Origin of the sequence: Mesorhizobium sp. Root102 (assembly GCF_001425625.1) — a bacterium.
Taxonomy (GTDB): Bacteria; Pseudomonadota; Alphaproteobacteria; order Rhizobiales; family Rhizobiaceae; genus Mesorhizobium.
In genome coordinates this window covers 58,660-115,087 of record NZ_LMCP01000046.1, presented here as the reverse complement: position 1 = coordinate 115,087, position 56,428 = coordinate 58,660, and the positions used below count along the sequence as shown (strand labels likewise).

Annotated in this window: 55 protein-coding genes (2 of these 55 running past the window's edge); 30 read left to right on the top strand and 25 right to left on the bottom strand. The window is 63.2% G+C overall.

The genetic code is table 11. From position 1 onward, the window contains the following. On the top strand, positions 1-75 hold the end of the coding sequence (locus ASD12_RS28820; RefSeq protein ID WP_082525738.1) for a caspase family protein. 2,904 nt of this gene lie to the left of the window's left edge; only the last 75 of its 2,979 coding nucleotides appear in the window; its start codon lies beyond the left edge, outside the window; the stop codon is at positions 73-75. Beyond that, complete coding sequence (gene amrB, locus ASD12_RS28815; protein WP_244483008.1) at positions 72-1,775, top strand: AmmeMemoRadiSam system protein B; 1,704 nt, start codon at positions 72-74, stop codon at positions 1,773-1,775. Before ASD12_RS28820 ends, amrB begins: the two co-directional genes overlap by 4 nt. 1 nt (position 1,776) lies before the next feature. On the opposite strand, the gene ASD12_RS28810 is transcribed toward amrB, so the two are convergent. Together ASD12_RS28810 and ASD12_RS28805 are read right to left on the bottom strand one after the other, a co-directional pair. Beyond that, positions 1,777-3,609, bottom strand: coding sequence for a hypothetical protein (locus tag ASD12_RS28810; RefSeq protein WP_056594889.1), 1,833 nt, complete (start codon positions 3,607-3,609; stop codon positions 1,777-1,779). A 149-nt stretch (positions 3,610-3,758) separates the two neighbouring features. Beyond that, positions 3,759-4,853 (bottom strand): serine protease, encoded by a 1,095-nt coding sequence (locus ASD12_RS28805; protein WP_056594888.1) that lies wholly within the window; start codon positions 4,851-4,853, stop codon positions 3,759-3,761. Between the two features lie 349 nt (positions 4,854-5,202). Here ASD12_RS28805 and ASD12_RS28800 point away from each other — a divergent pair, with 349 nt between their 5' ends. Then, a complete protein-coding gene (locus tag ASD12_RS28800; RefSeq protein WP_056594886.1) occupies positions 5,203-6,300 on the top strand; it encodes a trypsin-like serine protease in 1,098 nt (365 codons plus the stop codon). Positions 6,301-6,376: 76 nt separating this feature from the next. Here the strand turns inward: ASD12_RS28800 and mgrA are convergent, their stop codons facing one another. The 7 genes from mgrA to ASD12_RS28765 form a co-directional block, all read right to left on the bottom strand. Then, positions 6,377-7,423 carry an L-glyceraldehyde 3-phosphate reductase gene (gene mgrA, locus ASD12_RS28795; protein ID WP_056595234.1) on the bottom strand — a complete coding sequence of 349 codons (1,047 nt, stop codon included), beginning with the start codon at positions 7,421-7,423 and terminating at the stop codon, positions 6,377-6,379. A gap of 109 nt (positions 7,424-7,532) precedes the next feature. Further along, positions 7,533-8,675 carry a Gfo/Idh/MocA family oxidoreductase gene (locus tag ASD12_RS28790; protein ID WP_056594884.1) on the bottom strand — a complete coding sequence of 381 codons (1,143 nt, stop codon included), beginning with the start codon at positions 8,673-8,675 and terminating at the stop codon, positions 7,533-7,535. A gap of 11 nt (positions 8,676-8,686) precedes the next feature. Then, positions 8,687-9,433 (bottom strand): sugar phosphate isomerase/epimerase, encoded by a 747-nt coding sequence (locus tag ASD12_RS28785; RefSeq protein WP_056594882.1) that lies wholly within the window; start codon positions 9,431-9,433, stop codon positions 8,687-8,689. A 53-nt stretch (positions 9,434-9,486) separates the two neighbouring features. Beyond that, on the bottom strand, positions 9,487-10,587 hold the full coding sequence (locus ASD12_RS28780; protein WP_082525749.1) for an ABC transporter ATP-binding protein: 1,101 nt from the start codon (positions 10,585-10,587) through the stop codon (positions 9,487-9,489). 5 nt (positions 10,588-10,592) lie between these two features. Beyond that, positions 10,593-11,522 (bottom strand): carbohydrate ABC transporter permease, encoded by a 930-nt coding sequence (locus tag ASD12_RS28775; RefSeq protein WP_056594877.1) that lies wholly within the window; start codon positions 11,520-11,522, stop codon positions 10,593-10,595. Beyond that, on the bottom strand, positions 11,515-12,408 hold the full coding sequence (locus tag ASD12_RS28770) for a sugar ABC transporter permease (RefSeq protein WP_056595232.1): 894 nt from the start codon (positions 12,406-12,408) through the stop codon (positions 11,515-11,517). Before ASD12_RS28770 ends, ASD12_RS28775 begins: the two co-directional genes overlap by 8 nt. Before the next feature lie 81 nt (positions 12,409-12,489). Then, a complete protein-coding gene (locus ASD12_RS28765; protein WP_056594875.1) occupies positions 12,490-13,728 on the bottom strand; it encodes an ABC transporter substrate-binding protein in 1,239 nt (412 codons plus the stop codon). 395 nt (positions 13,729-14,123) lie between these two features. Here ASD12_RS28765 and ASD12_RS28760 point away from each other — a divergent pair, with 395 nt between their 5' ends. Continuing rightward, a complete protein-coding gene (locus ASD12_RS28760) occupies positions 14,124-15,179 on the top strand; it encodes a LacI family DNA-binding transcriptional regulator (RefSeq protein WP_056594873.1) in 1,056 nt (351 codons plus the stop codon). Positions 15,180-15,203: 24 nt separating this feature from the next. Here ASD12_RS28760 and gndA read toward each other — a convergent pair whose 3' ends face one another. The 6 genes from gndA to ASD12_RS28730 all read right to left on the bottom strand — a co-directional run bounded on the left by gndA (position 15,204) and on the right by ASD12_RS28730 (position 21,123). Then, positions 15,204-16,631, bottom strand: coding sequence for an NADP-dependent phosphogluconate dehydrogenase (gene gndA / locus ASD12_RS28755; RefSeq protein WP_056594871.1), 1,428 nt, complete (start codon positions 16,629-16,631; stop codon positions 15,204-15,206). A 152-nt stretch (positions 16,632-16,783) separates the two neighbouring features. Next, positions 16,784-18,421 (bottom strand): copper resistance CopC/CopD family protein, encoded by a 1,638-nt coding sequence (locus tag ASD12_RS28750; RefSeq protein WP_056594869.1) that lies wholly within the window; start codon positions 18,419-18,421, stop codon positions 16,784-16,786. Positions 18,422-18,473: 52 nt separating this feature from the next. Continuing rightward, complete coding sequence (locus ASD12_RS28745; RefSeq protein WP_056594867.1) at positions 18,474-18,992, bottom strand: YcnI family protein; 519 nt, start codon at positions 18,990-18,992, stop codon at positions 18,474-18,476. 41 nt (positions 18,993-19,033) lie between these two features. Beyond that, positions 19,034-19,573 carry a copper chaperone PCu(A)C gene (locus ASD12_RS28740; RefSeq protein ID WP_056594865.1) on the bottom strand — a complete coding sequence of 180 codons (540 nt, stop codon included), beginning with the start codon at positions 19,571-19,573 and terminating at the stop codon, positions 19,034-19,036. A gap of 97 nt (positions 19,574-19,670) precedes the next feature. Beyond that, positions 19,671-20,027 (bottom strand): DUF2946 family protein, encoded by a 357-nt coding sequence (locus ASD12_RS28735; RefSeq protein WP_056595230.1) that lies wholly within the window; start codon positions 20,025-20,027, stop codon positions 19,671-19,673. A 193-nt stretch (positions 20,028-20,220) separates the two neighbouring features. Then, positions 20,221-21,123, bottom strand: a complete 903-nt coding sequence (locus tag ASD12_RS28730) for a GntR family transcriptional regulator (RefSeq protein ID WP_056594862.1) — start codon at positions 21,121-21,123, stop codon at positions 20,221-20,223. A gap of 229 nt (positions 21,124-21,352) precedes the next feature. Between ASD12_RS28730 and ASD12_RS28725 the strand changes: the two genes are divergently transcribed. From ASD12_RS28725 to ASD12_RS28700, 6 genes are all read left to right on the top strand, one after another. Then, positions 21,353-22,858, top strand: coding sequence for an altronate dehydratase family protein (locus ASD12_RS28725; protein ID WP_056594861.1), 1,506 nt, complete (start codon positions 21,353-21,355; stop codon positions 22,856-22,858). A gap of 60 nt (positions 22,859-22,918) precedes the next feature. After that, complete coding sequence (locus ASD12_RS28720) at positions 22,919-23,917, top strand: aldo/keto reductase (RefSeq protein WP_056594859.1); 999 nt, start codon at positions 22,919-22,921, stop codon at positions 23,915-23,917. A 338-nt stretch (positions 23,918-24,255) separates the two neighbouring features. After that, positions 24,256-25,248, top strand: coding sequence for an ABC transporter substrate-binding protein (locus ASD12_RS28715; RefSeq protein WP_013529529.1), 993 nt, complete (start codon positions 24,256-24,258; stop codon positions 25,246-25,248). A gap of 157 nt (positions 25,249-25,405) precedes the next feature. After that, entirely contained in the window at positions 25,406-26,959 is a 1,554-nt protein-coding gene (locus ASD12_RS28710) for a sugar ABC transporter ATP-binding protein (protein ID WP_056594852.1), read from the top strand. Continuing rightward, on the top strand, positions 26,956-27,921 hold the full coding sequence (locus ASD12_RS28705; RefSeq protein WP_056594850.1) for an ABC transporter permease: 966 nt from the start codon (positions 26,956-26,958) through the stop codon (positions 27,919-27,921). The genes ASD12_RS28710 and ASD12_RS28705 overlap by 4 nt, the downstream gene beginning before the upstream one ends. 74 nt (positions 27,922-27,995) lie before the next feature. Continuing rightward, the gene (locus ASD12_RS28700; RefSeq protein WP_056594848.1) at positions 27,996-29,015 is read left to right on the top strand and encodes a zinc-binding alcohol dehydrogenase family protein; all 1,020 of its coding nucleotides are present in this window, start codon (positions 27,996-27,998) and stop codon (positions 29,013-29,015) included. A gap of 154 nt (positions 29,016-29,169) precedes the next feature. Here the strand turns inward: ASD12_RS28700 and phnF are convergent, their stop codons facing one another. Beyond that, the gene (phnF, locus tag ASD12_RS28695) at positions 29,170-29,919 is read right to left on the bottom strand and encodes a phosphonate metabolism transcriptional regulator PhnF (RefSeq protein WP_056594846.1); all 750 of its coding nucleotides are present in this window, start codon (positions 29,917-29,919) and stop codon (positions 29,170-29,172) included. A gap of 132 nt (positions 29,920-30,051) precedes the next feature. Here phnF and phnG point away from each other — a divergent pair, with 132 nt between their 5' ends. From phnG to phnE (ASD12_RS28625), 13 genes are all read left to right on the top strand, one after another. Then, positions 30,052-30,513 (top strand): phosphonate C-P lyase system protein PhnG, encoded by a 462-nt coding sequence (gene phnG / locus ASD12_RS28690; protein WP_056594843.1) that lies wholly within the window; start codon positions 30,052-30,054, stop codon positions 30,511-30,513. Next, positions 30,513-31,124: a phosphonate C-P lyase system protein PhnH gene (gene phnH / locus ASD12_RS28685; RefSeq protein WP_056594841.1), complete on the top strand. Its 612-nt coding sequence runs from the start codon at positions 30,513-30,515 to the stop codon at positions 31,122-31,124. The genes phnG and phnH overlap by 1 nt, the downstream gene beginning before the upstream one ends. 1 nt (position 31,125) lies before the next feature. Next, positions 31,126-32,238, top strand: coding sequence for a carbon-phosphorus lyase complex subunit PhnI (locus tag ASD12_RS28680; protein WP_056594839.1), 1,113 nt, complete (start codon positions 31,126-31,128; stop codon positions 32,236-32,238). Then, a complete protein-coding gene (fosX, locus tag ASD12_RS28675) occupies positions 32,235-32,654 on the top strand; it encodes a FosX/FosE/FosI family fosfomycin resistance hydrolase (RefSeq protein WP_056594837.1) in 420 nt (139 codons plus the stop codon). Before ASD12_RS28680 ends, fosX begins: the two co-directional genes overlap by 4 nt. Next, complete coding sequence (locus ASD12_RS28670; protein WP_056594835.1) at positions 32,651-33,532, top strand: alpha-D-ribose 1-methylphosphonate 5-phosphate C-P-lyase PhnJ; 882 nt, start codon at positions 32,651-32,653, stop codon at positions 33,530-33,532. Before fosX ends, ASD12_RS28670 begins: the two co-directional genes overlap by 4 nt. Continuing rightward, positions 33,529-34,305, top strand: coding sequence for a phosphonate C-P lyase system protein PhnK (gene phnK, locus ASD12_RS28665; protein ID WP_056594833.1), 777 nt, complete (start codon positions 33,529-33,531; stop codon positions 34,303-34,305). Before ASD12_RS28670 ends, phnK begins: the two co-directional genes overlap by 4 nt. A gap of 2 nt (positions 34,306-34,307) precedes the next feature. Next, entirely contained in the window at positions 34,308-35,015 is a 708-nt protein-coding gene (phnL, locus tag ASD12_RS28660) for a phosphonate C-P lyase system protein PhnL (protein ID WP_056594831.1), read from the top strand. Further along, on the top strand, positions 35,012-35,626 hold the full coding sequence (locus ASD12_RS28655) for a DapH/DapD/GlmU-related protein (protein WP_056594829.1): 615 nt from the start codon (positions 35,012-35,014) through the stop codon (positions 35,624-35,626). The genes phnL and ASD12_RS28655 overlap by 4 nt, the downstream gene beginning before the upstream one ends. A 443-nt stretch (positions 35,627-36,069) precedes the next feature. Continuing rightward, positions 36,070-36,780 carry a DUF1868 domain-containing protein gene (locus tag ASD12_RS28645; protein ID WP_056594825.1) on the top strand — a complete coding sequence of 237 codons (711 nt, stop codon included), beginning with the start codon at positions 36,070-36,072 and terminating at the stop codon, positions 36,778-36,780. 130 nt (positions 36,781-36,910) lie between these two features. Beyond that, positions 36,911-37,768 carry a phosphonate ABC transporter ATP-binding protein gene (gene phnC / locus ASD12_RS28640; protein ID WP_056594818.1) on the top strand — a complete coding sequence of 286 codons (858 nt, stop codon included), beginning with the start codon at positions 36,911-36,913 and terminating at the stop codon, positions 37,766-37,768. Positions 37,769-37,852: 84 nt separating this feature from the next. After that, positions 37,853-38,761, top strand: a complete 909-nt coding sequence (gene phnD / locus ASD12_RS28635) for a phosphonate ABC transporter substrate-binding protein (protein ID WP_056594816.1) — start codon at positions 37,853-37,855, stop codon at positions 38,759-38,761. Positions 38,762-38,835: 74 nt separating this feature from the next. Beyond that, complete coding sequence (gene phnE / locus ASD12_RS28630; RefSeq protein WP_056594814.1) at positions 38,836-39,810, top strand: phosphonate ABC transporter, permease protein PhnE; 975 nt, start codon at positions 38,836-38,838, stop codon at positions 39,808-39,810. Between the two features lie 4 nt (positions 39,811-39,814). Further along, positions 39,815-41,356, top strand: coding sequence for a phosphonate ABC transporter, permease protein PhnE (gene phnE, locus ASD12_RS28625; RefSeq protein WP_056594812.1), 1,542 nt, complete (start codon positions 39,815-39,817; stop codon positions 41,354-41,356). Between the two features lie 71 nt (positions 41,357-41,427). Here phnE (ASD12_RS28625) and ASD12_RS28620 read toward each other — a convergent pair whose 3' ends face one another. The 3 genes from ASD12_RS28620 to ASD12_RS28610 all read right to left on the bottom strand — a co-directional run bounded on the left by ASD12_RS28620 (position 41,428) and on the right by ASD12_RS28610 (position 44,896). Continuing rightward, positions 41,428-42,282: a sugar phosphate isomerase/epimerase gene (locus tag ASD12_RS28620; RefSeq protein ID WP_056594809.1), complete on the bottom strand. Its 855-nt coding sequence runs from the start codon at positions 42,280-42,282 to the stop codon at positions 41,428-41,430. A gap of 221 nt (positions 42,283-42,503) precedes the next feature. After that, complete coding sequence (locus ASD12_RS28615) at positions 42,504-43,691, bottom strand: Gfo/Idh/MocA family oxidoreductase (protein WP_056594807.1); 1,188 nt, start codon at positions 43,689-43,691, stop codon at positions 42,504-42,506. A 149-nt stretch (positions 43,692-43,840) separates the two neighbouring features. Then, the gene (locus tag ASD12_RS28610; RefSeq protein WP_056594805.1) at positions 43,841-44,896 is read right to left on the bottom strand and encodes a sugar phosphate isomerase/epimerase; all 1,056 of its coding nucleotides are present in this window, start codon (positions 44,894-44,896) and stop codon (positions 43,841-43,843) included. A gap of 399 nt (positions 44,897-45,295) precedes the next feature. Here ASD12_RS28610 and ASD12_RS28605 point away from each other — a divergent pair, with 399 nt between their 5' ends. From ASD12_RS28605 to ASD12_RS28585, 5 genes are all read left to right on the top strand, one after another. Beyond that, on the top strand, positions 45,296-46,183 hold the full coding sequence (locus ASD12_RS28605; protein ID WP_056594799.1) for a sugar phosphate isomerase/epimerase: 888 nt from the start codon (positions 45,296-45,298) through the stop codon (positions 46,181-46,183). A gap of 62 nt (positions 46,184-46,245) precedes the next feature. Beyond that, the gene (locus tag ASD12_RS28600; protein WP_056594797.1) at positions 46,246-47,415 is read left to right on the top strand and encodes a mandelate racemase/muconate lactonizing enzyme family protein; all 1,170 of its coding nucleotides are present in this window, start codon (positions 46,246-46,248) and stop codon (positions 47,413-47,415) included. A gap of 2 nt (positions 47,416-47,417) precedes the next feature. Then, positions 47,418-48,134 carry a FadR/GntR family transcriptional regulator gene (locus ASD12_RS28595; RefSeq protein WP_056594795.1) on the top strand — a complete coding sequence of 239 codons (717 nt, stop codon included), beginning with the start codon at positions 47,418-47,420 and terminating at the stop codon, positions 48,132-48,134. 5 nt (positions 48,135-48,139) lie between these two features. Beyond that, positions 48,140-49,120, top strand: a complete 981-nt coding sequence (locus ASD12_RS28590; protein WP_056594793.1) for a hydroxyacid dehydrogenase — start codon at positions 48,140-48,142, stop codon at positions 49,118-49,120. 41 nt (positions 49,121-49,161) lie between these two features. Next, positions 49,162-49,536 (top strand): hypothetical protein, encoded by a 375-nt coding sequence (locus ASD12_RS28585; protein ID WP_056594790.1) that lies wholly within the window; start codon positions 49,162-49,164, stop codon positions 49,534-49,536. Positions 49,537-49,560: 24 nt separating this feature from the next. Here the strand turns inward: ASD12_RS28585 and ASD12_RS28580 are convergent, their stop codons facing one another. Next, on the bottom strand, positions 49,561-50,850 hold the full coding sequence (locus tag ASD12_RS28580) for an amidase (protein WP_056594787.1): 1,290 nt from the start codon (positions 50,848-50,850) through the stop codon (positions 49,561-49,563). 106 nt (positions 50,851-50,956) lie between these two features. Between ASD12_RS28580 and ASD12_RS28575 the strand changes: the two genes are divergently transcribed. Next, positions 50,957-51,304: a GFA family protein gene (locus ASD12_RS28575; protein WP_056594784.1), complete on the top strand. Its 348-nt coding sequence runs from the start codon at positions 50,957-50,959 to the stop codon at positions 51,302-51,304. A 118-nt stretch (positions 51,305-51,422) separates the two neighbouring features. On the opposite strand, the gene ASD12_RS28570 is transcribed toward ASD12_RS28575, so the two are convergent. Further along, positions 51,423-52,637 (bottom strand): MFS transporter, encoded by a 1,215-nt coding sequence (locus ASD12_RS28570; RefSeq protein WP_056594780.1) that lies wholly within the window; start codon positions 52,635-52,637, stop codon positions 51,423-51,425. Positions 52,638-52,728: 91 nt separating this feature from the next. Between ASD12_RS28570 and ASD12_RS28565 the strand changes: the two genes are divergently transcribed. Beyond that, entirely contained in the window at positions 52,729-53,712 is a 984-nt protein-coding gene (locus tag ASD12_RS28565; RefSeq protein WP_056594777.1) for an AraC family transcriptional regulator, read from the top strand. A 185-nt stretch (positions 53,713-53,897) separates the two neighbouring features. Here the strand turns inward: ASD12_RS28565 and ASD12_RS28560 are convergent, their stop codons facing one another. The 4 genes from ASD12_RS28560 to ASD12_RS28545 form a co-directional block, all read right to left on the bottom strand. Then, positions 53,898-54,983, bottom strand: coding sequence for an ABC transporter ATP-binding protein (locus ASD12_RS28560; RefSeq protein ID WP_056594774.1), 1,086 nt, complete (start codon positions 54,981-54,983; stop codon positions 53,898-53,900). Between the two features lie 106 nt (positions 54,984-55,089). Continuing rightward, positions 55,090-56,193, bottom strand: a complete 1,104-nt coding sequence (locus tag ASD12_RS28555; protein ID WP_056594771.1) for an ABC transporter ATP-binding protein — start codon at positions 56,191-56,193, stop codon at positions 55,090-55,092. Next, entirely contained in the window at positions 56,190-56,411 is a 222-nt protein-coding gene (locus ASD12_RS28550; protein ID WP_056594768.1) for a hypothetical protein, read from the bottom strand. The genes ASD12_RS28555 and ASD12_RS28550 overlap by 4 nt, the downstream gene beginning before the upstream one ends. Beyond that, positions 56,408-56,428, bottom strand: partial view of a carbohydrate ABC transporter permease gene (locus tag ASD12_RS28545; RefSeq protein WP_056594765.1) — the final stretch only. The gene runs 939 nt beyond the window's last position; the window shows 21 of its 960 coding nt (coding positions 940-960); the start codon falls outside the window, past its right edge; its stop codon occupies positions 56,408-56,410. The genes ASD12_RS28550 and ASD12_RS28545 overlap by 4 nt, the downstream gene beginning before the upstream one ends.

The following is a 56,428-nucleotide window of genomic DNA, read 5'->3' as shown; positions in this document are numbered from 1 at the left end:
CGGCTGACATCGTCGAAGCAGAAGCCGTTCTACTATGTCGGCGGTGTGGAGAACATTATGTTGGCCGAGCCGTGAGGAGGCTCACGCGGCTGTGCCCGGCTATCGCTGTAGTCCTGCTATTTCTTCTCGCGCTCCCCGTCCCCAGCTTCGCCGCCCCCGTCGTCTGCCCGCCGGGCACAGAGAGCTTCCCGCCCTTCTACGACGACGCCACGCTGTTCAAGGATGCCATCGCCAGCGTCGCAGATGTCGAGCCATCCAACCAGCGGCTGACCGGCATCACCGTGCCGCACCATCTTCTAGCCGCCGACCTGGTGGCACTGGGATTCCGGGCGGCGTCCGGCTTTCGCTACAAGCGCATCGTCATCCTGTCGCCGGACCACTTCCACAAGACGCACAGACTGTACGCCACCTCATTGCGCGACTTCGACACAGTGCTTGGCGCGGTCGCCGCCGACACCGATGCCGTACGCCATCTCGAAACGAACAGCGACATGGTCGAGGAGTCCTGCCTGTTCGACAAGGAGCATGGCGTGCGCGCCATGCTGCCCTTCCTGCATCACTATTTTCCCGAGGCGAAAATCGTGCCGGTGGCGATGTCGGTCAAGGCGCGCCGCGGCGATTGGGACAGGCTGGCCGCGGCTCTCAAATCCATTGTCGACCAGGACACGCTGATCGTCGAATCCACCGACTTCTCGCACTATCTGCCGCAGCACGATTCCAGGCGCTTCGACCAGCAATCCCTGAACATGCTGGCCGCCGGGTGGCTCGACGGCATTGCGGCGCTGCGCCAACCCGATCATGCCGATTCCGTTGGTGCGCTCTACCTCCAGACCAGGCTGCAGCGGGAACTGTTCGGCGCCCAGCCGCTGGTCGTCGCCAACGAGAATTCGCAGGAACACACGTCGGACTATGTCGAGCGGACCACCAGCTATGTGGTGGCGCTGTTCGGCGCCTTCGGCCCCGGCTTCAACAATCCGGCACGGCCAAAGGACAGGATCTACTACCTCGCCGGCGATGTGAATTTCGGCCGTGCCATGAAGAAGATTCTGGTCCGCGACGGCGTTGCCGACCGGATCGTCGACAGCGTCCTGGCCCTGACCGGATCGCGGCCGCTGATCGTCAACCTTGAAGGCGTCATCTTGCCCAACGTGCCGGAAGCGATCGACGACATGACGCTGGCGATGCCGCAAGGCCTGGCTGTCGACATGCTGAAACGGCTGCATGTTGCCGGCGTCGGGCTCGCCAACAATCACGCCTATGATCTTGGACTGTCAGGCTATGCGGAGACGCTGCGCGCGCTGGATGAAGCCGGCATCCCGCATTTCGGCCAGGGCGAGGCGCTGGCGCTTGCCGATCTCGACCTTGTCGGCCTGACCGACATCGACACCAACGGCTCCAGGAACACCGACCTGATCACCCCTGCCCTGCTCGACCGGCTGCTGCACGAGGATGCCGGGCGGCCGGTGGTCGCCTTCGTTCACTGGGGCCGCGAGTACAAGACCGGACCGTCGGAACGTGAAGACATGCTTGCCGACCAGATGCGGCTGCGCGGTGCTTCAGCCATCGTTGGCAGTCACCCACATTTGTCGAGCGAAACGATCGTACCGCTGGCCGGCGGCGACGTGGCGGAGCTCTATTCGCTCGGCAATTTCCTGTTCGACCAGAGCGCCGAACGGTCGTCCGGATCGATGCTGGAACTGCGCGTCTTCGCCCAAGGCACGATCTTCACCAGGCTCATTCCGCTGCCCAACTATTTCGAGATGGGCAGGAAATAGCCTATCCGCAACCGACCATGTCGCGCGGCAGATAGCAGGCCGCCGGCTCGGTCTTGGTCTCGAACAGCGACTGCTTCGGCCGGAAATAGAAGAAAGTGACCGGCTTGCTCTCGCGCACGCTGCCGTCGGCAAAATGCGCGGCGATGCTGAAGCTGTGGATTGACGACATTGACGACCACATCTTCAGCCGCGCTGTGTAGGCGCTGATCTTCTTGTTGCCGCGCAGCGGCATGGCAATGGTGTAGTCATGCTTGCCGATCGGGAACTCGATGTTCTGGTAGCGCATGGCTTCCGGTGTACCGCCGCCGCCGTCGCCGCATTCTGCCATCGATTCCGGCGTCTCGAAGACCGCCATGGTGATGGAGGTGCGGAACGGCTCGCTCTGCTGGTAGACATGACCTTCGTCATCCGCCCACGAATAGTCGAACTTGCCGATCGCATTCAGCGTCATCGCCTGTTGCATGTTGCCGAGATAGTCGCCGACCTCGCCGAACTTGATCTTGTTGGTCAGCTGGCTGCGGCAGACATTGAGACTGTCCACCGAGGGACAGGGAAAACGTCCCGTCTCGAGGCTCGCCGTGTCGACGCCGGCTTCGGTGAGCACGCTCTTGACCGACACGTCGACACCGTCACCGAAATTGCCGATGTCCTTGCTGTACATGCGGCTTGGCTCACCGGTCGGGTTGCCCTCGTCGTCGACCGCGGTGAACTGGATCGACATCTTCATGTCCTTGGCGTCGCCCCAGCCATTGTTGACGATCGAGAAATCCGGCCGGAAGCCGACGCAGCCGAAATGCTCAGATATCGACAGCATCGGCTTGCGATAGGCATCGCTGGCGGCGACCTTCATCTCCAGGCTGTCGAGCTTGACCTTGGTCCGGTCCGACGTCTTGAGATCGACCTCGGCAAAGGCCGGCGCTGCCTCCCAGTCCATACCTTCATAGACGTTGCCGGTGGCGACCTGGCCGGTGCCGTTCCAAGCGTCGTTGTACTGGTCGGACTGCGGATAGATGGCGATGTCTTCGTCACGCACCAGATGCTGATACTGAATGTCGGATTGCTGGGTCATGCGCTGGTCGACCGCGACGCCGATCTCGACCTTGTCGGCGTCGCCACCGCCGGTCTGCGCCTTGAGGAGCCCGCTGACCCTGGCATCGGCCAGCACGTCGGGGCGCGAGCCGCCGACCTCCTTGCCCATTGTCCATTGCGAGTCGTAAACAGTGCCGCCGGCAAGCCGGGTGCGGCCCTTGCCATTCTTCAACCCGTCGACAAATGAGCCGGCAAAGATCTCACCGGTCCTTGACAGCATCCGCCCTGCGCCGTTCGGCACGCCGGCAACGAACTGCCCCTCATAGCGGTTGCCGTCGGCATCGATATGGATGCCCTTTCCGTAGAGTTCCCCGGCGAGCCAATGCCCGTCGAAAACCTCGCCCGAGCGCAGTTCGAGCCGGCCCTGCCCGTCGGGTCGGCCATTCCTGATGTCACCGAAATAGCTGGAATAGATGGTTTTGGGATCGTAGCTCGCCGAGCCGCGCACCCGCCACACAAGCCTGCCCTTGCCGTTGATGGTGCCGTCTTCGGCAATCGTCCGGTCGGGTGACTGGCCCGCCGCCGGCTCCCAGACGAAGTCAAGGTTCTTTTCCGGATGGAAGTCCCACACCCGGACCGTCCTGCGCAGCACCGAGCGCGTGTCCGCGTGGTAGACGATCTGCACCCGTTCCGCCCAGGCGCCACCGGCAGGTGCGGCCGCAGGATCGGCGAAGGCCGGCGAAAACATCAGTGCAGCCAGCATCGACCCCGCCGCGATCCCCAACACTGCCTTTGCCCGCGCCATCCCAAACCCCTTTGGATGCCAACCCCTTGGCCGTTCAAGCGTAGTCGGCGAGCCGGCCTCGTGCAAGAGAACCGCAAAGGAAGTGCCCGCCAAGAAAAAGACGGCGGGATTGCTCCGCCGCCCTTGTCTCCACCGCGAATGCGCAGCGACTATTTATACAGGCTGTTGATCCACTGGACGTTGGCAGCGTTCAGCCGCACGGCGGTATTCGCGTCTGGGCTTTCCGCCACGTTGACACCGGTGATGATGCGCTGCTTGGCCTTGTTGTCGTAGGCATAGACCGAACTGCCGCTCGACCCCGGGAACGTATCGCAGTCATACTGGAAATATTCCGGAGCGATGTTTTCGGCATGCACTTCGCAATTTGCCTTCCACATCGTGCCCATCGGCTTGTCGCCGGGGTAGCCGACGAGGTTGGCGGTGAAGTCGCCGAGATCGTCATAGTTGGCATAGCCCAGCCAGCCGAGGTTGGTACCGACATCCTGCTTCAGCGTGACGATGCCGAGATCCCACAGGAGGACCGAACCATAATAGCCCTGGTAGTTGTCGATGAAGCCTTGCAGCACATAGGCGCTTTCAAAGCTGAAGGCGCCGAACGGTGCGTCGTCGGCCGTGCTGCCGTTGAGACCCGGCACGAACAGATAGTCAGAAAGCCAGTCCTTGTCCTCATGGCTGTAGAGGCAGTGCGCCGCGGTGAGCACCGTGCGCGGGCCGATCAGCGTTGCCGAACAGCTGCCAAAGCTGCCCGTCTTCGGCGACTTGGCTTCGAGATAGCCGATTGCCGAGAACGGATAAGTCTTGGTGTTCTTGACCTGCTCGCGATCGTCGGTGCCGAAAACCTGGCGGCCGGCTTCGCCTTCGCCGAGGTCCGGATCATCGGTCTTGCGCTCAGCCCCGTCTTTTCCAGTGGCCGGAGCATTCAGTTCCTTGATGATAAGGTCCCGCAGCGCTTCGCTGGGCTCGATCTTGATCTCCTTGCCATCGGCGGACCGTCCGACGATGCCGTAGGATTTGACAGCCGTTGCCTCGTCAGCAAGCGGCGCGGCGCGGCTGTCTTCGTCAGTCAGCTTCGGCGGTGCGATTGGCTTTGCCCGCCCGGGCTTGTAGTCGCCTGAAGTCACATCCCGCATGCTTTCACCATTGCCTGCACTGGCGGAGCCAGGATCGGCGGCAAAAACCGGGACCGTCCACATCGCGGTGGAAAGCAATGCGGACGCAATAAGTGCGTTTGTCAGTTTTGTCATGGTGAGACTCTCCCAAAAGTCAGCAAGGACTGGATCAAAATACAGAAATATTGTCGAGATCGTGGTGAAGTCGAAAAATGAGTTTGGTTACCAGCACCTGAACCTGACCATCACCCCATGCGGTCTGTCGAAGGCCCCCGCCAAAGACACCCGCGCGGATATATTGCCTAAATTAATACAACATTGGAATGACAAATCGCTTCCACGTAGCCCGTGGGGGGCTATAGGGTTTTGAGTGGGTTCCGCACGGGAACGCGATCCGCGAAGCAACGCCTGCTTGCCGGCGACTGTTTCGTTGATGATGCGCCGGGGCTGGCTCGTTCGGGAACGTGTCTCAGGAGGATTTCAGGTGCACATCATCCATCGGTTCAGGCCGATCGCCGCCGCGTCTTTGCTCGGCATGGCTGCGGCCTTTACGGCCGCCAACACTGCCCAGGCGGACGAAGGTGCCGCCCGACCGGAGGCGGCGGTCTCGCCAATGAAGCGCGTGACGGAAGCCAGGGCGAAGGCTGCGGCGGAGAACCCCGACGGCGCCGACCGCGTCTATGGCGGCAACCAGGCCGAAAAAGGCGCCTATCCGTTCCAGGTCGCGCTGCTCACCACCGACAGGCTGGACGAGAACCCAGCCTCTCAGGCCAATGCACAGTTCTGCGGCGGCAGCCTGATCGCTCCGCAATGGGTGCTGACGGCAGCACACTGCCTTAACGACGAGGGCCAGCCGATTTCGCCTGAGAGCGTCACCGTGCTGACCGGCGCCACCGACCTCAGCGAGGGCAAACGCCACAAGGTCGTGGAGGTCATCGTCAACGAAGGCTACAGCGAGCAGACGCTCGACAACGACCTCGGCCTGCTCCGGCTTGCCGAGCCGGCCGGTGCGCCGACCATCAAGGTCACCCATGACGCAACGCCCGACACCGGCAAGACGACGGTCACCGGCTGGGGCAAGATGCAGGATGGCACCTTCCCGACCACGCTGATGGTTGCCGACCTCGACCTGCAGCCGAACCAGGCCTGCAACACCGGCATCAAGGCCATCTATGCACATGATCTGAAGGCGGCACTTGGCGATCTGTCCCGCCGTATGCGCTATTCAGAAAAGGGCATCGACGCAGCCGCCAATGCGATCGCCGCCGATATGACCGACCCGCTGACCGGCAACATGATCTGCGCCGGCACCACCAGCGGCGTGCGCGACGCCTGCAACGGCGACAGCGGCGGCCCGCTGTTCATGACCGGCGCCGACGGGCCGGTCCAGGTCGGCGTCGTCAGCTGGGGCGAAGGCCCGGCGGACGGCAGTGCGGCCTGCGGTCACAAGGACGCCTACGGCATCTACACGCGGCTGGCCAACTACACCGGCTGGATCGAGACGAAGATGAAAACCTCTGCTCCGGCGCCTGCCAAACCCAAGCCGGGACTGGGCACGGCGCAGAAGCCGAAGACGCCCTGAACCACGGCCATTTCGCCTTCACATGAAAAACGGCGGGAGGTCCCGCCGTTTTTGTTTGCCGGCTTATCGACAGGGCTTATTTCCTTGGCGGACCTTTGCGTTCAGCCGAAGCCGCCCACAGATTGATGTCGGACTCGCGCGCATAGGTGTCGATCTCGGCGAGTTCGGTATCGCTGAAGTCGAGCACCTTGAGCGCGCCAACGCAGTCCTCGACCTGCTCCGGCCGGCTGGCGCCTATCAGCGCCGAGGTCACCCTGCCCCTGCGCAGCACCCAGGCCAGCGCCATCTGCGCCAGCGTCTGCCCGCGCTTGCCGGCGATGGCGTCGAGCGCCTTGATGTTGGCGATGGTCTTGTCGTTGATAAACGCTGTCTTCAGCGACTTGCCCTGGGAAGCACGGCTGCCGTCGGGAATGCCGCCGAGATACTTGTTGGTGAGCATGCCTTGCGCCAGCGGCGAGAACACGATGGAGCCGACGCCGAGCCCTTCGAGCGTGTCGAGCAGGCCGTCTTCCTCGACCCAGCGGTTCAGCATCGAATAGCTCGGCTGGTGAATGACGCAAGGCGTGCCAAGCTGCTTCAAGATATCGGCGGCCTCGCGCGTGCGCTGCGAATTGTAGGACGAGATGCCGGCATAGAGCGCCTTGCCCGAGCGCACGGCATGGTCGAGCGCGCCCATGGTTTCTTCCAGCGGCGTGTCGGGATCGAAACGGTGCGAATAGAAGATGTCGACATAGTCGAGACCCATCCGCCTCAGGCTCTGGTCGAGGCTGGCCAGCATGTATTTGCGCCCGCCCCATTCGCCGTAGGGACCGGCCCACATCTCGTAGCCGGCCTTGGTCGAGATGATCAGTTCGTCGCGGTAGGCGGCGAAGTCGGTGCGCAGGATCTCGCCAAAAGCGGTCTCGGCCGAGCCGGGCGGCGGACCGTAATTGTTGGCGAGGTCGAAATGCGTGATGCCAAGATCGAAGGCCTTGCGCGCGATCGCCTGCTTGGTCTTGTGCGGCGTGTCGTTGCCGAAATTGTGCCACAGCCCCAGCGAGATCGCCGGCAGCTTCAGGCCGGAGCGGCCACAGCGATTGTAGATCATTTTCTCGTAGCGGTTTTCGGCGGGACTATAGGGCATCGGAAAATCCTCAAATGGAAGCGAGCCAGGCATCGCGTCAGCGCGGCGAGTGGGCTCCGCCCCTCACCCTTACCCTCTCCCCGTCGGAACGGGGAGAGGGTTGAGGTGTCTACTTCTTCTTCGCCAAGAGATCCTTGGCTTCCTTGACGCCCAGTGCGGCCGGCCGTTCGCAGGTGGTCTGCATGGCGACGAACTTGCCGGTTTCGCCGGAGCGCAACAGGCCGGTCATCACGTCGACGGCATGCAGCGCCAGCTCCATCGAGCAGCGGTGCGGGCGGCCTTCCGTGATCGCCACCGCCATGTCGGCGAGGCCTGATGTGCGGTAGTTGGCCATCATGCCTTGTCCATGCATTTCGTTGGGAACGCCGAACGGGTGCTTCCATTTCGGCAGCTTCTTGACCGGCTTGCTGTCTTGCGTGAAGCGCACATCGCCGCCGAAGAAATTCGGATCCGGCACGAACACCGTGCCCGTCTCGCCATAGAGTTCCATCGGCGCGTGGCCGTGAGCCCAGACGTCCCAGCTGGTGTTGAGCGTCACTACGGCGCCATTCTCGAACTCCAGCAGGCCATGGATGGTCGTCGGCGTGTTGACCGGTATCTTCTCACCCGCACGCGGCTTTGAGCTGATCGTGCGCTCCTTGGCCGGCGTCGTCGCGAAGGCCGCGACCTGTTTCACCGGCCCGATCAGCTGGATCAGATTGGTGATGTAATACGGTCCGATGTCGAGCACCGGGCCTGCCCCTGGCTGGAAGAAGAAGTCCGGATTGGGGTGCCAGTGCTCCATGCCGTGGCCCATCACGTGGCAGGTGCCGCTGGTGATCTTGCCGAGTTTCCCCTCATCGATCAGCTCACGGACCAGTTGGTGCGCACCGCCGAGGAACGTGTCGGGCGCCGAGCCGATGCGCAGCCCCTTCTTCTCCGCCCGCGCCTTGAGATCCTGGCCTTCCTTGACCGACAGCACGAACGGCTTTTCCGAATAGACGTGCTTGCCGGCGTCGAGGATCTGCTTCGATACCTCGTAGTGCACCGCCGGGATGGTCAGGTTGACGATGATGTCGATGTCGTCGGCCTTGAGCAGGTCTTCGACGGTTTCGGCGCGCAGCTTGAACTCCTTCGCCCGCGCCTTGGCCGCCTCCATGTTGATGTCGGCGCAGGCGCGCATCTCGATGCCGCGAAACAGCGGCGCCAGCGAAAAATACGCCTTCGAGATGTTGCCGCAGCCGATGACGCCGATGCCAAGTTTCTTTGCCATGCTGATTGCTCCTAGTAGGCCTTGACGGCTGCGATCGATCGGCGGGCGAAGCGCTCGATGTCGTTGGGGTTGTCCTGTTCCATGACGTAGTATTGGGCAGCACTCTTGGCGCGCAGCGCCTTGATCAGGCCGGCCCAGTCGATGGTGCCATGGCCGACATCCGACCAACCGTCCTCGTCCAGCCCCTCACCGGGCTTGGCCATGTCCTTGACATGGACGGCGCTGATACGCTTGCCATATTTCTCGATCCACGGCAGCGGATCGTCGCCGCCGCGCACCACCCAGGCGACGTCCATCTCCCAGCTGATGTCGGGCGCGGAGGACAGGATGAGATCCTGCGGCACCGACCCGTCGGCAAGTTTCTTGAACTCGAAATCATGGTTGTGCCAGGCAAAGCCGTAGCCGGCCTTTTTCGCGGCGGCGCCGACCTTTGCCAGACGCTCACCAAAGCCGCGCCAGCCGGCGGCGTCGGATGGCCGCTGGTCGGGCATCAGGAAAGGACAGATGAGCAGCGTGATGCCGAGTGTGTCGGCTGTTCTGCGCACGCCGTCAAAATCGTTCTCGAGCGCGTCGATCGAAAAATGCCCGGTCGGCATGGCGAGGCCGTTCTTGTCGAGTTCAGTGCGAAAGGCCTTGGGATCGTCATAGACACCGCCGAAGCCTTCGACCTGGGTGTAGCCGAGCTTGCCGAGCGTGGCGAGCACCCCTTCCCAGGGCAGGAAATTGCGGGCGCTGTAAAGTTGGAATGACCAGTTCATCGTCTCTGTCCGTTTTGCTTGGTGGTAGGTTTTGGGGGATGATTCTCAGAGCGTTACAGGCGATTGCCGGTCGCGGCGTCGAACAGCGAGGCGCGCACCGGATCGAAACCGATCTGGATCGGGTCGCCAGTGCGCAGCGTCCTTTCCGCCTCGACACGGAAGGAGAGGTTGCGGCCGCCGAGCTTCGTCCACACCAGCGTGTCCGAGCCCATCGGCTCGACGATCTCGACGGAACCGCTGGCGGAAAACGGCATCGACCTTGCCGCGTCGCCAAAGGCTATGTGTTCGGGCCGGATACCGAGCACGCAAGCACCGGTCGGACGGACCGTGCCGTCGAAGGCGTAGCGGTCGAGCGGCACCACAACACCATCGGTCTTGAACACTGGCCCAGCGCCAGCCTGCAGCTCTCCATCAATGAAATTCATCGCGGGTGAGCCGAGGAAGCCGGCGACGAAGCGGTTGACCGGTCTGTTATAGATGGTCTGCGGCGCATCGAGCTGCTGGATGACGCCGCCCTTCATCACCGCGATGCGATCGGCCAGCGTCATCGCCTCGATCTGGTCGTGGGTGACGTAGATCATGGTGTTCTGCAGCTTGCGATGCAGCAGCTTGATCTCGACGCGCAGTTCGGCGCGCAGCTTGGCATCGAGATTGGACAGCGGCTCGTCGAACAGGAAGACGTCGACGTCGCGCACCAGCGCTCGTCCGATCGCCACGCGCTGGCGCTGGCCGCCGGACAATGCCGCCGGCTTGCGCTGCAGCAGCGGCTCGATCTGCAGGATTTCGGCCGCCCGCGCGATCCGCTTGGCGATCTCGTCCTTGGGTATGCCGGCAACGCGCAGGCCGAAGGACAGGTTCTTCTCCACCGTCATTTGCGGATAGAGCGCGTAGGACTGGAACACCATGCCGATGCCACGGTCCTTGGGCTCTTCCCAGGTGACGTTCTTGCCTTTGATGAAGATGCAGCCTTCGGAGATGTCGAGCAGGCCGGCAATGCAGTTGAGCAAAGTCGACTTGCCGCAGCCGGAGGGGCCGAGCAGCACGATGAACTCGCCCTCGGCAACATCGAGATTGAGGGTCTGCAGCACCGAAATCGCGCCGAAATTGAGAGACAGATCCTGGATCGAAACACTGGTGCCGTTGGCTGCCGTCATCGCCATCACCCCTTCACCGCACCGGCGGCGATGCCGCGCACGAAAAGCTTACCGGAAATGAAGTAGACGATGAGCGGCACAAGCCCGGTCAGGATGGTGGCGGCCATGTTGACGTTGTACTCCTTCACGCCTTGCACCGAGTTGACGATGTTGTTGAGCTGCACCGTCATCGGATAGGTGTCGGGGCGGGTGTAGACGACGCCAAACAGGAAATCGTTCCAGATGCCGGTCACTTGCAGGATGATGGCGACGACGAAGATCGGCAGCGACATCGGCATCATGATGCGCAGGAAGATGCCCCAGAAGCCGGCGCCGTCGACACGCGCCGCCCGAAACAGCTCTTCCGGCATCGAGGAGAAATAATTGCGGAACAGCAGCGTCAGGATCGGCATGCCGAAAATGGAATGGACGATCACCAGGCCGCTGAGACTGCCATAGAGGCCGATCTCGCGCAGGATGATGACGATCGGATAGATCATCACCTGGTAGGGAATGAAGGCGCCGACGATCAGGATGATGAAAAACGTATCGGCGCCCTTGAAGCGCCAATTGGCCAGCGCGTAACCGTTGACCGAGGCGATGGCGATCGACAGCAGCACCGACGGCACGGTGATGCGCACCGAATTCCAGAAGCCGCGCGAAAGCCCGTCGCAGTTGAGGCCGGTGCAGGCCGACGACCACGCCTTGACCCATGGCTCGAAGGTGATTTCGAGCGGCGGCGAGAAGATGTTGCCAAGCCGTATCTCGGGCATGCCCTTGAGCGACGTGACGACCATCACGTAGAGCGGCAGAAGGTAGTAGACCGCCATCACGATCAGCGTGCCATAGAGGAAGATGTTGCGGCGCGAGAGGGTGTGCCGCGGCCTCGGCCCGTGCGGGCCCGACGCATTGAGCCTGTTGGCCTCAGCGGCAATGGAAACGGCTTTGTCAGACACGTTTCCTGCCTCCGAATTCGAGATAGGCCCAAGGCACGATGACGATCACCACCGAGAGCAGCATCATGGTCGAGGCGGCAAAACCCTGGCCCAGATTCTGGGCGAAGAACATATAGTCATAGACATATTTGGCCGGCACTTCGGAGGCGATGCCCGGGCCGCCGCTGGTCTGGGCCACGACGAGGTCATAGACCTTGACGATACCCGACGCGATGATGACGAGCGTGGTGATGAAGACCGGCCGCATCATCGGAATGACGATGAACAGATAGGTCTTCCACATCGGAATCCCATCCACCCGCGCCGCCTTCCAGATGTCCTCGTCGATGCCGCGCAAGCCGGCCAGCATCAGGCACATGATGAGCCCTGTGCCTTGCCACAGTGCCGCGATCGATATGCCGTAGATGACGATGCTGGAATTGTAGAGCGGGTCGAAGCTGAAGCTTGTCCAGCCGAGGTCCCGCACCACGTGCTGGATGCCGAAATCGGGATTGAGCAGCCATTGCCAGACCAGGCCGGTGACGATGAAGGAAAGCGCGAAAGGATAGAGGAAGATGGTGCGGAACGTGTCCTCGAAGCGGATCTTCTGGTCGAGCAGCGCGGCAAGGAGGAAGCCGATGACCAGTGAGAACACCAGCGAGATCGCGCCGTAGATCAATAGATTCTCGATCGAGATCAGCCAGCGCGGCGTTGCCCACAGCCGGTAATACTGGTCGAGCCCGACGAAATTCAGCCGCGGCAAGAGCTTCGAATTGGTGAAGGAGTAGAGCACCGTCCAAAGGGTGCCGCCGACGAAAACCACCACTGCCGTGAGGATCATCGGGATCGACGCGACCTTCGCATTGAGGTTGCGGAACAGCGGGTTGGGACGTTCGCTCTTGCTCATCTCGTCAGCCGGCTGGGTAAGGGCGGTGCGTTCCCGGCCCTGCATTCGCAAGGCCGGGAGCAAGGTGGGTTGTCTCCAACGTCAGTCTGCCGAAGCGATGAGGTCGGCGAAGCGCTTCTGCGCCTCTTCGACGGTCAGTTCCGGCTTGGCGAAGAACTCGGCGAAGAGATCTTCCTTCTGCTTTTGGGTGTCCTGCGAAAGCAGCTGGTCCGTCCACGGTATGACGGCGCCCTTGGCGAGGATGGCGAGGCCCTTCTTCATGCAGTCGTTCGCCGCATTGAGATCGACGTCGCCGCGCACCGGCAGGGAACCCTTCTTGAGGTTGAAGGCGACCTGCGTCTTGGGATCGAGCAGCGTCTCGGCCAGCACATCCTGCGCCTTGGATTTGTCGGCATCCTTGAGCACCGGGAAGTAGAAGGCGTCGCCGCCGGTGGCGATGACTTCGTTAAGCCCAAGGCCCGGCAGGCAGGTATAATCCTTGCCCGCGGTCTTGCCGGCAACCTGGAATTCGCCTTGCGCCCAGTCGCCCATGATCTGGCCGCCGGCCTTGCCGGTGATGACCAGGTTGGTCGCCTGGTTCCAGTCCTGCACATTGGTGTTCTTCGCCATCTTGCGGGCATCGTCCGCGGCCTTGAAGACCTTGGCGACTTCGGGCCCGGCGGCGAACTTGGCGTCCTTGTCCTTGTAGACCTTGAGGAACGTATCCGTGCCGCCCACTGCCGCAAGCAGCACGTCGAAGGCTCCGGAGGACTGCCAGGCCTGTCCGCCGACGGCGAGCGGAATGATGCCGGCCTTTTCCAGCGCGGGCGCTGCCGCCACGAATTCATTCCAGTCCTTCGGCATCGGCACGCCGGCCTTCTCGAAGGCCTCGTTGGACAGCCACAGCCACTGCCAGGAATGGATGTTGACGGGCACGCAATAGATCTTGCCGTCGATGGTGCAGCTGTCGAGCAAGCTCTTCGGCCGGACGACTTCCGTCCACTTGCCCTTGGTGGCGACGTCAGTGAGGTCGCGCATCAGGCCGGCCTGCACCAGCTCTTCCGCCTGCCGGCCATGGTTGAATTGCGTGGCGCCCATCGGATCGCCACCGGTGATGCGACTGATCATGATCGGCCGCGCCGTGCCGCCGGAGCCGGCAATGGCGCCGTCCACCCAGTGATTGCCGGTCGCATCGAATGCCTTGGCAAGTTCCGCAACCGCCGCCGCCTCGCCGCCCGACGTCCACCAATGGGTGACTTCCAGGTCCGTCGCGGCGGCCGGCCCGGCAAATTGCAGCGCAGCCGTTGCTGCCAGCGCAGCGGTCAAAAGTTTGTATCGCATTTCGGCTCCTCCCAGAATCTGAAACGTTACAGATTTTCGATACGGCAATTGCGCGGGCTGCGCAACCCCTCGGGCAAAGGCGGTCCGATATTTTTTCGAGGCGCGAACAAATTCCTTGCTCAAAAACTGGCAAGCATGGCACGGACATCATTGTTGCGATGCGAAATCACGCTGCAGCGCAAGAAACCCTGCCAGGTCGCGTTTGGTTGCACGGCCCTGTTGGCCGCGAGACCCCTCGCCAAAATCACGGACTGGGGCGCTTCGCGGTGGCGATATTGGCATCTGTAACGTTTCAGTATATTGAGATTTTGCCGAGGCTGGAGCGCAGATCGTATCGCAATGGTGGCGATTGCCGGCCCGGCTTGCGGCTGCTATGCGCCTGACGGGCGGGATGAATGGACAGACAGCGTACGGACAAGAACGAGGAGACATCGGCACAAGGGCGGCCGACGTTGAAGACGCTTGCCTTCATGACCGGGCTCGGCGTGACCACCGTGTCGCGCGCCTTGAAGGATGCCCCGGAAATCGGCGCCGAGACCAGGCGTCGCGTCCAGCTCGTCGCCAAACAGATCGGCTACCGACCGAACCGCGCCGGCGTACGCCTGCGCACAGGCAGAACCAATGTCATCAGCCTCGTGCTCAACACCGATCGCGAGATCATGAGCTTCGTCTCGGACATCATCTACGGCGTTTCGGAAGTGCTCGCCGAAACGCCCTATCACCTGATCGTCACGCCCTATTCTCGCTCTCAGGATCCGATGGAGCCGATCCGCTATCTCGTCGAGACCGGTTCGGCCGACGGCGTCATCATCTCGCGCACCCAGCCGAACGATCCGCGCGCCCGCTACATGCTGGAGCACGGCATGCCCTTTGCCACGCATGGGCGCACCGACATGGGTCTCGTTCATCCCTATCATGACTTCGACAACCATGCTTTCGCGATGGAAGCCGTGCGCCGGCTGGCGAGCATGGGCCGGCGCAGGCTGGCGCTTCTGTCGCCGCCGCCCGGGCTGACCTATTACGGCCATACGCTGAACGGCTTTGCCGACGCACTGAGCGAGGTCGACGCCAACGAAATCCCGTTCAACACCGTTTCGATCGATCATACGATCGAGCAGATCAGGATGAGGACCGCGCAGGTGATGCGCCGCGACGTCAGGCCGGACGGCTTCGTCAGCAGCGCTGCCGCCGCGACACTGGCCATCGTTGCCGGCATCGAGGATGCCGGCCTCAAGCTCGGCCGCGACGTCGATGTGGTGTCCAAGCAGTCGTCGGACCTGCTGCACCTGTTCCGGCCGGAATTGCTCGTCGTCAACGAGAACTTCCGGCTGGCCGGCTCCGACCTTGCCCGCTCGGTGCTCGGATGGATTGGCGGCGCCGCGCCGGGCTCTCTGCAGAGCCTGGTCGTGGCCAGCGGCGTCCAGGCATTAACCCAGCCATTGCTCGCTTAAAGCATGGCTCATGGGCTGGCTTTACTAGCCAGCCGCGCCACTTCCCCATGGCCCATGGAACGCACCGGATTCATCGATGCGTTCGAAACCGTGCGCGCCGAAGAAGTCGCGTTGCGCCTGGATTAGGTTCGAAGTGCCGCGGCCCTGGCGGTAGCTGTCGAAATAGGCAAGCGCGGAAGACAGCGCCGGCACCGGTGAGCCGGCCTCTGATGCCCTTGCCACGATGCGCCTCAGCGAAGGATGCGCCTCCTGCATCAACGCGATGAAGGCCGGCGCCATCAGAAGGTTGGTTGAGGCGCCGCCCTTGCTGAAGGCCTCCGCCATGGTGTCGAGCATCTGCGAACGGATGATGCAGCCGGCGCGCCAGATCCTGGCGATGGTCGGCATCGGCAGGCTCCAGTTGAACTCCTTGGAGGCGCCGCTCATCACCGCAAAACCCTGTGCATAAGCAGCGATCTTGCCGGCGAACAGCGCCAGTTCGAGATCATGCAGCAACGCGTCTTTGTCGCCGGAAATCTTCGTCACGCCGATATTGCCATAGGCTTTTTCCGCCGCCAGCCGCTCGTCCTTGATCGACGACAGAACGCGCGCCGCCACCGCCGCCTCGATCGCGGTGGCCGGGATGCCGAGCTGCTGCGCCTCGATGACCGACCATTTGCCGGTGCCCTTCTGGCCGGCGCGGTCGAGGATGATGTCGACCACCGGCTTGCCGGTCTTCGGATCGTCTGATGCCAGCACCTTGGCGGTGATCTCGATCAGGTAGGAATTGAGCCGGCCCTTGTTCCAGTTGGCAAACACTGCGCCGATCTCTTTCGGGCCCATGCCGAGCCCGTCGCGCAGAATACCGTAGATCTCGGCGATCATCTGCATGTCGGCATATTCGATGCCGTTGTGGATGGTTTTGACGAAATGCCCGGCGCCGTCGGTACCGAGCCACGCCGCACAGGGCTCGTCCTTGAACTTGGCCGAGATCGCGGTCAGCACCTTCTCGACGCGCTTCCAGCTCTCCTCCGTCCCGCCGACCATGATCGACGGGCCGTGGCGCGCGCCCTCCTCGCCACCGGACACGCCCATGCCGATGAAGGTGAGACCCGAGCCGGAAAGCTCGGAGAAGCGCCGCATCGTATCGCGAAAATTGGCGTTGCCGGCATCGATGACGATGTCGTTGGCCGACAGCACGCCGCGTAGCGCCGCGATCTGTTCATCGACCGGTTTGCCGGCCAGCACCATGATGATGATCGGACGCGGCGGCCGGATCGCGGCGGCGAGCTCTTCCAGGCTGTAGCAGGGCACGACCATATCCCTGAGCGCGCCGGCATTCTCGACGAAAGCGTCGGTGCGCGCCTTGGTGCGGTTGAAGACGGCGATACGATGCCCGTGCTCGGCGATATTGAGCGCTAGGTTGGAGCCCATCGTGCCAAGGCCGATCAGGCCGATTTCGGCTTTTTCCATCGTTTCTTCCCTGCTTTCGGATCTTGTTGGTTCGAGCTCGCGATTTGCGCGGATGATTGACGGGCCTTCGAGCCCGCGTCAACCGCCTCTCCGAATTGTGTTGCAGCCGCCCGCAGTTGCAGCCTCTTCGACGACGGCATCACATCGGCCGGTCAGGGCCTGATGTCGACTGGCGCTTCGATCTTCACCATCTCGAAGTCCGAGACCAGGATATCGATGCGCACCGTCCATCTGCCAGGCACCGGGATGACGAGGTTGTCGACACGCCAGCTGCCGTCGCCGGGCTTGGTCGCAGCGCGCGTCAGCGGCTCGATGCCGGAATCGGGCTTCGACAGCACCAGCGTCACCTCCTTGGCGTCGAGCGGGCCGAAATCGCCGCTCATGATGATCATCGAGGCGGCAACCGTTCCGGCATGGCCGGGGGTGATGCTGAGATCCGCCATCGCTTGCAGCGCGTGGATATGGACCGAGACCGGTTGGGCGGCCGCGATCGCCAAGGCCCGTGGCGGCGGTGTGAAGCGCCAGCCCGCGGCAACGCCAAAGATGGCCAACACGATCAGCAATTCGACACCGATCGAACGGGAGAGCCTGTGTTGCACCTCCGTCGATCCGGCCTCGGCCGATGCGGTGAGTTTCCAGCGATTGACGGCGGCGAGCGTGAACAGAAAGACCAGCAACCCCAGCTTGATCAGCAGCAGCCGGCCATAGGCGGTGTCGACCAATGCCTCGGGTGTCTGCACCTGTATGACGGCAAGCACGATGCCAGCAGCGGCAAGCACGGCCACCACGGGCAGGATCATGCGAGAAAACCGCCGCAGGAATGGCGCGGCCTCCGCCGATTGCCCCTTCAGCGCCAGACCGAGAGGCACCAGCGCGCCGGCCCAGAAGGCGATGCCGACGCCGTGCAGGAACACCATCGGCCGTGTCAGCCATTGCGGTTCGGCGGCACTGGCATGGCCGCTGGCGGCAAGGGCAATCCCCACCCCGGCCAGCCCGGCCACCGCAAATGGTTTGGCGGTGGCGCGGGGGCCGGCCAGCGACAGCAGGCTAAGCCCCATGGCGATCAGGGCGACCAGCACCGTCCAGCCGAAACTGGTGCCGAGCCCGGTCCGCCAGATGACCGCCTGCGCCAGATGCGATAGCGGCGCCCCGAGTGCGTCCAGCCCCTGCAAGCCGACCGACAAGGGTGCCGGGACCAGACCGCTCAGGATTGCAGCGACGACGAAACGCCGGCCAGCCTGTCCGTCCCCGGCCAGCCAAGCGAGAGCGAAGGCGCCGCCGACGCCGAGGAAAAGGCCGATGTAGAGAAGGACCTTGCCGAGCCAGATCGCGGACCGCAGCTGCCAGTCGATGGCCTCGGACACGGCAGGCGGCGCGCTGGGCGAGCCGATGGAAAACAGCAGCGATCCGCCGACGGGATGACCGTCAGCAGAGATGACACGCCAGCTCAAGACATGCGTGCCGGATTTGAGCGGCTGCGGATTGTCGATCTCGACCGTCTGGTCGCTGAGCCGGAAGGCGGTCAGCGGAACCGGCGTGCCGTCGGGCTTCACCAAGGTCAGCACCAATGGCGACACCGGCTCGCTGAAGGTCAGCGAGAACTGTGCCGGCCCCTGTTCCAGCACCGCGCCGTCGGCCGGATCGGTCTTGATCAGCGCGGCATGGGCAAAGGCCTGATCTGGCACGGCAATGCTGGCAAGAAACACGATCATGGCCAACAGGCCGACGACAAGCCGGCCGGCGCGTTGGCCGGTCATGGAAACCGTCTGCAGGAAGGACGTCGTGCTCATGCCACCACCAGGAGAATAGCGGCGCGCTTTTGAGAGCGCGCCGCCCGAACGATCATTTCTTCGGCAACAGCTTGATGCCGGGCGCCGGGTTTTCCAGCGCGTCCTCATCCTGACCGACTGCCGGGATCTCGATCCAGCGATCGGCAGTGCCATCGCATTCCTGCACCACCGGGAAGTAAAGTCTTTGGCCCACCGGGAGGTCCCCCGTCAGCGTCGCGCGGAAGACGAACTCGTCATAGAATTCATCCGGCAGGCTGCCGCCGCTCCAGTCGACTTCCTTGACCCCATCGGTCACCGCCTGACCATAGAGTTGGTAGGATTTGTCGTACTTGCCCTTCTTGGCCTGCAGCGTCCAACCCGGCTTCGGCATCGGCTTCACCGCGATCACCCCTTCCGGGATCTGCACGCGCACGGCAGTCGTCGCCTTGCCGTCGCAGCCGTGCGGCACACGCAGAACCGCCTTGTAGGTCGAGCCGACGGCCGCTTCCTGGGTTTCGAGCGTGATATGCGCTAAGGCGGCATTTGTCCCGAGCACGAAAAGTGCTGCGGCCGCCAGAAGATACTTGTTCATGATGGTCCCTCAGATCTTCAAAATTTGTCTAGCTGGCGCGATCAATTGGCGTGGTCGTCCATGGCGCCACCACCCATGCCTTCGACAGCGAAATCGACGCTGACGGCGCCGGCCTTCTCGAAGGTCAGTGTGGCGGAAAACTCTTCACCCTGCTTGGGTTGCCGCTTCAGGCCGATGAACATCAGATGATAGCCGCCAGGTGCAAGGGCGACCTTGCCGCCAGCCGGAATTTCGAGGCCGCCGGCAACCGGACGCATGGTCATGACGCCGTCCTTGACGCCCATCTCATGCAGCTCGGCCTTTTCAGAAACATCGGAGGAAATCGACACCAGCCGGTCCGGCGCGCTGCCGTTGTTGGTGATGGTGAAATAGCCGCCGGCCACCTTGGCGCCGGCCGGCGTGGCACGCGACCAGGGGTGGCCGATCTCGAGATCGCCAACCTTGAACTCATGCGCAAAGACGGACTGGGCGCCGACGAACGACAGCACAAGAGCCAGCACGGCAACGCCAAGACGCTGTTCGAAGCGTGACAGAATGCGGCCGGGCATATCGCTCGCCGCTATACGGAAAGAATGGGACATGGTTGCTCCATGAAGTGATGGTCGCGCCGTTGCCGGCCGCGAGCAGTTTGATCTTTGGATGGGTACGCCCACGAAAGGTTCCGCCGGGCAACTAGGCTCAGGCCGTCACCGGCGGCGCGCGCGGGTTCGACGGCGAGCGCTCACGCGCGAAGTCGAGATGGATGGCCGCCGGGAAGACAAAGGCGACCGTTTCATAGGAAAGACTGGCCAGCGCCAGGTCGGCATCCGCCGGCGGCGCAAAGGCCGGCGAAAACATGCTGCAGCCGAGCACGCAGCATGCGGGCAGGTGGGACGGCGGCTGGTTCCCGCCGGGAAGCCGGGTTGCGCCTTCGTGGGTACAGATGACGTTGCCAAAGGCATCGAGCTGCGACGCGTTAGGACCGGAGCCGAAGGCGAAGGCACCAAGTGTCGACTGGAGCAACAGTAGATAGGCCGCGACAAGCGCGACCGGTATGCTCCACCGTCTTCTCGATACGCCCAAAGCCCTGCCTCTTCGCAGCAACGCCCCATACCTAGCACGGGGCTGGCGGGTGGAAAATCGCCAAATCGCCGCTGCGGCAACGCGGCACGATGCATGTCGCCCAAAAATGCGCGGCGATTTTGGGATAACGACATGCATGAAACAAAAATCCGAGCCGCGACGCGGCTCAGGATTTTTGTGGCAACCGGCTTTCCGGGATCGAGGTCAGCAATGTCTGGCGCGCCGACTTCAGGTGCTTGCGGCAGGCGGCGTCGACCTTGCCTAGGTCGCGCGATTTCAGCGCGTCGATATAGACCAGATGCTCACCGATCGCGACTTCGTTGCGCTCGCGTTCCTGCGCCTTGTTCCACTGGTAGTGGTAGTGGAAGATCATGGCAATGACATCGTAGAAATCGACGATGAAGCGGTTATGCGATGCCCGGTGGATGAGCCGATGGAAGCGCTCGTCCAGCTCGGAGAATTCGTTGAAGCGGGTGACGATCTCGCTTGCCAACTGGCGATGCTCGTCTTCCAGGCGGTCGAGATCGGTCCACACCGCGCTGTCCTGTGGCAATGCGGCAAAGGCGGCTGCCGAGCGAAGTTCGAACATTTCGCGGATTTCGGTCAACTCCAGCGCGAAGGCGCGCGTAAAACCCTTCAGCACCCAATGGCTGTTGCGGCGCTTCTCGATCAAGCCGAAACGGGAGAAGCGGATCAGGAACTCGCGCACGCTGGTGGTGCCGACGCCGATCTCGCGCGCCAGTTCGAGTTCGTTGATCTGCATGCCGGCTTCGGCGCCGCCGGCGAGCAGCCTGCGCATGAACGACCGCTCGATTATCTCGGCGAGCGTGTCGGTCTCTTCCTCGGGGAAGAAATCATCCGGATGCGGTTCGCGCAGCACCGTCTTGGCACGCTTGTTCCAGGCGATCAGCCCGGTCTCTTCCATGCGCGCGAGAATGGTACGCACCGTGGTGCGGCTGACGCCAAGCAGAGTACCCAGTTCCGGCTCCGAAGGCAGGCTGCGCGTTTCGTCGAGCAGCCGCAGGCAGCGATTATAGGCATCCTTGTAGACGTTGTTGCTCTTCGACATTCCTGACCCGTTGCACGCCGTCGCTTGCGGCGGCCGGTTTGAAGCGCAATATGACGTTCCCATGACCCTGAAAAGCGAAATCGCCTCGCGGAACAACCCCAAGGACATGCGGAACTCCCCACGAAAAAACAATTGACGCAAAACTGTTTTTTCACGATAAAAGACATTATCTCTAAACAGGCGCGTGTCAATCCGCCCGCGCATCCCAGGATCACCCAGGAAACCGCCCGTGAACCCCTCCAACTGCATTCTTCTGTCCCCCGCCGACAACGTGGCAGTCGCCAACGGCCGCATCGAGATCGGCACCGCGCTGCCGGGCGGTGCCGTCGCCAGCGCGCTGATCGAGCCCGGCCACAAGGTGGCGATCAAGCCGATCGCCGCCGGCGAAGCCGTGGTCAAATACGCCCAGGCGATCGGTCGCGCGACGCAGGATATTGCAGCTGGCGAGCACGTTCATTCGCACAATCTGGTTTTCGAATCCGGCCGCTTGCCGGTCGTGCCGCCGAGCGAGGCCGAGCACGCGACGGAGGCCGACCGCGCCCGCACCTTCATGGGCTATCGCCGCGCCGATGGCCGCGCCGGCACGCGCAATTTCATCGGCATCGTCGCCAGCGTCAACTGCTCGGCGACCGTCTGCCGTTCCATCGCCGACACCGCCAACCGGACGCTGCTGCCCAAATATCCCGGCATCGACGGCTTCGTGCCGATCGTGCACGGCCAGGGCTGCGGCATGAGCGGCACCGGCGACGGCATGATGGTGCTGCACCGCACGCTTGCCGGCTATGCCCGCCACCCGAATTTCGGCGGTGTGCTGATGGTCGGGCTCGGCTGCGAGGTCAACCAGCTCACCCTCTACGGCCAGAAGGGCGTCGCTGCCGGCAAACGCCACTTCAACATCCAGGACGCCGGCGGTTCGCGCAAATCGGTGGAAAAGGCGATGGGCGTGCTGGCTGAGATCGCGGAGGAAGTCGGCCAGTTGAAGCGTGAGCCGATCCCGGTCAGCGAGATCGTCGTCGGCCTGCAATGCGGCGGCTCCGACGGCATGTCGGGCATTACAGCCAATCCGGCGCTGGGCGCGGCTGTCGATATCCTGGCCGGCGTCGGCGGCATCGGCATCCTCTCCGAGACGACGGAAATCTATGGTGCCGAACATCTGCTTGCCTACCGCGCGGCAACGCCGGAGATCGCGCAGAAGCTCGACGGCTTCGTGAAGTGGTGGGAGGAGCACGTCACCAAGCATGGCGCCTCGATCGACAACAACCCCTCGCCCGGCAACAAACGCGGCGGCCTCACCACCATCCTGGAGAAGTCGCTCGGCGCGGTCGCCAAGGGCGGCCAGACGCCGCTCAACGGTGTCTTCGGCTACGCCGAAAAAGTCACTGGCAGTGGCCTGGTGTTCATGGACACGCCCGGCTACGACCCGGTCTCGGCCACCGGCCAGGTGGCGGGCGGCGCCAACGTCATCGTCTTCACCACCGGCCGCGGCTCCTGCTTTGGGTGCCGTCCGACGCCATCAATCAAGGTCGCCACCAACTCGACCATGTATCACCAGATGGAAGAGGACATGGACGTCAATTGCGGCGTCATCGCCTCCGGTGAAAAGACCATCGCCGGCATGGGCCGCGAGATCTTCGAACTGATCGTCGAGACGGCTTCCGGCCGCAAGACCAAGAGTGAGGATTTCGGCTACGGCGACAACGAGTTCGTGCCCTGGCATCTTGGCGCAACGCTCTAGATTGTACGGATATCGAGTAGACTGCCGAGCCGTGCAACGGCCGGCACCGGGGAGGTTTACATGCAAAAACGCCGCATTGGCAGGACGGCGCTCGAGGTCACCGAGGTCAGCTTCGGCGGTGCCGCGATCGGCGGTCTCTACCGCGCTTGTTCTCGCGAAGCGGCGATGGAGACGCTGCAGGGCGCCTGGGAAGCCGGCCTGCGCTATTTCGACACCGCACCCTTCTACGGTTTCGGCCTGTCGGAGCGCCGCTTCGGCGACTTCCTGCGCTACAAGCCGCGCGATTCCTATGTGCTTTCCACCAAGGTCGGCCGCCTGTTCCGCCCGGTACCGGACGATCAGGTTCCCGATCACTCCTATGTCGATCCGCTACCCTTCGCGCTCGACTACGACTATTCCTATGACGGCATCATGCGATCGGTCGAGTTCAGCTATGCGCGGCTTGGCCTAAACAGGATAGACATCCTGTTTGTCCACGACATCGGCGTCTACACACACGGTGTCGAGAAGACCAAGCTGCACTTTCGCGAGCTGATGGATGGCGGCCTCAAGGCGCTCGAAGAGTTGAAACGGTCCGGCGTCATTTCCGCTTATGGGCTCGGCGTCAACGAGGTGCAGATTTGTCTCGACGTGATGCGCGAGGCGCCACTCGACTGCATCCTGCTTGCCAGCCGCTATTCGCTGCTCGACCGCAGCGCCGAAGCGGAGTTGCTGCCGCTATGCAGCGCGCAACAGACGTCCTTGGTCATCGGCGGCGTCTTCAACTCCGGCATCCTGGCGACCGGGCCGGTACAAGGCGCGCATTTCGACTACCGTCCTGCCAGCCATGACGTGCTCGACCGCGTCGGTGCGATGGAGCGGATCGCCGCCGAGGGCGGCTATCCGCTGGCGGCGGCTGCGTTCCAGTTCCCCTTGCATGAACCCGCGGTCGCCACCGTGCTGACCGGCACCGCCAAGCTGGCAAACCTGACGCGCAACCTCGAACTGCTCGACATCGACGTGCCGGAGACGGAATACGCCAAATATCGCCCCTACACGCTGGTGCAGGAGCTGGCGTGAAACGCGTATCCACCCCGCGGTGAACGGTGACCCAGACTTCACATTCTTGCGATCCCACAGAAAGAATGAACATTCCATATTGACTGATTTGTGGAATTAATATTCCGTATGCTCGCGGAACGGGAACGGGAGCGTTTGACGACGGCACGGGAGTAGCGGCGCACGATCTTCCCCTGCCCAGACCTCGGCAGGACTGGCGTCAAACACCGCTTGCATCGGCTGGATCGATGCACTATCAAAACAAGGCAACTGTTTTTTATTGATAAAGTTCTGTTTGGGCCACGCCTATCCGGACGGAGCTTCCGTAACGTTCACCGGGCGACTTAGGGAGGAACCTCATGAAATTCGTGACCAGCATTCTCAACCGCCGTGCCGTCATGGCGCTGGCAGCAGCTTCGATGCTCGCCGGCGTCATGCATTCGGCGCCGGTTTCGGCGGCGGACGTGACCATTCCGATCATCGTCAAGGACACCACGTCCTTCTACTGGCAGATCGTTCTGGCCGGCGCCCGCAAGGCCGGCAAGGATCTCGGCGTCAACGTGCCGGAACTCGGCGCCCAGGCTGAAACCGACGTCAACGGCCAGGTCTCGATCCTCGAGAATGCCGTTGCCAGCAACCCGGCGGCGATCGTCATTGCGCCGACCGAGTTCAAGGCGCTTGGCAAGCCGATCGATGAAGCCGCTGCCAAGGTCAAGGTTATCGGCATCGATTCCGGCGCCGACTCCAAGGCCTTCACCTCGTTCCTGACCACCGACAATGTGCAGGGCGGTCGCGTCGCTGCCGACGGCCTCGCGGCCGCCATCGGCGCCGCAAACGGCGGCAAGATCGAGGGCGACGTCGCCCTGATCACCAACGCTCCGGGCGCCGGCTCGCTCGAGCAGCGCAAGCAGGGCTTCACCGAACAGCTGGCCGCCAAATATCCGGGCCTCAAGCTGGTTGCCGACAAATATGCCGATGGCCAGGCCACCACCGGCCTCAACATCGCCACCGACCTGATCACCGCCAACCCGAACCTCAAGGGCATCTTCGCCTCCAACCTGATCATGGCGCAGGGCGTCGGTCAGGCTGTCGCCGAAAACAACCTTGGCGGCAAACTGGCGCTGGTCGGTTTCGACAGCGACGAGAAGCTGATCAAGTTCCTCAACGACGGCGTCATTTCCGCGCTCGTCGTCCAGGATCCGTACCGGATGGGCTATGACGGCATCAAGACCGCGCTTGCCGCCTCGAAGGGCGAAAAGGTCGAGGCCAATGTAGACACCGGCGCCAATCTGGTGACCAAGGACAACATGAAGGACCCCAAGATCGACGCGCTGCTCAACCCGAAGCTTTAAGCCGTCGCATCCGAAACCGTCTCCGGGGCACCGCGCCCCGGAGACTAAGCTGCCAGCACAAACGGCTTGGCAATCCACAAGCTTAAGCTAGGCTGTTTTCGAGGCATATCCTTGCCTCGCCGCGTGCCAATCGTGCGGCCAATCTGGGAGGATTGTCATGATTTCGACGGCGCAGGAACTGCATCCGGCACCCGTGCTGGAATCGGGGCGGACTATCCTCGAACTACGCGGGCTGGAGAAGCGCTATCCCGGCACGCACGCGCTGAAGCCGGTCAATCTTGCTTTCAAATCCGGCGAGATCCACGCCATCGTCGGCGAGAACGGCGCCGGCAAATCCACGCTCATCAAGCTTTTGACCGGCGTGATGCCGCGCACCTCCGGAGAGGTTATCTGGGAGGGCCAGCCGGCTGCCTTGGCGACGCCGCATGAGGCGATGGCGCTCGGCATCAATGCCGTGCACCAGGAGGTCGTGCTGTGCCGTCACCTGACGGTCGCCGCCAACATGTTCCTCGGCGAGGAGAATTCGCGCTTCGGCATCCTGCAGCAGCGCGCCATGGTCAGGCAAGCGCAGAAGATCATCGACGATCTCGGCTTCGACTTGCCGGCGCATGTCACGCTGGGCGACCTCACCATCGGCCAGCAACAGCTGATTGCAGCCGCCCGCGCCACCGTGCGCGGCACCAAATTCCTGATCTTCGACGAGCCGACCGCCTACCTCACCCGCAAGGAGGCCGACCAGCTTTTCACCCTGATCCGCCGGCTGAAGGGCGAAGGCGTGACGATCATCTACATCAGCCATCGCATGGAGGAAGTGTTCGAACTCGCCGACCGTGTTTCCGTGCTGCGTGACGGCACGCTGGTCGGCACCCGCAACATCGCGGAGACCAACGATGCGGAACTGGTCAAGATGATGATCAACCGCTCGATCGAGCAGGTCTACCACAAGGAGCATTTCACGCCGGGTGCCGCGATCATCGAGGCGAGGAACCTGTCCGGCAAGGGCTTCGAGGATGTCTCGATGACGGTTCGCGCCGGCGAGATCGTCGGGCTTTATGGCCTGATCGGCGCCGGGCGCAGCGAGTTCGTCACCACGCTTTACGGCCGCCACCGCAAATCCGCCGGCCAGATTCTGTGGGAAGGCAAGGATGTTCAGGTCAAGTCCGAACATGACGCGATCAAGCTCGGCATGGCGCTGGCACCGGAGAGCCGCCGCGACCAGGGGCTTTGCCTCAACCTGCCGGTCGGCCTCAACCTCAATTTGCCGATCTACAAGCGCATCTCGAACAATCTGCTGATTTCGGGCGCACAGGAGAAGGCGCGGGCCGATCGCCAGATCGCCGATCTGCGCATCAAGACGCCGACACGCGGCGCGCTGGCGTCCAGCCTGTCGGGCGGTAACCAGCAGAAGATCGTCATCGGCAAATGGCTGGCCCACGGCGCCAAGCTGTTCATCTTCGACGAGCCGACGGTCGGGGTCGATGTCGGCACCAAGGCCGAGATCTACCGCCTGTTCGGCGCGCTGTTGTCGAAGGGCGCCGGCATCATCCTGATCTCGTCCTATCTGCCGGAAGTCTACGAACTCGCCGACACGCTGCATGTGTTCCGGCGCGGCAAACTGGTGGCGACGCACGGTTTCCGCGCCSCCAGCCACGAGGACATTCTCACGCAGGCGCTAGCCGAGAAACAAGAAAGGCTGGGAGGACAGATATGAGCACCGAGGCGATTGCTGTCGAAAAACCGAAGCGCAACTACAACGTCCTGTTTGGGCTGACGCTTTTGGCGCTGCTGGTGCTGCTGTGGATCGTGCTTTCCCTGGCCACAACAAGCTTCGCCTCGGGCAACAACATCGCCAATCTTTTGCGCCAGGGCTCGATGATCGCCATCATGGCGGTCGGTCAGACCTTCGTCATCATCACCGGCGGCATCGACCTCTCGGTCGGCGCAGTGGTCGGCTTCGCCACCGTCGTCGTCGCCATGATGATCAATGCCGGCTTCCCCATCTGGCTCGCCATACTGGTGACGCTGCTGGTTGGAGTTGCCATCGGCATGTTCCACGGCTTCGGCATCGTCAAGATGGGCCTGCCTCCCTTCATCATCACACTGGCGACGCTGACCTCGTTGCGCGGCATCGGCCTTTTGATCACCAACGGCAATTCGATCAACATCAACAGCGACACCTTCACCGCGTTCTCGCGCAATTCCTTTATCGGCATCCCCAACCTGTTCTGGATGGTGATCCTGGTCGGCATTCCGGCCTACGTCTTCTTGCATCATAGCCGTTGGGGCCGGTATCTGTTTTCGGTCGGCTCCAACGCCGAGGCCTCGCGCCTGTCCGGCGTCAACGTCCAGCGCACCATCTACATGGCCTACACGCTGTCGGGCCTGTGCGCGGCCTTCGTCGGCGTGCTGCTGGCCGCCCGCATCGGCATCGGCAATCCGACCCAGGCCGAGGGCTGGGAACTGCAGGCGATCGCCTCGTCGGTCATCGGCGGCACCTCGCTGTTCGGCGCCGTCGGCTCGGTGCACGGACCGCTGCTTGGCGCCTTCATCCTGGCCACCATCAACAACGGCGCCAACCTGCTCAACGTCAACTCGTTCTGGCAGCGCATCATCACCGGCGCGCTGATCATCATCATTGTCTATTTCGATGGCCTGCGCCGCCGCGGCAAGTGAGCCAACCCCGCAATCAATCGCCGGCCCGACATGACTGCCGGGCCGGCGATTTTCACTACAGACTGGATTGAAGCATGAAAGCCGTTGTCTGCCGTTCGCCCGGCGACCTTGTCCTGGAAGACCGTCCCGCACCGGACTCACCGCCTCCCGGCTGGGCGCTGGTGGCGGTCAGCCATGTCGGCATCTGCGGCACCGACTACCACATTTTCGAGGGCAAGCACCCGTTCCTCGCCTATCCCCGCATCATGGGCCATGAGGTGTCTGGAACGATCATCGAGACCGGCGAAGGCGTCGATCTGGCCGTTGGCGAGCCGGTCGTCATCAACCCCTATCTTTCCTGCGGCAAGTGCGTCGCCTGCCGGCACGGCAAGCCGAATTGCTGCGTCAGGATCGAGGTGCTCGGCGTGCATCGCGACGGCGCCATGTGCGAACGCATCCTGGTGCCGGCGCAAAATCTCTATCCGGCAAACGGCCTGTCGCTGGCCGACGCCGCTGCCGTCGAATTCCTGGCCATCGGCGCGCATGCCGTGCGGCGTGCCCGCGCCGATCCCCGCGCCCGCACCCTGGTCATCGGTGCCGGCCCCATCGGGCTTGGCACCGCCATCTTCGCCCGCATCGCCGGGCTCGACGTGATGCTGCTCGACATGAGCAGCGAAAGGCTCGCCTTCGCCGCGAATGCGCTTGGTTTCCAGACCCTCGACGGCTCACGCGGCTCAGCACCCGATCTGGTCAGGGAGGCGACATCAGGCGAAGGCTTCGATGTGGTCTTCGACGCCACCGGCAACACCCAGTCGGTGCAGTCGGCCTTCGCCCATGTCGCGCATGGCGGGACACTGGTGCTGGTCAGCGTCGTCAAGGACGACATCAGCTTTTCCGATCCGGAATTCCACAAGCGCGAGATGACATTGATCGGCAGCCGCAACGCGCTACGCGCCGACTTCGACCATGTCGCCGCCTCGATCCGCAACGGCGCCGTGCCGATGGCCAAGCTCGTCACCCACCGCACCACGCTCTCCGACACGCCGCGCGATCTCGCTCACTGGGCGCATGAGAAATCCGGCCTGATCAAGGCTGTGATCGAGGTGGGGTCATAACATGGCAGGCGGTGAACCCGGCCCGAATTGACGACGCCCCGCGCAGGTCGAAGGCGGCCCTCAAACGCCAAGACGCTGACAAGTGAGCGCGACCGAGTTGGTCTGATATCAGCGTGGGTCAGATAATCACGGTCTCGTACAAGGCCGGCACTCCCTACAGCGCCGACAATTTGAGTTCCACCCGCTCGGCTGGGAAGCGCGACTCGGAAAACTGGATCGGCTGGCCGTCCGGCGTGACGTTGACGGCGACGGTGACCAGCACGATGGCGCCCGGCTGCAGATCGAGATCGGCAAGGTCGGCCGCATCGGCATGGCGCGCCGACAGCACGGTCGATTGCCTGAGATAGTCGTCTATGCCGAACCGCGCCAGCGACGCGGTGATCGAGCCGGTCTCAGCCATCGCGGCATCGATACCGGCAAAGCGCCTGGCATCGAACCAGCCGGCAGCGCGCGACACCGGCCGTCCATCGGCTTCGCCACGTGTTTCCAGACGGATCACCTCAGCCCCCCTGGCAAGGCCAAGGCCCTCGGCGACGCGCTGGCTGGCCGGCTCGACCGACGAGGCGAGCAGGACGATGTGCCTTTCCGTCGTCTGCCCTTGCAGGCCTGTCGAAAAGCGTGTGCGCGCGCCGATCGGATAGGACAGCCTTTTGCGCGACAGCACGAAAGTCCCGCGTCCCTGCTCGGCCCGCAGCACGCCTTCCTGCACAAGCGCTGCTATGGCGCTGCGCACCGTGTGGCGATTGACGCCATACCGCTCAGCCAGTGCCACCTCAGGCGGCAGCGGGGCATTTTCGGCGAAATCGCCGATGGCGATCGCATGCAGGATCTTGTCGGCGATCTGCCGCCACAGCGAAACGCCGCTGCGCCGCTCGATGCTGTCCGCTGCCAGCCGCCCGACCATTGATTGCCCCCAGCCTTCTAGCGCGCGGTCTTCTACCGTCATCCACCCGTCATGGACACGCGCTAGATAATAGGTATAATTTGTATAATTGTCTATATCAATAGACAAATTTAGCCACAAGGATTATTGCTCATGCGAGGACAGGAAGCCCGCGACCAGGTCGAACGCAAGGCCGCCATGGCGACGCTGGCGCAATCCAGCGGCGACGACATCGTGCGGTTCTGGAACGAGGCCGGATTGCCTTCGGACGCTGAACTGCTGCGCGGCCCCGAGACAGGCTTGGTCACCTTGCGCGGCCGCATCGGCGGTGGCGGCGCGCCCTTCAATGTCGGCGAGGCGACCGTCACCCGCGCCACGGTCCGCCTGCCGTCCGGACAGGTCGGCCATTGCTATGCCCTTGGCCGGGACAAGCAGAAGGCGAAGCTGGCGGCCATCGCCGACGCACTGTGGCAGGACCCTGGCCACCGCGCCAAAGTCGAGACCGGGCTGATAGCGCCCCTGCGGTCGGCTCTGACCGCGACACATGAAAAACGCCGCGCCGAGACGGCGGCAACGAAGGTGGATTTCTTCACCATGGTTCGCGGAGAAGACTGATGGACATTGCGGCGCAATCGATCGAAGGCGGTTTCGCCGATCCGGTCTTCAATGCCCAGACCGTGTTCCGGGCGGTCATGGACGCGATGGCGCGGCCAGGCAGCGTACAGCCGCTGCCGGCCCTCGCCCGCCCGCCGGCGCCGCTCTCGGCAAGCGCCTGCGCCATCGCGCTGGCGCTTTGCGACAACGACACACCGCTGTGGCTCGACCCTGCTTTGCAGGCTTCCACTGCCATCAAATCCTGGCTTGGTTTCCACACCGGCGCGCCATTGGCCAACACGCCAGCCGATGCGCATTTCGCTCTGATCGCCACGCCGGCCGAGATGATGTCGTTGGACGGCTTTTCACAGGGCACGCAGGACTACCCCGACCGCTCGACCACGCTGATCCTGCAGGTCAGCGATCTCGTCTCCGGCACGCCGCTGTTGCTCGAAGGTCCCGGCATCGAAACCAGCGCCACGATTGCGCCGGCGCAGATGCCGCGCCATTTCGTCGAGCAGTGGAAGCAGAATATCAAGCGCTTTCCGCGCGGCGTCGACATCATCCTCGCCACCGCTGATGGCATTGCTTGCTTGCCGCGCACGACTCGCATCAAGACGATGGAGGCGTAAGATGTATGTTGCGGTAAAAGGTGGCGAAGCGGCCATTGCCAATGCCCACAGCCTGCTTGCCGACCGCCGGCGCGGCGACCGTTCGGTGCCGGCCCTTCGCCTCGACCAGATCATCGAGCAGCTGGCGCTCGGCGTCGACCGGGTGATGAGCGAAGGCTCGCTCTACGACCGTGAGCTGGCTGCCTTGGCAATCGCCCAGGCGCGCGGCGACATGATCGAGGCGATCTTCCTGGTCCGCGCCTATCGCACGACGCTGCCGCGCTTCGGCTACACCAAGCCGATCGATACCGCCAACATGCTGGTCGAGCGGCGCGTCTCGGCGACCTACAAGGACCTGCCCGGCGGCCAGTTGCTCGGGCCCACCTTCGACTACACCCACCGGCTGCTCGATCCCGAGCTTGCCGCCGGCGGCGATGTTGCCGAGCCGTTGCAGCGCGAGACGGAGGCGCAAGCCATGCCGCGCGTTTCGGCGATCCTCGCCCGCGAAGGCTTGATCGAGCCGGACGGCGACATGCCGCAAGACCATGTCCCCGGCGACATCACCCGCGAACCGCTGGAGTTCCCGATGGCGCGCGACATCCGCCTGCAGGCGCTGTCGCGCGGCGACGAGGGTTTCCTGCTGGGGCTCGGTTATTCCACGCAGCGTGGCTATGCCCGCAACCATCCCTTCGTCGGCGAGATCCGCGTCGGCGAGGTCGAGCTCGAACTCGACGTACCGGAACTGCCCTTCGCTGTGCCGCTCGGTACTGTCCGCGTTACCGAATGCCAGATGGTCAACCAGTTCAAAGGATCGGTCAAGGCGCCGCCGCAATTCACCCGCGGCTACGGGCTCGTCTTCGGCCAAAGCGAGCGCAAGGCGATGGCGATGGCGCTATGCGACCGGGCGCTGCGCGCCTCCGAGCTCGGTGAGGATGTCGTCGCCGCTGCCCAGGACGAGGAGTTCGTCATCTCGCATTCCGACAACGTCCAGGCGACCGGCTTTGTCGAGCATTTGAAGCTGCCGCATTATGTCGACTTCCAGGCCGAACTCGATCTCGTGCGCCGCATGCGCGCCGAATACGACGCGCGCGAAAACCCCGCGAAGGTCGAAGAGAAGCAGGAGGCCGCAGAATGATCGAAGGCCTGTCCCACATGACTTTCATCGTCCGCGACCTCGACCGGATGACCGAAATCCTCGAGGGCGTATTCGACGCGCGCGAAGTCTATGCCAGCGACGCCAAGCAGTTCTCGCTGTCGCGCGAAAAATTCTTCCTGATCGGCGACATCTGGATCGCCATCATGGAGGGCGAGCCCTTGCCGGAGCGCAGCTACAACCACATCGCCTTCAAGATCGATGACGTCGATTTCGACCGCTACGCCGAGCGCGTCGGCAAGCTTGGGCTCGACATGCGCCCGCCGCGCCCACGCGTCGAGGGCGAAGGCCGCTCGATCTATTTCTACGACGACGACAACCACATGTTCGAACTGCACACCGGCACGCTCAATGAGCGGCTGGCGCGCTACGCCAAGGGACTTGAGGTCGCATCATGACCGACATCGCCACCTACAACTTCGCCTACCTCGACGAGCAGACCAAGCGGATGATCCGCCGGGCGATCCTCAAGGGCATCGCCATTCCCGGCTATCAGGTGCCGTTCGCTTCGCGTGAAATGCCGATGCCCTATGGCTGGGGCACGGGCGGCGTCCAGGTCACCGCCTCGATCATCGGTCCCGACGATGTCTTGAAGGTGATCGATCAGGGCGCCGACGACACCACCAACGCGGTCTCGATCCGCGCCTTCTTCAAGAAGGTCGCCAATGTCGCTGTCACCACCGATACCGCCAGCGCCACCATCATCCAGACCCGCCACCGCATTCCCGAACACCCGCTCACCGCGGGCCAGGTGCTGGTCTATCAGGTGCCTATCCCGGAGCCGCTGCGCTTCCTCGAACCGCGCGAGACCGAAACGCGAAAAATGCATGCGCTGGAGGAATACGGCCTCATGCATGTGAAGCTGTACGAAGACATCGCCAAGCACGGCCGCATCGCCACCACCTATGCCTATCCGGTCAAGGTCGAGGGCCGCTACGTAATGGACCCGTCGCCGACGCCGAAATTCGACAATCCCAAGATGCACCGCTCGCCGGCGCTGCAGTTGTTCGGCGCCGGGCGCGAAAAGCGCATCTATGCGGTGCCCCCCTTCACCGAAGTGGTCAGCCTCGACTTCGAGGATCATCCCTTCGAGGTGCAGACCTTCGACCAGCCCTGCGCACTGTGCGCGGCCGAGAATGTCTATCTCGACGAGGTCATCCTCGACGACCATGGCGGTCACATGTTCGTCTGCTCCGATACCGATCACTGCGAGAAGCGGCGGGCGGACGGCCATCGCGGCCACCTCGCACCAGAGACCATGGAGCCGGCGCAATGACCGACGAACCGTTGCTGCGCGTCTCGGCGCTGTCCAAGTTCTATGGCTCGCGCGTCGGCTGCGACAACGTCTCCTTCGACCTGTGGCCGGGCGAGGTCCTGGCTGTCGTCGGCGAATCCGGCTCCGGCAAGACGACGTTGCTCAACTGCTTGTCGACGCGGCTGCTGCCCAGTTCCGGCACCGCCAGCTACCGCATGCGCGACGGCCAGTTCCGCGAGCTCTACCGCATGAGCGAGACCGAGCGCCGCTTCTTGATGCGCACCGACTGGGGGTTTGTCCACCAGAACCCGGCCGACGGCCTGCGCATGACGGTATCGGCGGGTGCCAATGTCGGCGAGCGGCTGATGGCGGTCGGTGATCGCCACTACGGCAAGATCCGCGCCACGGCCGTCGACTGGCTGTCGCGCGTCGAGATCGACGAGGACCGCGTCGACGACGAGCCGCGCGCCTTTTCCGGCGGCATGCGCCAGCGCCTGCAGATCGCCCGCAACCTCGTCACCGGGCCACGGCTGGTGTTTATGGACGAACCGACAGGCGGCCTCGACGTCTCGGTGCAGGCGCGCCTGCTCGACCTGCTGCGCGGTCTGGTTACCGATCTTGGTCTGGCGGCGATCGTCGTCACCCACGATCTTGCCGTGGCGCGGCTGTTGTCGCAGCGCATGATGGTGATGAAGGACGGCCGCGTCGTCGAAAGCGGCCTCACCGACCGCGTGCTCGACGACCCGCGCGCGCCCTACACCCAGCTCCTCGTCTCCTCCATCTTGCAGGTTTAACCATGGCGACGCCCCTTGTTGTCTCAGACGTCGCCAAGAGCTTCACCATGCATCTGCGCGACGGCATCAGACTGCCCGTTGTCTCCGGCGTCTCGTTCTCGATCAGGGCCGGCGAATGCACCGTGCTCGGCGGTCCCTCCGGTGCCGGCAAGAGCTCGATCCTGAAGATGCTCTACGGCAACTACGCCGTCGACGAAGGCCAGATCATCGTCACGCACGATGACGGGCTGATCGACCTCGCCACCGCCAGTCCGCGCACCGTGCTTGCGGTCCGCCGGCAAACGATCGGCTATGTCAGCCAGTTCCTGCGCACCGTGCCGCGCGTCTCGGCATTGGATGTCGTCGCCGAACCCCTGGTCGAGCGCGGCGAGGACCGCGAAGTAGCCAGAGGCAAGGCACGCGCCTTGCTGGCCCAGCTCAACCTGCCGGAGAAACTTTGGGCATTGCCGCCGGCGACCTTCTCCGGCGGCGAGCAGCAGCGCGTCAACATCGCGCGCGGCTTCATCACCGAGCACCCGATCCTGCTGCTCGACGAGCCGACCGCTTCGCTCGATGCCAGGAATCGCGATGTCGTGATCGAACTCATCGCCGCCAAGAAAGCGGCTGATGTCGCCCTGCTCGGTATCTTCCACGACCACGACGTGCGCGAGGCGGTTGCCGACCGCGTCATCGACGTCACCGCTTTCGCTCCCGGAAAGATCGCCGCATGACGAGGAAATTGTCGGAGACACCGCTGGTCCACCCGACGGCGGAGGTGCAGAACACGACGCTCGGCCGCTGGACCGAGATCGCCGACCGCAGCCGGGTCTCGGAAAGCGAACTCGGCGACTATTCCTACATGATGCAGGATTGCGCAGTCTGGTGCGCAACGATCGGCAAGTTCTCCAACATTGCAGCCAGCGTGCGCATCAACGCCACCAACCACCCGACCTGGCGGCCGACGCTGCACCATTTCACCTATCGCGCCTCGGACTACTGGGACGACGCCGAGCACGAGAGCGAGTTCTTCGCCCAGCGCCGCGCCAGGCGGGTCACCGTCGGCCATGACACCTGGCTCGGCCACGGCTCGACCATCCTGCCCGGCGTCACCGTCGGCGATGGCGCCGCGGTTGGCGCCGGTGCTGTCGTGTCGAAAGATGTCGCCCCCTACACCATCGTCGCCGGCGTGCCGGCAAAACCGATCCGCGAGCGCTTCGATCGCCGCACCGCCGAACGCTACCAGGCGCTCGCCTGGTGGGACTGGGACCATGCAAGGCTGCGCGCTTCACTCGACGATTTCCGGGAACTTTCGGCCGAGGCGTTCCTGGAAAAATACGGCTGATCAAGCGACACTCACGGCCGTTTGGCGCTTCAACAAATTACCATCGAAACATAGCGCGTGTGACAACACGAATATTTTCGAACAAGCTTAATGTCCCAGCAATAGATGCCGACTAGTCATGGCCTATGGGTAACGGTCAGCAATTTCTATTAGTGGTTCTCTGTATCGGAATTGTGCTGGTCGCGCTTGGGCTTTCGATCGTGGGGCGTAGTATCTACCGGTGGAGCGAAGCTGGCCCCGGTGCGGTGATCGTGGCGACGCTGTTTGGATTGGCTCTATTAGCGGCTGGGCTGGTAATCCTCTTCGTATTGTTTGTTGCTAGTAACATGGGCTGCTTCAACTGCTAGGGGTTCTAGACGATCCGTCTGTTAGATAATCGACCCCGGCCTTCATATCCTTGACACAGGACTCAGACAGGAGGCCATCTCCCCAAGGAGATCGCCATGCCCGAAACCGTCAGACCATCGCTCGCCGGATTCTTTGCCGGCTCAAATCCGAAGCCGCCGGTTCATCTCGGCACGCGCTACGACACATCAGGCAATTTCCTGATCGAGCCCGGCAACACGGTCGTCAGCCACCTCGTCAGCGGTTCATCGTCGGAGGCTGTGGTGCTTGCGGTGCGCGACCGTATGCTGGCGATGCAAGACGCCGACCGGCTGGCTTTCACGCCCGTCTCCAGCCTGCACATGACGCTGTTCCAGGGCATCATCGAATATCGCCGCAGGCTTCCTTACTGGCCGCAGGACGTGCCTCTCGACACCAGCATCGACGCCATGACCCGCCTCTATCTGGAACGGTTGAAGGGCTTCGAGGGCTTCGGCCCCTTCAACATCAAGGTGGTCGAGGTCGTGCCGACCGGCCTCACCGTTGCCGGCGCGACGGACGACGACGTGCGTATCATGCGTCAATGGCGCGACGCACTGGCCGTGCCGTTCGGCTACCGGCATCCTGATCACGACGCCTACGTCTTCCACATCACCTTCGCCTACCAGATCCAGCGCCTTGCAGACGACCGTGCGGCAGCGTGGCAGGCGCTGTTCGACGATTGCCTGGCACTTTTCGACCGGCAGGCACCAGAGATCGAGATCAAGGCGCCCGCCTTCTGCGCCTTCCGAGGCATGAAGCATTTCGAGGAATTGCAGGTGCTCGGCTGATCGCCAGCCAGGCGCCGGTCGTCGCGCCTGTGGAGCGTAACAAAACTGACATCACCGCGACACGGCAGGTTCATGTGGCTGCGTTAGGCGAGAGCCTGACGATCAATGGTCCGGACTGGAACCTGCCCCCATGCCAGCAACCTCTGCCACGCTCGAAATCCGCGGTATCACCCGACGATTCGGCAAGAACACTGCCGTCAGCGACATCAACATCGCGATCCCGCAGGGTCAGATGGTTGGCATTATCGGCCGTTCGGGCGCCGGCAAATCAACCCTTCTTCGCATGATCAACCGTCTCATCGATCCCAGCCAGGGGGCGATTTTTTTTGACGGCGCCGAGGTCTCCCGGTTGCGCGGCTCGCCGCTGCGGCGCTGGCAGCGTGACTGCGCCATGATTTTCCAGCAGTTCAACCTGGTGCCGCGCCTCGACGTGCTGACCAATGTGCTGCTCGGCAAGCTCAACCACCGTTCGACCATGGTGAACCTGCTCGGCATCTTCTCCAGGGAGGAACGGGCCGAGGCAATGGCAGCACTGGAACGTCTCGACATCGCACGCACAGCGCTGCAGCCAGCCGGCACCCTGTCGGGCGGCCAGCAGCAGCGTGTCGCGATTGCTCGCGCCATGATGCAGCAACCCAAGGTGATCCTTGCCGACGAGCCGATCGCCTCACTTGACCCGCTTAACGCCAAGGTGGTGATGGACTCGCTGCAGGACATCAATCTGCGCGAAGGCATCACCGTCGTCACCAATCTCCACACGCTGGACACCGCCCGCACCTATTGCAGCCGCATCATCGGCATGGCCGCCGGCAAGGTCGTCTTCGACGGCCCGCCCGAGGACCTCAACCGCGAGGCCGTGCGCATGGTCTACGGCGCCGACAGCAGCGGCGGCGAAATCTCCGAGGCCATCACCTCGACCAGTGTCGTCATCAAGCAAAAAATCGCCGCATCCGCCGGACCGCTTGAGCCAGCCTTTCCTGGTTACTGAGCGACCTGGATCGCCAGCCCGCGTCAAGGGCATCGTATCCCAACGCAGCCGGCGCGATGCCGGAATCAACAGGAGAGACGCCAAATGTTTAGAAAGATATTTTTCGGTGCCGTTTCCGCCATGACCATAGCGATTGGCGCGGCACAAGCACAGGACCTAAAGGAATTCCGCATCGGCATTCTCGGCGGTGAGAATGAAGCGGACCGTCTGCGCAACTACCAGTGCTTCGCCGATCACATCAAGCAGGTCCTCGGTGTGGAGAAGGTTTCGATGTTCCCCGCCGCCGATTATGATGGCGTTATCCAGGGCCTGCTCGGTGGCACGCTCGACTATGCCGAACTCGGCGCTTCCGGCTACGCCAAGGTGTATCTCGAAAACAAGGACGCGGTTCAGCCGATCCTGACCACGGTGCAGACAGACGGTTCCATGGGCTACCACTCGGTCATGGTCGCCCGGGCGGATTCCGGCATCAAAACGCTTGCCGACATGAAGGGCAAGAAGCTCGGTTTCGCCGATCCGGATTCGACTTCGGGTTATCTGATCCCGGTGACTGCGCTGCCCAAGGACATCGGGATGGACGTCAAGGGCTATTTCGCCTCGACCGGTTTCGGCGGCGGCCATGAGCAGCTCGTGCTTGAAGTGCTGAAGGGCACCTTCGACGCGGGCACCACCTGGGCTTCCGGCGTCGGCGACTTCAAGGACGGCTATACCTCGGGCAATCTGCGCAAGATGGTCGAGAAGGGCGTCCTCAAAATGGACGACCTCGTGGAATTGTGGCAATCGCCGCTGATTCCGAACGGCCCGCTGGTCGTGCGCACATCACTCGACGCCGGCGTCAAGCAAAAGATCACCGATTTCCTGACCAAGCTTCCGCAAACAGATCCGGCCTGCTTCTCGGCGGTCGAGGGCGGCGATTTCACGGGCTTTGCGCCGGTCACTCCAGAATTCTATCAGGCAATCATCGACGCCCGTAAGGCGAAGATCGGCTCGTAGGCCGAGTATCATGACGCCGCCGGGGGCCGTGTGCCACCGGCGGCGTTGCCGCATCAAGGGCTGGGAAATCATCGATGAGCGCGACCGACGTCCACCGCGCGCCCGCGCTTTCACCGGAGGCAGCCATAGTCGATCGACACTGGCGCGACCTCGCCGCGCGGCGGCGCCTCTACACGGTGGGAGGCCTGCTTTTCCTGCTGCTCGCACTCTCTGGCTCGCTATGGTTCGCCAACGAAACCAACGCCGGGAAATTCTTCGACCGCCTGCCTTACATCGCCGACTTCTTTATCGACATGAAGCCGCGCGACTGGTTCGAACCCGTACGCGCGCTGTTCGACCTGCCGTCGCCCTATGACGATGGCAGCCTGCAATTCGACTACCCGGAAGGCCGGGTCTACCTGACCCAGAGCATCTACATTCCGGAGTATTTCTACCGGATGGTCGAGACGCTGAACATTGCACTGTTTTCAACGCTGGTCGGCTCCACATTCGGTTTCCTGCTCTGCTTCTCCGCCGCAAGCAATATTACGGCCAGTCGCTGGTTGCGCTTCACCACCCGCCGTTTCCTAGAGATTGTCCGCGCCTTCCCCGAAATCGTCATCGCCGGCTTCTTTCTGGCGATCTTCTCGCTTGGCCCCATTCCCGCGATCATGGCGGTCAGTATCCATACCGTGGGCGCACTCGGAAAAATGTTCTTCGAAGTTGTCGAGAACGCTGACATGAAGCCCGACGAAGGCCTGCGGGCTGTCGGCGCCAACTGGGTAGAAAGGGTATGGTTCGGCATCGTGCCGCAAGTCCTCCCTAACTTCATGAGCTATTTTCTGCTTCGCTTCGAGATCAACGTGCGCGCTTCGACCATTCTCGGCGCCGTCGGCGCGGGCGGCATCGGTGAATCCCTGCGCCTTTCGATCAGCCGGGGTCATGAGGCCAAGACAATCGCCATCGTCTTTTTGCTGTTGTGCACGATTGTCGTCGTCGACCAGTTTTCGGCATGGCTGAGGCATCGCCTTGTCGGGAGACAGGCGTTCACATACGGACGCGGAGAGTAACGCAATGGAGACCGCTGCCATCAACGACATTGTTGCCCGCCATCCGGACGCGTTTCGGCGATCGGCATGGAGGCGCTATGCCACCCCCATCGGCATCCTCCTGTGCATTCTTTATAGTTTCTATTGCTGGTGGTTCTTCTCGATCGGCATCGTTCTCGAAAAGGCGAACTGGAATCTCGCGAGCGCCTATCTCGCGGACTGGGTATCTTACGAAATTCGCCCGGACATCGAATTCAAGGACAATTATCTGGAGATCAACTACTCCCGCTTTTCCAAGCTGGGGTCCAACCCCAATCCGGAATGGGTGGTCAAGCAAACCGCGGTGGTCGAGCAGCGTGCAGACGCAAAAAAAATGGCACCGGCGGTCGCATCCGACAAATCGTCGCACGATTCGTTCATGGCCGCCAGTGCTCCGACTGCCGACAACCCGGCTACCTTGCCGCAGCAATCGCTTCCAGCCGCGCCCGAAACGGTGCGCAAAGAAACCGTCGTTACGGCCGACATTGTCTTTGGCAACGGCCGAATCGCCATCACGCCAAAACTCGTCACGGTGACGCGCGGCGCGCAAAGCATCGTCTTCGATATCGCCAGGGACAAGTCCGTCACACCGCGGACGCCGCTGCCTGACTGGATCGAGCAACGCAGGCCCGGCTCCACAGCCTACATCTCGTTCGGCTTCTTTGGCCGTGCTGAAATACAAAGTGACGAAGTCATTGCCTGGCGGCGTTTCCTAGGTTGGGCGAATTTTGTGTTCGACACCAATTCTCCTTTCTGGGGGAAACCGTTCGGCGAGGTGGCTTCGCTGATCGCCTCCGGGGCACGCATCGACCCGAAGCGATCAAACGCTGCACTTGCCTGGGACAACATCGCAAACAACGCCGAATGGCAGCATGGCGACGTCTGGCTGAAATTGCTGCAGACGATCGTCATGGCCTTTGTCGGCACGGTGCTGGCCTCGGTCGTCGCCTTTCCACTCGCCTTCCTGGCTGCCCGCAACATAACGCCGAGCCGGATAGCCAACCAGACGACCAAACGCTATTTTGATTTCCAGCGCTCGGTCGACATGCTGATCTGGGCGCTGTTCTTTACCCGCGGCTTTGGTCCGGGGCCGCTGGCCGGCATGTCGGCTATCTTCTTCACCGACACCGGAACCCTGGGCAAACTCTATTCCGAGGCGCTGGAGAACATCGACGACAAGCAGCGCGAGGGCATCCGCTCGGTGGGCGCCACGCCAACGATGGTGCAGCGCTACGGCGTGCTGCCTCAGGTTCTGCCGGTGTTCCTTAGCCAATCCCTGTATTTCTGGGAATCGAACACGCGCTCGGCGACAATCATCGGCGCCGTCGGCGCCGGCGGTATCGGTCTCAAATTATGGGAAGCCATGCGCACCGGAACCAACTGGGCCAATGTTTTCTACATGGTACTGTTGATCTTGGTTGTGGTTTTTGTCTTCGACACCATCTCCAACTATCTCCGCCGCAAACTGATGGGGACCGTCGGAAACGGCAATGACGAGCGGCCGGTGCGCCTGCTGCCGGTGGCTTAGACCAATCCCGAACCGAAGGCGGCGAAGCAAAGGTGGAACCGGTTTTGCTTCGCCGCCCGTTGGTTTGCGTCTCAGGCACCGGCCTTCTTCCAGCCGTTCCTGATATGCTTGTAGCCGTCGCGATAGACGGCTTCCGGGCTTTCGGAAAAATCGCGCCACACCTTGGTCGCCGCCGCCAAATCCTTGAGCGAGCGGCCGAACGCCTCGATCGTCAGCCAGTCGTCATAGCCGCTCTTGCGGATGGCGGAGAATGTCTCCTTCCACGGAATGTTGCCGCGCCCGGGCACGCCGCGATCGTTCTCAGAGATATGGATATGCACGACATTCCGGCGGTGTTTTATGTAGGCGCCGATCGGATCGGCCTCCTCGATATTGGCGTGGAAGGTGTCGTACATCGCCTTGATGTGCGGCCGGTCGATGGCGTCGATATGCTCCGACAAATCTGCCATCGTGTTGAGGAGATAGCATTCGAAGCGGTTGAGCGCCTCGAGCCCGATGGTGACGTTCCTCTTGCCGGCATGGTCGCCGATGGCGCGTTGCGAGGCGACCGAGCGCTTTTTCTCGGCGGCCGTTGGCCCAGCGCCGGAAAAGGCGCCGAGCGTCGAATGCAGCGGGCCGCTCAGCGTGCTGGCGCCGAGTGCATTGGCGCAGTCGATCGCCCATTTCATGTAGTCGACACCGGCCTTGCGCGTTGCCGCATCGGCTGAGATCAGGTTCATCGCCGGATCGCCCATTGCCGAAACCGCGGTCCGCTCCAACCCGATGCGGTCGAGCAGTTCGCCGAGCCTTTTATAGTCGTCCGGTGTGCCGCCGAAGATCGGTATCTCGACGCCATCGAAGCCGGTCGTCTTGATGTCGCGCAGCAACGGCTCGTGCTTCTTCGACACCGCCGTCGTCCACAAGAACATGCACATGCCGATTTTCATCGACGCCCCTCCCCTTTGGCTACCGGTTGGTCCTCCGCCGGCTTCGTCATAAGCACCCTCATCCGGCAGCTTCGCGGCCACCTTCTACCCGCGGGGGAGAAGAGCTGAACGCCAGCGCCGACGATCTCCTCTCCCCTCGGAGAGAGGTCAGATTGCCCTGAATTGCCTTTGCAATTCGGTTGGCAATCCGGGTGAGGGGGATCCTCGTTCCCGCCGCGCGACTAAAGCTTCGTCCACGCCCCATTCTTCTTCGACGACTTCACGCAAGCCTCGATGAAGGCCATGCCTTCGACGCCATCGTGAATGGTCGGGAAGACGACATCCTTTGCCGGCTTGCCGCCTTTGCGCCGCGCCGCCCGGATGGCGCGCGCGGCCTCCTGGTAGATGTTGGCGAAGCCTTCGAGATAGCCCTCGGGATGGCCCGACGGCACGCGGCTGACACGGCCCGCCACTGGCAGCGCGCCGGCACCATTGCGGGTGATCAATTGCTTCGGCTGGCCGAACGGCGTGTACCAGAGATAGTTCGGGTCGGCCTGCACCCATTCCAGCCCGCCCTTGGAGCCATAGATGCGCAGCTTCAGGCCGTTCTCGTGGCCCGGCGCCACCTGGCTTGCCCAGATCATGCCCTTGGCGGGATGCGTCTTGCCGGCAGGCTTGAAACGCAGCATGACGTTGACATTGTCATCGAGTAGGCGCCCCGGCACGAAAGCGTCGAGATCGGCTGAAAGGGAATCCAGTTCCAGCCCGGAGACAAAGCGGGCGAGGTTGTAGGCATGCGTGCCGATATCGCCCAGCGCGCCGCCGGCTCCTGCCTGTTTCGGATCGCCGCGCCACGCGGCCTGTTTCTGGCCGGTAGCAGCCAGGTCCTCGGTCAGCCAGTCCTGCGGATATTCCGACTGCACGATGCGGATGTCGCCGAGCACGCCCTTGGCGACCATCTCCCGCGCCTGCCGCACCATCGGATAGGCGGTGTAGTTGTGCGTCAGCACGAACACCTTGCCGGTCCTTTCGACCACGGCGGCCAGCTTCTTCGCCTCTGCCAGTGTGGTTGCCAGCGGCTTGTCGCAGATGACGTGGATGCCGGCCTCGAGGAAAGCCTTTGCCGCCGGTACATGCACATTGTTGGGCGTGACGATGGCCACCGCCTCGATGCCATCGGGGCGCTTGGCCTCGGCCTTGGCCATCTCGGCATAGGACGCATAGCTGCGGCTCGGATCGAGGCCGAGTTCGGCCGCTGAAGCCTTCGCACGAGCGGGGTCCGATGACAGCGCGCCGGCGACCAGCACGAAGTCATTGTCCAGGCGCGCCGCGATCCGGTGCACCGCGCCGATGAAGGCGCCTTGCCCGCCGCCCACCATGCCGTAGCGGATCGGGCCGCCTCCCGTTTCCGCCTTCGATGCGCCGACCATGTCTTTCTCCCTCGTTGTTGCTCACCCCCCTTGAGAGGAGGTCGATCCGCGCAGCGGATCGGGTGGGGTTGCCGGGCGTAGAGCGCGGCGTGAACCGACCCCGCCCGGCCCTTCGGGCCACCCTCCCCTCGAGGGGAGGGAAGACCGCGTCAGATACCCATCATGGCGCGCAGCACTTTCTTGTCCGTAGCGCCACCGGCAAAATCGTCGAATGCCTTTTCGGTCACCCGGATGATGTGGTGCTCGATGAACGGTGCGCCCTCTGCCGCACCATCCTCCGGATGCTTCAGGCAGCACTCCCATTCCAGCACCGCCCAGGAATCATAATTGTACTGTGTCAGCTTGGAAAAGATGCCGCCGAAATCCACCTGTCCGTCGCCCAGCGAACGGAAGCGGCCAGCGCGGTTGGTCCAGTTCTGATAGCCGGAATAAACGCCTTGCCGGCCGGTCGGATTGAACTCGGCGTCCTTGACGTGGAACGCCTTGATCCGCTCGTGATAGATGTCGATGAATTCGAGATAGTCGAGCTGCTGCAACAGGAAGTGCGACGGATCGTAATTGATGTTGCAGCGCTTGTGGCCGCCGACCGCATCGAGGAACATCTCGAAGGTCGCGCCGTCGAACACGTCCTCGCCGGGATGGATCTCGTAGCCGACGTCGACGCCATTGTCTTCATAGACGTCGAGGATCGGCTTCCAGCGCTTGCCGAGTTCGGCGAAGGCTTCCTCGATCAGCCCGGCCGGCCGCTGTGGCCACGGGTAGAGATAGGGAAAGGCTAGCGCTCCGGAGAAGCTCACCGAGGCCTTCAGGCCGAGGTTCTTCGACGCCTTGGCGGCGAACTTCATCTGTTCGACCGCCCATTTCTGCCGTGCTTTCGGATTGTTGTGCACCGAAGCGGGCGCAAAGCCGTCGAATTGCGCATCATAGGCCGGATGCACCGCCACCAACTGCCCCTGCAGATGCGTCGACAGCTCGGTGATCTCGACGCCGGCGTCAGCGCAGATGCCCTTTACCTCGTCGCAATAGGCCTTGGAAGAAGCTGCCTTCTCGAGATCGAACAGCCGCGCGTCCCAGGTCGGGATCTGCACGCCCTTGTAGCCGAGACCGGCAGCCCATTTCGTGATCGACTCCAGCGAGTTGAACGGCGCGGCGTCGCCCGCGAACTGCGCCAGAAACAGTCCAGGGCCCTTCATTGTCGTCGGCATCGGCATCCTCCCTCATTGTTCTCGCGACCGAGCATAGCGCCGATTGGAAGCAGGGCCAGCCACTTTGGTCTTTTCCCAATGGGCGCTTGCAGGCGCCACTATTCTGGTATTACCAAATATGCGAATTTGGTCAAGCCTGGCGATGCATCGTCAAGGCCCCACGATCACACGAGATAGGGATATATATCTCAATATAATCAAAGAAGTAATTCGTGCACAAAGTCGCATTCCCGCACTTCTTGCCGTCCCGCAGAATTTGCTGTAGACCTCCCTTCAGGCCCAATTGGTCGAACCAGTTTGAGAGAAAAGGCTGGGGATGCCTTGGGGAGGAACCGTTGCGTCGCCTTTTGGCGATGCATGTCGCAGGCGAACCATAGAGACGATTGGGAAGGACAGACGATGCATCTTTCGACGCACAACTGGATGCGCGCGGAACCTTTGGAGACGACGCTCAAGCGCATCAAGAAATTCGGCTATGAGTCGATTGAGATTTCCGGCGAGCCTGAGCAGTACAAGACCAAGGAGACGCGGGCGCTGCTGAAGGAGCATGGCATCCGCTGCTGGGGCGCGGTGACGCTGATGCTGGGCGAGCGCAACCTCGCCGCCAGGAACCAGGGCCAGCGCGAGCGCTCCGTGCAATATGTCAAGGACGTGCTGACCATGGTCAGCGAACTCGATGGCGAGATCATCACGCTGGTTCCCGCGACGGTCGGCAAGGTGGTGCCCGACGGCACCGAGGAAGAGGAATGGAAGTGGGTTGTCGACGCCACGCGTGAATGCTTCACCCATGCCAAGAAGGTCGGTGTCAAGATCGCCGTCGAGCCGCTCAATCGCTTCGAAACCTACCTGTTCAATCGCGGCGCCCAGGCCCTGGCACTGGCCGACGCGGTCAGCCCCGAATGCGGTGTCTGCCTCGATGCCTACCACATCCACATGGAAGAATTTAACGTCTATGACGCGATCCGGCAGGTCGGAAAGCGCCTGTTCGACTTCCACGTCGCCGACAATAACCGCTTTGCCGCCGGCCTTGGCCAGATCGACTGGCCTAAGATCGTCGCTACGTTGCGGGATATCGGCTACGATGGCGCGCTGACCAACGAATTCGTAGCCCCCGTAGACCGGACGCCGGCGGCCCCCTATCCCGACATGGTCGAGCGCAATCCGGTCGACATCTCACCCGAACAGCTGAAGTTCATCCAGGACCACGGCTCCAGCGTGCTCACGGAAAAGTTCTACACCGACCAGATGCGCATCAACGCCGAAACGTTGCTGCCGCTGATCAAATAGCCGGCTGCCTGTTGGGGAATTTGCCCTTTCCGCCCTGACCGGCGGCAGGGCTGGGGAAGAATATGCGCATCAAGACCGTCCAAGCCTGGTGGGTCCGCATCCCGATCGAAGCCGCTCGGCAACACCGCAGCGACTTCGGCCAGGTGACGACCTTCGACGCCGCCATCCTGCGCATCGAGACCGATGACGGGTTGGTCGGCTGGGGCGAAGGCAAGAACGCCGCCGGCAGCGCCGGCAGCTACGGCGCGCTCGTCCACATGCTGAACCATGAGGTCGGGCCGCAATTGATCGGGCGCGATCCGGCCGACATCGGCGTCATCTGGGAGATGCTCTACAATGGCGGTCGCCACGATAGCGCCGCCCGCGCCGGCCACGCCATGCCGCAGCTGGCGCGGCGCGGCATGAGCATCGCCGCCATCAGTGCCGTCGACATCGCGCTGTGGGACATCCTCGGCAAATCGCTTGGCGTGCCGGTCTGGCGGCTGCTCGGCGGCCGCAAGCTCGATCGCATGCCGGCCTATGCATCCGGCGGCTGGGCGGCCGCCGGCGCCATCGGCGAGCAGTTGAAATCCTATATCGCCAAGGGCGGCTTCAAGGCACTGAAGATGCGGGTTGGCGCCATGGACGGCGCGGCACACATTTCCGCCACCCGCGTCCGCGCCGCACGGCAGGCGCTCGGCCCCGATGTCGAGTTGATGGTCGACGCGCACGGCACCTATACGGTGGCGGAAGCCAAGCGCTTCATTCACCTCGTCAACGATCTGGATCTCGCCTGGTTCGAGGAGCCTATCATCGCCGACGACAAGCCCGGCATGGCCGAAGTGCGGGCATCGGGCTCCGTTCCGATCGCCACCGGCGAAAGCGAGGCTACACGCTATGCCTTCCGCGACCTTGCTGTGCTGAAGGCCGCCGACATCTTCCAGCCCGATCCTGCCTTCTGCGGCGGCATCAGCGAGGCGATGAAGATCGGCACCATCGCCAGCGCCTTCAACCTGCGCTTTGCACCGCATCTGTGGGCCGGCGCGCCCTGCTTCTTCGCCGGCTTGCATGTCTGCGCCGCCTCGCCGTCGAGTTTTACCGTCGAATATTCGCTCGGCGCCAACCCGATGATCCATGACCTGATCGAAGAGACTGTCGAAGCCAAGGACGGTATGATAGCGATCCCGGAAGGACCGGGTCTGGGATTCACCATTTCGGAGCGGTTCCTGGAGGCGCACGCGCAACGCGGTTGACGATGAAAGAAAAGAACCTTCTTGCGGAACTCGCCGCCTACCTGTTCTCCCATTCGGACAAGGAGACCGGCCGAACGCCGTCGGAACGTGAACTGGCGGAGCATTTCGCTGTCAGCCGCGGCCAGATCCGCGAGGCGCTCGCCATCCTCGAAGCCATGCGCATCGTCGAGCGCCGGGCCAAGTCCGGCATCTACATCGACACCAAGCAGGCCAGCGTCGAGGCGATGGCGCTGTTCGCGCGTGCCGGCCTGCCGCTCGACCCGATCCAGATCTACGAGACGGTCGAACTGCGCAAGATCCACGAGATCAAGGCGGCCGAGCTCGCCTGTTCGCGGGCCACCGAGGAGAATTTCGAGCGGCTGCGCGAAATCCTGAAAGCTTCGGAAGAGCGCATCGCGGTGGGCGAAGGCCTTGCCAGGGAAGACCGCGAATTCCACCTGGAGATCGTGCGCGCCACCAAGAACAGCGTCTTCCACAATGTCTGCAGCGTCTATTACATGATGGGCGAACAGCGCCTGCCGATTTATTTCAACGACCCGGAGCGCAACGTGCGCTCGCATGCCGAGCACATCCAGATCTATGAGGCGCTGCTGCGCCGCGATGGCAATCTCGCCCAGGCTTTGATGAGCGCCCATCTGCAAGGCGCCGAGAGCTACTGGAAAGGCCTGATCGAGGGCCATGGCGAAGAATCACAAAGCCCGACGCTCGAAAGAGCCTGACCGACATGGCCCGGATCCTCACGACCCACCCTCTGCACCCACGCGCCTCGGCCATGCTGGCCGGCGCCGGAGAGCTCGTCGTCGCCTCCGCCATCGACCCAGCCACGCTGGCCGCCGAGACGAAGAATGCCGACATCGTCATCGTGCGCGCTCCGCTGCCGCCACAGCTGTTCGACGGCGCGACGCAGCTGAGGGCGGCAATCCGCCATGGCGCCGGGCTCGACATGATCCCTATGGAAGCAGCGACCGCCGCCGGCGTGCTGGTGGCGAACGTGCCGGCGGTCAATGCCCGCTCGGTTGCCGAGCACGTCATGTTCGCGGCGCTCGCCCTGCTTCGCAACTTCCGCGTCGTCGACCGCGACCTGCGCACCAAAGGCTGGCTTGCCGGCCGCGAGCACGCCAACTCCAACAGCGAGCTCGCCGGCAAGACCATCGGCATCGTCGGCCTCGGTGCCGTCGGCCAGGCGGTTGGCCATATCGCCGCGCACGGCTTCGACCTGAAAGTGGTGGCAACGACGCGCAGCATGCAGCCAGCGCCGGAGAAGGTCGGCTTCCTGTCGATCGACGCGCTGGTCGAGCAGAGCGACATCATCGTTCTGTGCTGTCCGCTGACACCGGAGACGCGCGGCCTGATCAACCGTGAGCGGATCGCCCGCATGAAACCGCATGCGCTGCTGATCAACGTGTCGCGCGGGCCGGTCATCGATGACGACGCGCTGATCGAAGCCTTGCGGAAGCGCCGTATCGGCGGTGCCGCGCTCGATGTGTTTTCGACGCAGCCGCTGCCGTCGAACCATCCCTATTTCGGCTTCGACAATGTCATCATCACGCCGCACATGGCCGGCATCACCGAGGAATCGATGATGCGCATGGGCGTCGGCGCGGCTGGCGAGGCCCTGCTCGTGCTGGCGGGCAAACTGCCGGTCAACCTGCGCAATCCCGAAGTGGTCGATCACTATCGGCGGCGGTTTCCAGCGAGCGTGTAACACATCGCTGTTTCGCCCCAATTCTCGGCGACGCTGAGCTCATGTTCACTCTGCGCTTCGCGTCTCTGGTTGTTGCTTCTTCGATCTGCGCCTCGCCGTCGCTCGCCGCGACCCGGAGCAGCGATTATGTCTATTGCGGCAATGGGATCGTCTGCATCAGGGCCCCCTGTCCGTCGGGTAATGCGCTCGATCTCGCCACCGGCAAGATCGTCAAGGGCGTGGCGCTGAACACCACCGAATTGCGGCCGCTGAACAGATCCGCACCCGACCTCTCCGACAAGCTCTATGCGGGAAAGCTCGTCGTCCGAGGATCTATCCAGCATCGCGGTGAAACGAGCGATCCGCCGATGCTGGTCGTTACCGATATCGAACGCGCCTCCAAGACAGGCGAGCGCAAGCGCTGCGCGGCGCACTGATTGCCTATCTCAGGCATACTGCCGTCAGAACAGCCGCTCGATTTCAGCAGCAATCCGCAACAGGCGCCGGTCATGCCCGTTGCGCGCCACCAGCATCAATCCGGCAGGCAGCGTCATATCAGGCATTGGCAGCGAGATCGCACAGAGGTCGAACTGGTTGGCGACCTGCGTGTTGCGCAGCAGCAGGCCTTCGGTGCGGTCGCGCAGCTCGGCGTCTTCAGTCATCGAAACAATTGTCGGCGCCGTCACCGGTGTGGTCGGCAGAGCCAGCACATCGACCGACGCCAACCGCTCGTCCATGGCAGCGACGAGTGCTGTGCGACGGCGTAGCGCCCTGATGTAAATAGGCATCGGCAGCATTACTGCCCGCGACAAAGGCCCGCTGACGTGCGGGTCGACCGGCACCGATGCCCCAGTCGCCAGCCAGTCCGCATGCACTTCGGCCCCTTCCATCGCCGCGATCGAACCACGTTTGGTGGCCGAACGCATGTCGGCAAGCAGATCATCGATCGACAGGTCCGCGATCCGCGACCCTGTCTGCTCGATCTTGCCAAGGCTGCGATCGAACGCGGCGGTGACCTCACTTTCGGTGTTTTCGAAAAGGACACCGCGCGGGATGCCAATGCGAAGCCCTGCAAGGGCAATCGGCGCCAGCGCGGTCGGCACCTCGCCGGCCATCACAGCGTCGGCAGCGGCACACCGAGCGACGGTTCGGGCAAGCGGACCGATCGAGTCCAGCGAGGCGGACAGCGGGAACGCGCCGGCGAGCGGCACGCGCCTCGCCGTCGGCTTGAAGCCGACGACGCCGTTGAGCGATGCCGGTATGCGCACCGAACCACCAGTGTCCGAGCCGATGGCGATGTCGCAAGTGCCTTCACCGACGGAAACGCCAGCGCCCGAAGACGAGCCGCCCGGGATGCGGCTGGCATCCATCGCATTGCCGGGCGTGCCATAGTGCTGGTTGTCGCCGATCGCGGTGAAGGCAAATTCGGTCATGTTGGTCTTGCCAATGATCACCGCGCCGGCCTGCCGCAGCCGGTTGACGATGGCGGCATCGCGCAGGGCGGGCGCGGCTGTCCTAAGCATCAGCGAGCCGGCCGTGGTTGGTTCGCCGCTGACATCGAACAGGTCCTTGATCGAGACAATCGTTCCATCGAGCGGCCCGAGCGTCACGCCGGCCCGTTGGCGCGCATCGCTGGCGTCAGCCGCGGCCCGTGCGGCTTGGGCATAGAGCTTCGTGAACACGCGCTCTTCACTGGCACGGGCAGCGAGGCGCGCAAGGACGATTTCCAGGTGATCACGGACTGATTGCATTTTCGGTGTCGGACTCCAGACGCCTTGAACGTCCTTGGGGCATGGCTTGCCGAGACTTAACCCGGCGCAGGCGGTTTTGCACCCTGTCGAATACGAGGAAAATCCGATGCTCTACAAAGGCAGCTGCCATTGCGGCAAGGTCGCCTTCGAATTCAAGGCCGAACTGACCGACGCCGTGCGGTGCAATTGCTCGATATGCTCGCGCAAGGGCGCCCTGTTGTGTGCCATCCCGCACGGGACCTTGCAGGTCCTGGCCTGGGGCGACGATCTCGGCACCTACACATTCGGCAACCATGCCATCGCACACCGTTTTTGCCGCGGCTGCGGCATTCATGCCTTTGCGGAGGACGTTCGCGAAGGCAGCGAACGCAGCGCCTACGTCAACGTCAATTGCATCGCCGATCTCGACCCTTCCACCTTGTCGATCTTCGACTTCGACGGGCGCGCTGTCTGAGCCGGCCGGTGGCGGCGTATGTCGCGGGTCGTCGAGACATCACAACGGCGACGGCCCGAAAACCCTGATGGTTCTCGGGCCGGCGCGCAATGTCACGGAGGTCTGATTTGCGTCCAGGCTACTCGGCGCGTTGCGGGCCGCGCAGGAACACCACGATGGCCGCCAGCAGCGTTGCCGCGCCGCAATAGGCGAAGGCGCTGGCGACGCCGGCATGGTCGACCAGCAGGCCGCCGAAGACGGCGCCGAGCGCGATCGCCACCTGGAACGTCGCCACCATCAGTCCACCAGCGCTTTCGGCCTGATCGGGCGCGGCCCGCACCAGCCAGCTCTGCAGCCCGACCGGCACTGCGCCGAAGGCAAAGCCCCAGACCGCAACGGCGGCAGCGGCGACCGTGGGCGAAGCGCCGAAAACCAGCATCGAGGCGGCTGCCAGAGCAATCAGCAGGGGCGCCAGCGCAACGGCTGCCTTGAGGCTGCGTTCGGCCAGGATGCCGCCGGCGACATTGCCGAAGAAGCCGCCTATGCCATAGGCCAGCAGCACCAGCGAGATCGTCGCGATGTCAAGCACGGGCACTTTCTCAAAGAAGGGACGAACATAGGTGAAGCCGGCAAAATGTCCCGAAGCGACCAGCAGCACGACCAGCAAGGCCACCCTGATCGACGGACGTTCCAGCACGTCGAGCAAGGTGCGGAAGCTCGCCACACCCATGGGCGGCAATTTCGGAATGGTGGCCAGTTGCACCAGCAACGCCAGGGCGGCAACGACAGTGGCGATCATGAAGGCAGTGCGCCAGCCCCAGATGTCGCCGACATAGGCGCCGACCGGCGCCGCGCAGACTGTCGCCAGCGAAACGCCGGTGAGGATGATCGACATGGCGCGTGGCATCAGCCGCATCGGCACCAAACGCAGCGCCATGGCCGCCGACATCGCCCAGAAGCCGCCAAGTGCTACGCCGAGCACGACACGGGCAAGCAGAAGCACGGGCAGCGATGAGGCAAAGGTGGCCAGGAGATTGGACAGGATCAGGAACACCGTCAGCATCCACATCACCAGCCTACGGTCCATGCGTCTGGTAATGATGGCCATGGTGGGTGCGGCAATGGCGCCAACGATCGCGGTTGCCGTCACCGCCTGTCCGGCCACGCCCTCGCTGACGCCGAGATCGCGCGCCATCGGCGTCAGCAGGCTGGCGGGCAGAAATTCAGCCGTCACCAGACCAAACACCCCAAGTGCCAGCGAGACTACGGCACCCCAGGCCGGTTCGGTCCGTTCATCGGAGTCTGCGGGGTTCAGAAGAGCAGCGTCGATGACGCCTGTCGCGGGTTCGGCCATGGTCAGTCTCCGATATGTTTGCAGCGCAGCATTTGGCTGCAATGCAACATAGGGAGTGACCACCTGGAGTTTCCATGCTAGAAACCCCATCATGCTTGACCATTCGTCCAAAATTCCAATCACCGGCGACCCGCTCACCGACATATTGCGCGGCCTGCGCCTCGACGGCGTCGAATATGGTCGCTTCGAACTGAAGGAGCCTTGGGGTATCCAGTTTCCGGCCCAGCCGGCGGCGCGGTTTCATTTCATCGGCCGGAAAGGCTGCTGGCTGAAGCAGCCGTCCGGCGAATGGGTGGAACTCAACGCAGGCGATGCGATCCTGCTGCCGCGCGGTGCGGCCCATGTGCTTGCCAGCGAACCCGGCGCGCAGGCCTGGCCGATCCACGGCTACGAAGTCGAGGAGGTCTGCAAGGACGTCTACTGCATGTCGAACGAAGGCATGTCGGAGTGTTGCCGGCCGGGCACCCTGTTGTTCTGCGGCAGCATGTACTTCAATCTCGATGGCCTGCACCCCCTGCTCGGCATGATGCCGGACGTGATGCGCACGCATGAGCTGGAGGCCTATGAGCCCGGCATTCCGCATCTGCTGGAGTCGATGGCGCGCGAAGTGACGATGGAGCGCGTCGGTTCCGGCGGCATCCTGGCGCGGCTGGCTGACGTGCTTGCCGCCACCGTCATACGCTCATGGGTCGAGCGCGGCTGCGGCGACTCGTCCGGCTGGATCGCCGCGGTCAGGGACCGCGAAATCGGCCGCGTGCTGGCCGCCATCCATCTCGAACCGAACCACGACTGGACGGTCGAGTCGCTGGCCCGGATGATGGGCGCCTCGCGATCGGGATTTGCCGAGCGCTTCGCCACCATCGTTGGCGAAACGCCGGCAAAATATGTCACCCAGGTCAGAATGCATCAGGCGCGACAGTGGCTGGTCCGCGACAGGATGAAAATCTCCGTCGTTGCCGCGCGTCTCGGCTATGAATCGGACGCCGCCTTCAGTCGCGCCTTCAAGCGCGTCATCGGCTCGGCGCCCAGCCACCTGCGCGCCGAGGAACAGGCTGATATCCGCCAGGCCAGCTGACGCAGCACGGAGGCCGCGACGGGCTGGTGATTCCAGGCTAGAAATCGGCGTGGTCTTCACCTCATCCAGGACTATCTTGCCGGCCCCAGGCGGTGCGCTGACGACGCCTGCCTCTCCGACACCGAAGCGTGATCCTGCTGATCAACGCCGCGCCTTATGAGACCTACCTGCTGAAATAGGCGGGCCTATGACGCGTGCCGCAAGCTGACGCCGCTGCCTTTGTCGAACAGCACCACCTTGTCCGGGTTCCAGGCGAAGCGCACCGCTTGCTCGATGGCGACATCGGTCCTGGCCGGAACGGTGGCACGCAGTGTCGCGTCGCCGACGCGTAGCGTCAGGATCTTTTCGACGCCATGGTTCTCGACATCATGGACGCGCGCTTCGACCGGCGCGCCACTCTCGAGATAGACATCCTCGGGACGAATGCCGAAGACGAGCGGGCGACCGTCGGTCGCCGCACTCGCCTTGGCTCCCCCTGAAAAAGGCAGCTCGAAATTCAACGGCGCCATCACCGCGCGGCCGTTCACCAGCTTGCCGTCGATAAGGTTCATCGGCGGCGAGCCGACGAAGCTTGCGACATAGGTGTCGCGCGGGTTGTTGTAGATCTCGTGCGGCGTCCCGGTTTGGACGATGCGGCCATGGTTGAGCACGCCGACCATGTCGCCCATCGACATCGCTTCGATCTGGTCGTGGGTGACAAACAGGAAGGTGGCGCCAAGCTGCATTTGGAGATTCTTGAGTTCCGTGCGGAGCGCCTCGCGCAGCTTGGCGTCGAGCGCCGACAGGGGCTCGTCCATCAGGAATACGCGCGGCTTGCGCACGATGGCGCGGCCGATGGAGACGCGCTGCATCTCGCCGCCGGACAGGCGGTCGGTCTTGCGGTCGAGCAGATGCTCGATCCTCAGCGTGCGGGCGGCGCGGTCGACACGATCCTTGATCTCGGCGTCGGGCAGCCGGCGGATCTTCGGCTTCAGCGGGAACTCGAGATTTTCGCGCACAGTGTAGCGCGGATAGAGCGAATATTGCTGCAACACCAGCGCCACGTCGCGCTCGGCCGCACCCCAGTCGGCGACGTCGACGCCGTCGATGAAGACCTGGCCTTCACTGGGCTTTTCCAGCCCGGCGATCAGCCGCAGGGTCGTCGTCTTGCCAGCGCCCGTCTCGCCCAGCAGCACGAAGAACTCGCCATCGGCGATGTCGAGATCGAGGCCGGTCAAGGCGGTGTGATTTCCGAAGGTCTTCGAAATATTCTTGAGCTGGATATGGGCCATGGTCAGTTGTCTCGATGCTGTTCGAGGGCGGTCTGCCCTCCGCTATGGCTCCGGGCGTTCGACTGTTCGAAAAGCCAAATCGTTGGCTTCTCGCGACCTTCGGCGGTCACAGTCTCACCTCCAGCGACTTGCCGCTCGCCGTGTCGAAGAAATGCGCCTGGGCCGGATCGATCCTGGCGAACACCTTCTCGCCGGGGCCGCTGACGAAGCCGCTCTTGGTGCGTGCGCGCAGCATCTTGGACCCGACCTTGAGGTCGACGATGTCGAAGGAGCCGAGCGGCTCGACGATCTGCGTCTCGACCGGCAGGAACCCCTCGGCCGCATCGCGGCGGATGAGGACGCCTTCCGGCCGGATGCCGAGCGCCAGTTGGCCGCCGGCATGGCCGTTGAGCTTCGACAGCAGCGCCCGCGGGAATTCAAAGCCGGAGGCAGCCCCGCCGACCGTCACCGAGACCGAAGACGCCGTCTCCGCGACCGCCGCGTCGGCGACGTTCATCACCGGACTGCCTACGAACTGCGCCACGAACAGGTTTGCCGGACGCGAATAGACCTCGTCCGGCGAACCGACCTGCTGCAGCACACCTTCATGCATGATGACGATGCGGTCAGCGAGGCTCATCGCCTCGATCTGGTCGTGCGTGACATAGATGGTGGTCGAGCCCTGCTTGATGTGAAGCCGCTTGATCTCGGCCCGCATTTCCTCGCGCAGCTTGGCGTCGAGCGCGCCGATCGGTTCGTCCATCAGCATCGCCTTCGGCCGCCGCACCAGCGCCCGGCCGATGGCCACGCGCTGCATGTCGCCGCCCGAAAGCGCCGACGGCTTCTTGTCGAGCAGGTCTAATATTTGCAGAGTCTTGGCGACCGAGCGCACTTCCGAGTCGATCTCGGCCTTGCTCTTGCGTGTAGCACGCAAGGGAAAGGCAATGTTCTCGTAGACGCTCATATGCGGGTAGAGCGAGAACGACTGGAACACCATGGCGATGTCGCGGTCGGCGGCCTTCAGATGCTGGATCGGCTTGCCGTCGATGAGGATGTCGCCCTCGTCGATCGTCTCCAGTCCGGCGATGGCGCGCAGCGTCGTCGTTTTGCCGCAGCCCGACTGGCCGAGCAGGACGATGAACTCGTTGTCGCTGATCTTCAGGTTGAGGTCCTTGATGACCTGGACGGCGCCGAAGAATTTCTGGACGCCGCGAAGCTCGATCTGGGTCAATGCTGTGCTCCCGGATTTCGCACCTGGCCGGTGCCGGCCTTCTCCTCAGGCGCGATCTTCGAGGTGATGTTGAAGCCGATCAGCCCGATCAGGATGATGGTCAGGCCATAGGTGTGCAACAGCAGGTTCCAGGGCTGGCAGAGCGCGATGATGCCGAGCACCATCAGCACCTGCGAACCGGGCTCCAGATATTTCTGATTGATGGCGCGAAAGCTCATTTGCGGATCGCTCCGAA

Excerpts from the sequence above, each read along its gene's own strand:
- ASD12_RS28810 (WP_056594889.1), bottom strand. The coding sequence starts at position 3,609 with ATGGCGCGGGCAAAGGCAGTGTTGGGGATCGCGGCGGGGTCGATGCTG.
- ASD12_RS28805 (WP_056594888.1), bottom strand. The coding sequence starts at position 4,853 with ATGACAAAACTGACAAACGCACTTATTGCGTCCGCATTGCTTTCCACC.
- mgrA (WP_056595234.1), bottom strand. The coding sequence starts at position 7,423 with ATGCCCTATAGTCCCGCCGAAAACCGCTACGAGAAAATGATCTACAAT.
- ASD12_RS28790 (WP_056594884.1), bottom strand. The coding sequence starts at position 8,675 with ATGGCAAAGAAACTTGGCATCGGCGTCATCGGCTGCGGCAACATCTCG.
- ASD12_RS28785 (WP_056594882.1), bottom strand. The coding sequence starts at position 9,433 with ATGAACTGGTCATTCCAACTTTACAGCGCCCGCAATTTCCTGCCCTGG.
- ASD12_RS28780 (WP_082525749.1), bottom strand. The coding sequence starts at position 10,587 with ATGACGGCAGCCAACGGCACCAGTGTTTCGATCCAGGATCTGTCTCTC.
- ASD12_RS28770 (WP_056595232.1), bottom strand. The coding sequence starts at position 12,408 with ATGAGCAAGAGCGAACGTCCCAACCCGCTGTTCCGCAACCTCAATGCG.
- ASD12_RS28765 (WP_056594875.1), bottom strand. The coding sequence starts at position 13,728 with ATGCGATACAAACTTTTGACCGCTGCGCTGGCAGCAACGGCTGCGCTG.
- ASD12_RS28760 (WP_056594873.1), top strand. The coding sequence starts at position 14,124 with ATGGACAGACAGCGTACGGACAAGAACGAGGAGACATCGGCACAAGGG.
- gndA (WP_056594871.1), bottom strand. The coding sequence starts at position 16,631 with ATGGAAAAAGCCGAAATCGGCCTGATCGGCCTTGGCACGATGGGCTCC.
- ASD12_RS28750 (WP_056594869.1), bottom strand. The coding sequence starts at position 18,421 with ATGAGCACGACGTCCTTCCTGCAGACGGTTTCCATGACCGGCCAACGC.
- ASD12_RS28745 (WP_056594867.1), bottom strand. The coding sequence starts at position 18,992 with ATGAACAAGTATCTTCTGGCGGCCGCAGCACTTTTCGTGCTCGGGACA.
- ASD12_RS28740 (WP_056594865.1), bottom strand. The coding sequence starts at position 19,573 with ATGTCCCATTCTTTCCGTATAGCGGCGAGCGATATGCCCGGCCGCATT.
- ASD12_RS28730 (WP_056594862.1), bottom strand. The coding sequence starts at position 21,123 with ATGTCGAAGAGCAACAACGTCTACAAGGATGCCTATAATCGCTGCCTG.
- ASD12_RS28720 (WP_056594859.1), top strand. The coding sequence starts at position 22,919 with ATGCAAAAACGCCGCATTGGCAGGACGGCGCTCGAGGTCACCGAGGTC.
- ASD12_RS28715 (WP_013529529.1), top strand. The coding sequence starts at position 24,256 with ATGAAATTCGTGACCAGCATTCTCAACCGCCGTGCCGTCATGGCGCTG.
- ASD12_RS28705 (WP_056594850.1), top strand. The coding sequence starts at position 26,956 with ATGAGCACCGAGGCGATTGCTGTCGAAAAACCGAAGCGCAACTACAAC.
- ASD12_RS28700 (WP_056594848.1), top strand. The coding sequence starts at position 27,996 with ATGAAAGCCGTTGTCTGCCGTTCGCCCGGCGACCTTGTCCTGGAAGAC.
- phnF (WP_056594846.1), bottom strand. The coding sequence starts at position 29,919 with ATGGTCGGGCGGCTGGCAGCGGACAGCATCGAGCGGCGCAGCGGCGTT.
- phnG (WP_056594843.1), top strand. The coding sequence starts at position 30,052 with ATGCGAGGACAGGAAGCCCGCGACCAGGTCGAACGCAAGGCCGCCATG.
- phnH (WP_056594841.1), top strand. The coding sequence starts at position 30,513 with ATGGACATTGCGGCGCAATCGATCGAAGGCGGTTTCGCCGATCCGGTC.
- ASD12_RS28680 (WP_056594839.1), top strand. The coding sequence starts at position 31,126 with ATGTATGTTGCGGTAAAAGGTGGCGAAGCGGCCATTGCCAATGCCCAC.
- fosX (WP_056594837.1), top strand. The coding sequence starts at position 32,235 with ATGATCGAAGGCCTGTCCCACATGACTTTCATCGTCCGCGACCTCGAC.
- ASD12_RS28670 (WP_056594835.1), top strand. The coding sequence starts at position 32,651 with ATGACCGACATCGCCACCTACAACTTCGCCTACCTCGACGAGCAGACC.
- phnK (WP_056594833.1), top strand. The coding sequence starts at position 33,529 with ATGACCGACGAACCGTTGCTGCGCGTCTCGGCGCTGTCCAAGTTCTAT.
- phnL (WP_056594831.1), top strand. The coding sequence starts at position 34,308 with ATGGCGACGCCCCTTGTTGTCTCAGACGTCGCCAAGAGCTTCACCATG.
- ASD12_RS28655 (WP_056594829.1), top strand. The coding sequence starts at position 35,012 with ATGACGAGGAAATTGTCGGAGACACCGCTGGTCCACCCGACGGCGGAG.
- ASD12_RS28645 (WP_056594825.1), top strand. The coding sequence starts at position 36,070 with ATGCCCGAAACCGTCAGACCATCGCTCGCCGGATTCTTTGCCGGCTCA.
- phnC (WP_056594818.1), top strand. The coding sequence starts at position 36,911 with ATGCCAGCAACCTCTGCCACGCTCGAAATCCGCGGTATCACCCGACGA.
- phnD (WP_056594816.1), top strand. The coding sequence starts at position 37,853 with ATGTTTAGAAAGATATTTTTCGGTGCCGTTTCCGCCATGACCATAGCG.
- phnE (WP_056594814.1), top strand. The coding sequence starts at position 38,836 with ATGAGCGCGACCGACGTCCACCGCGCGCCCGCGCTTTCACCGGAGGCA.
- phnE (WP_056594812.1), top strand. The coding sequence starts at position 39,815 with ATGGAGACCGCTGCCATCAACGACATTGTTGCCCGCCATCCGGACGCG.
- ASD12_RS28620 (WP_056594809.1), bottom strand. The coding sequence starts at position 42,282 with ATGAAAATCGGCATGTGCATGTTCTTGTGGACGACGGCGGTGTCGAAG.
- ASD12_RS28615 (WP_056594807.1), bottom strand. The coding sequence starts at position 43,691 with ATGGTCGGCGCATCGAAGGCGGAAACGGGAGGCGGCCCGATCCGCTAC.
- ASD12_RS28610 (WP_056594805.1), bottom strand. The coding sequence starts at position 44,896 with ATGCCGACGACAATGAAGGGCCCTGGACTGTTTCTGGCGCAGTTCGCG.
- ASD12_RS28605 (WP_056594799.1), top strand. The coding sequence starts at position 45,296 with ATGCATCTTTCGACGCACAACTGGATGCGCGCGGAACCTTTGGAGACG.
- ASD12_RS28600 (WP_056594797.1), top strand. The coding sequence starts at position 46,246 with ATGCGCATCAAGACCGTCCAAGCCTGGTGGGTCCGCATCCCGATCGAA.
- ASD12_RS28595 (WP_056594795.1), top strand. The coding sequence starts at position 47,418 with ATGAAAGAAAAGAACCTTCTTGCGGAACTCGCCGCCTACCTGTTCTCC.
- ASD12_RS28590 (WP_056594793.1), top strand. The coding sequence starts at position 48,140 with ATGGCCCGGATCCTCACGACCCACCCTCTGCACCCACGCGCCTCGGCC.
- ASD12_RS28585 (WP_056594790.1), top strand. The coding sequence starts at position 49,162 with ATGTTCACTCTGCGCTTCGCGTCTCTGGTTGTTGCTTCTTCGATCTGC.
- ASD12_RS28580 (WP_056594787.1), bottom strand. The coding sequence starts at position 50,850 with ATGCAATCAGTCCGTGATCACCTGGAAATCGTCCTTGCGCGCCTCGCT.
- ASD12_RS28575 (WP_056594784.1), top strand. The coding sequence starts at position 50,957 with ATGCTCTACAAAGGCAGCTGCCATTGCGGCAAGGTCGCCTTCGAATTC.
- ASD12_RS28570 (WP_056594780.1), bottom strand. The coding sequence starts at position 52,637 with ATGGCCGAACCCGCGACAGGCGTCATCGACGCTGCTCTTCTGAACCCC.
- ASD12_RS28565 (WP_056594777.1), top strand. The coding sequence starts at position 52,729 with ATGCTTGACCATTCGTCCAAAATTCCAATCACCGGCGACCCGCTCACC.
- ASD12_RS28560 (WP_056594774.1), bottom strand. The coding sequence starts at position 54,983 with ATGGCCCATATCCAGCTCAAGAATATTTCGAAGACCTTCGGAAATCAC.
- ASD12_RS28550 (WP_056594768.1), bottom strand. The coding sequence starts at position 56,411 with ATGAGCTTTCGCGCCATCAATCAGAAATATCTGGAGCCCGGTTCGCAG.